This is a genomic window from Ralstonia sp. 22086, assembly GCF_052045975.1.
Lineage (GTDB): Bacteria > Pseudomonadota > Gammaproteobacteria > Burkholderiales > Burkholderiaceae > Ralstonia > Ralstonia wenshanensis.
This window is the reverse complement of the sequence record NZ_JBQEPZ010000006.1, coordinates 1-56,071: the sequence shown is the minus strand read 5'-3', so window position 1 is coordinate 56,071 and position 56,071 is coordinate 1. Positions and strand designations below refer to the sequence as shown.

58 protein-coding genes and 4 tRNA genes (1 of these 62 cut by a window edge) are annotated in these 56,071 nt (G+C 62.8%); 3 read left to right on the top strand and 59 right to left on the bottom strand.

The features are described 5' to 3' along the window. Both ACTJK6_RS23090 and ACTJK6_RS23085 read right to left on the bottom strand, forming a co-directional pair. On the bottom strand, positions 1-209 hold the beginning of the coding sequence (locus tag ACTJK6_RS23090) for a cytochrome c biogenesis protein ResB (protein WP_440076306.1). 1,996 nt of this gene lie to the left of the window's left edge; the window shows 209 of its 2,205 coding nt (coding positions 1-209); its start codon is at positions 207-209; its stop codon lies beyond the left edge, outside the window. Positions 210-321: 112 nt separating this feature from the next. Next, the gene (locus ACTJK6_RS23085; protein WP_316881461.1) at positions 322-981 is read right to left on the bottom strand and encodes a c-type cytochrome; all 660 of its coding nucleotides are present in this window, start codon (positions 979-981) and stop codon (positions 322-324) included. Between the two features lie 256 nt (positions 982-1,237). On the opposite strand from ACTJK6_RS23085, the gene yihA reads away from it, so the two are divergent. Both yihA and hemB read left to right on the top strand, forming a co-directional pair. Then, positions 1,238-1,939: a ribosome biogenesis GTP-binding protein YihA/YsxC gene (yihA, locus tag ACTJK6_RS23080; RefSeq protein ID WP_045203015.1), complete on the top strand. Its 702-nt coding sequence runs from the start codon at positions 1,238-1,240 to the stop codon at positions 1,937-1,939. Positions 1,940-2,089: 150 nt separating this feature from the next. Then, a complete protein-coding gene (gene hemB / locus ACTJK6_RS23075) occupies positions 2,090-3,085 on the top strand; it encodes a porphobilinogen synthase (RefSeq protein ID WP_440840265.1) in 996 nt (331 codons plus the stop codon). On the opposite strand, the gene dsbD is transcribed toward hemB, so the two are convergent. From dsbD to ACTJK6_RS22895, 36 genes are all read right to left on the bottom strand, one after another. Beyond that, the gene (gene dsbD / locus ACTJK6_RS23070) at positions 3,086-4,918 is read right to left on the bottom strand and encodes a protein-disulfide reductase DsbD (RefSeq protein WP_440840264.1); all 1,833 of its coding nucleotides are present in this window, start codon (positions 4,916-4,918) and stop codon (positions 3,086-3,088) included. 18 nt (positions 4,919-4,936) lie between these two features. Further along, positions 4,937-5,275, bottom strand: a complete 339-nt coding sequence (gene cutA / locus ACTJK6_RS23065) for a divalent-cation tolerance protein CutA (protein WP_440840263.1) — start codon at positions 5,273-5,275, stop codon at positions 4,937-4,939. Between the two features lie 158 nt (positions 5,276-5,433). Further along, positions 5,434-5,832 (bottom strand): 50S ribosomal protein L17, encoded by a 399-nt coding sequence (rplQ, locus tag ACTJK6_RS23060; protein ID WP_024977878.1) that lies wholly within the window; start codon positions 5,830-5,832, stop codon positions 5,434-5,436. A gap of 155 nt (positions 5,833-5,987) precedes the next feature. Next, entirely contained in the window at positions 5,988-6,968 is a 981-nt protein-coding gene (locus ACTJK6_RS23055; RefSeq protein WP_004634508.1) for a DNA-directed RNA polymerase subunit alpha, read from the bottom strand. Between the two features lie 239 nt (positions 6,969-7,207). Further along, positions 7,208-7,831 (bottom strand): 30S ribosomal protein S4, encoded by a 624-nt coding sequence (gene rpsD / locus ACTJK6_RS23050; protein WP_092975823.1) that lies wholly within the window; start codon positions 7,829-7,831, stop codon positions 7,208-7,210. Positions 7,832-8,033: 202 nt separating this feature from the next. Further along, on the bottom strand, positions 8,034-8,435 hold the full coding sequence (gene rpsK, locus ACTJK6_RS23045; RefSeq protein ID WP_003264143.1) for a 30S ribosomal protein S11: 402 nt from the start codon (positions 8,433-8,435) through the stop codon (positions 8,034-8,036). Positions 8,436-8,459: 24 nt separating this feature from the next. Next, positions 8,460-8,825, bottom strand: coding sequence for a 30S ribosomal protein S13 (gene rpsM / locus ACTJK6_RS23040; protein ID WP_004634501.1), 366 nt, complete (start codon positions 8,823-8,825; stop codon positions 8,460-8,462). A gap of 21 nt (positions 8,826-8,846) precedes the next feature. After that, positions 8,847-8,963, bottom strand: coding sequence for a 50S ribosomal protein L36 (rpmJ, locus tag ACTJK6_RS23035; RefSeq protein ID WP_003264141.1), 117 nt, complete (start codon positions 8,961-8,963; stop codon positions 8,847-8,849). 30 nt (positions 8,964-8,993) lie between these two features. Further along, positions 8,994-9,212, bottom strand: a complete 219-nt coding sequence (gene infA, locus ACTJK6_RS23030; RefSeq protein ID WP_003264140.1) for a translation initiation factor IF-1 — start codon at positions 9,210-9,212, stop codon at positions 8,994-8,996. 26 nt (positions 9,213-9,238) lie between these two features. Further along, the gene (gene secY / locus ACTJK6_RS23025) at positions 9,239-10,561 is read right to left on the bottom strand and encodes a preprotein translocase subunit SecY (RefSeq protein WP_009277656.1); all 1,323 of its coding nucleotides are present in this window, start codon (positions 10,559-10,561) and stop codon (positions 9,239-9,241) included. A 57-nt stretch (positions 10,562-10,618) separates the two neighbouring features. After that, positions 10,619-11,050, bottom strand: a complete 432-nt coding sequence (rplO, locus tag ACTJK6_RS23020; RefSeq protein ID WP_024977880.1) for a 50S ribosomal protein L15 — start codon at positions 11,048-11,050, stop codon at positions 10,619-10,621. Between the two features lie 18 nt (positions 11,051-11,068). Beyond that, a complete protein-coding gene (gene rpmD / locus ACTJK6_RS23015; protein ID WP_003264137.1) occupies positions 11,069-11,251 on the bottom strand; it encodes a 50S ribosomal protein L30 in 183 nt (60 codons plus the stop codon). Between the two features lie 22 nt (positions 11,252-11,273). Continuing rightward, the gene (gene rpsE, locus ACTJK6_RS23010) at positions 11,274-11,792 is read right to left on the bottom strand and encodes a 30S ribosomal protein S5 (protein ID WP_004634493.1); all 519 of its coding nucleotides are present in this window, start codon (positions 11,790-11,792) and stop codon (positions 11,274-11,276) included. A 21-nt stretch (positions 11,793-11,813) separates the two neighbouring features. Next, positions 11,814-12,170: a 50S ribosomal protein L18 gene (rplR, locus tag ACTJK6_RS23005; protein WP_004634492.1), complete on the bottom strand. Its 357-nt coding sequence runs from the start codon at positions 12,168-12,170 to the stop codon at positions 11,814-11,816. An 11-nt stretch (positions 12,171-12,181) separates the two neighbouring features. After that, entirely contained in the window at positions 12,182-12,715 is a 534-nt protein-coding gene (gene rplF, locus ACTJK6_RS23000; protein WP_004634491.1) for a 50S ribosomal protein L6, read from the bottom strand. A gap of 12 nt (positions 12,716-12,727) precedes the next feature. Further along, positions 12,728-13,123 (bottom strand): 30S ribosomal protein S8, encoded by a 396-nt coding sequence (rpsH, locus tag ACTJK6_RS22995; RefSeq protein ID WP_004634489.1) that lies wholly within the window; start codon positions 13,121-13,123, stop codon positions 12,728-12,730. 27 nt (positions 13,124-13,150) lie between these two features. Further along, on the bottom strand, positions 13,151-13,456 hold the full coding sequence (rpsN, locus tag ACTJK6_RS22990; protein ID WP_004634486.1) for a 30S ribosomal protein S14: 306 nt from the start codon (positions 13,454-13,456) through the stop codon (positions 13,151-13,153). A gap of 9 nt (positions 13,457-13,465) precedes the next feature. Further along, positions 13,466-14,008, bottom strand: a complete 543-nt coding sequence (gene rplE / locus ACTJK6_RS22985) for a 50S ribosomal protein L5 (RefSeq protein WP_009241894.1) — start codon at positions 14,006-14,008, stop codon at positions 13,466-13,468. Between the two features lie 26 nt (positions 14,009-14,034). Beyond that, a complete protein-coding gene (gene rplX / locus ACTJK6_RS22980; RefSeq protein ID WP_009241893.1) occupies positions 14,035-14,343 on the bottom strand; it encodes a 50S ribosomal protein L24 in 309 nt (102 codons plus the stop codon). 11 nt (positions 14,344-14,354) lie between these two features. Then, positions 14,355-14,723 carry a 50S ribosomal protein L14 gene (gene rplN, locus ACTJK6_RS22975; RefSeq protein WP_003264129.1) on the bottom strand — a complete coding sequence of 123 codons (369 nt, stop codon included), beginning with the start codon at positions 14,721-14,723 and terminating at the stop codon, positions 14,355-14,357. Positions 14,724-14,990: 267 nt separating this feature from the next. After that, complete coding sequence (gene rpsQ, locus ACTJK6_RS22970) at positions 14,991-15,260, bottom strand: 30S ribosomal protein S17 (protein WP_004634482.1); 270 nt, start codon at positions 15,258-15,260, stop codon at positions 14,991-14,993. Continuing rightward, positions 15,257-15,451, bottom strand: coding sequence for a 50S ribosomal protein L29 (gene rpmC, locus ACTJK6_RS22965; protein ID WP_004634481.1), 195 nt, complete (start codon positions 15,449-15,451; stop codon positions 15,257-15,259). The genes rpsQ and rpmC overlap by 4 nt, the downstream gene beginning before the upstream one ends. 12 nt (positions 15,452-15,463) lie before the next feature. After that, positions 15,464-15,880 (bottom strand): 50S ribosomal protein L16, encoded by a 417-nt coding sequence (rplP, locus tag ACTJK6_RS22960; protein ID WP_003264123.1) that lies wholly within the window; start codon positions 15,878-15,880, stop codon positions 15,464-15,466. Positions 15,881-15,882: 2 nt separating this feature from the next. Then, positions 15,883-16,671 (bottom strand): 30S ribosomal protein S3, encoded by a 789-nt coding sequence (gene rpsC, locus ACTJK6_RS22955; protein WP_009241892.1) that lies wholly within the window; start codon positions 16,669-16,671, stop codon positions 15,883-15,885. 9 nt (positions 16,672-16,680) lie between these two features. Next, positions 16,681-17,010, bottom strand: a complete 330-nt coding sequence (rplV, locus tag ACTJK6_RS22950) for a 50S ribosomal protein L22 (protein WP_004634479.1) — start codon at positions 17,008-17,010, stop codon at positions 16,681-16,683. A gap of 9 nt (positions 17,011-17,019) precedes the next feature. Next, positions 17,020-17,295, bottom strand: a complete 276-nt coding sequence (gene rpsS, locus ACTJK6_RS22945) for a 30S ribosomal protein S19 (protein WP_004634478.1) — start codon at positions 17,293-17,295, stop codon at positions 17,020-17,022. A 21-nt stretch (positions 17,296-17,316) separates the two neighbouring features. After that, positions 17,317-18,147 carry a 50S ribosomal protein L2 gene (rplB, locus tag ACTJK6_RS22940; RefSeq protein WP_004634477.1) on the bottom strand — a complete coding sequence of 277 codons (831 nt, stop codon included), beginning with the start codon at positions 18,145-18,147 and terminating at the stop codon, positions 17,317-17,319. 2 nt (positions 18,148-18,149) lie between these two features. Continuing rightward, positions 18,150-18,464, bottom strand: coding sequence for a 50S ribosomal protein L23 (gene rplW, locus ACTJK6_RS22935; RefSeq protein ID WP_004634476.1), 315 nt, complete (start codon positions 18,462-18,464; stop codon positions 18,150-18,152). Then, the gene (gene rplD / locus ACTJK6_RS22930) at positions 18,461-19,081 is read right to left on the bottom strand and encodes a 50S ribosomal protein L4 (RefSeq protein WP_004634475.1); all 621 of its coding nucleotides are present in this window, start codon (positions 19,079-19,081) and stop codon (positions 18,461-18,463) included. The genes rplW and rplD overlap by 4 nt, the downstream gene beginning before the upstream one ends. Positions 19,082-19,092: 11 nt before the next feature. Further along, on the bottom strand, positions 19,093-19,746 hold the full coding sequence (rplC, locus tag ACTJK6_RS22925) for a 50S ribosomal protein L3 (protein ID WP_024977883.1): 654 nt from the start codon (positions 19,744-19,746) through the stop codon (positions 19,093-19,095). A gap of 285 nt (positions 19,747-20,031) precedes the next feature. Continuing rightward, positions 20,032-20,343, bottom strand: coding sequence for a 30S ribosomal protein S10 (gene rpsJ, locus ACTJK6_RS22920; RefSeq protein WP_004634473.1), 312 nt, complete (start codon positions 20,341-20,343; stop codon positions 20,032-20,034). Positions 20,344-20,450: 107 nt separating this feature from the next. Then, the gene (tuf, locus tag ACTJK6_RS22915) at positions 20,451-21,659 is read right to left on the bottom strand and encodes an elongation factor Tu (protein ID WP_102067425.1); all 1,209 of its coding nucleotides are present in this window, start codon (positions 21,657-21,659) and stop codon (positions 20,451-20,453) included. 83 nt (positions 21,660-21,742) lie between these two features. After that, positions 21,743-23,869 (bottom strand): elongation factor G, encoded by a 2,127-nt coding sequence (gene fusA / locus ACTJK6_RS22910; RefSeq protein ID WP_045203008.1) that lies wholly within the window; start codon positions 23,867-23,869, stop codon positions 21,743-21,745. A 114-nt stretch (positions 23,870-23,983) separates the two neighbouring features. Further along, complete coding sequence (rpsG, locus tag ACTJK6_RS22905; protein ID WP_004634470.1) at positions 23,984-24,454, bottom strand: 30S ribosomal protein S7; 471 nt, start codon at positions 24,452-24,454, stop codon at positions 23,984-23,986. 186 nt (positions 24,455-24,640) lie between these two features. After that, positions 24,641-25,018, bottom strand: a complete 378-nt coding sequence (gene rpsL / locus ACTJK6_RS22900; protein ID WP_003265519.1) for a 30S ribosomal protein S12 — start codon at positions 25,016-25,018, stop codon at positions 24,641-24,643. Between the two features lie 298 nt (positions 25,019-25,316). Beyond that, a complete protein-coding gene (locus ACTJK6_RS22895; RefSeq protein ID WP_440840262.1) occupies positions 25,317-26,576 on the bottom strand; it encodes an MFS transporter in 1,260 nt (419 codons plus the stop codon). 99 nt (positions 26,577-26,675) lie between these two features. Between ACTJK6_RS22895 and ACTJK6_RS22890 the strand changes: the two genes are divergently transcribed. Next, complete coding sequence (locus tag ACTJK6_RS22890) at positions 26,676-27,596, top strand: LysR family transcriptional regulator (RefSeq protein ID WP_440840261.1); 921 nt, start codon at positions 26,676-26,678, stop codon at positions 27,594-27,596. Here ACTJK6_RS22890 and recQ read toward each other — a convergent pair. From recQ to ACTJK6_RS22785, 21 genes are all read right to left on the bottom strand, one after another. After that, positions 27,593-29,506 (bottom strand): DNA helicase RecQ, encoded by a 1,914-nt coding sequence (recQ, locus tag ACTJK6_RS22885; RefSeq protein WP_316659358.1) that lies wholly within the window; start codon positions 29,504-29,506, stop codon positions 27,593-27,595. The genes ACTJK6_RS22890 and recQ overlap by 4 nt on opposite strands. Before the next feature lie 112 nt (positions 29,507-29,618). Then, positions 29,619-30,209 (bottom strand): class I SAM-dependent methyltransferase, encoded by a 591-nt coding sequence (locus ACTJK6_RS22880; protein WP_260804342.1) that lies wholly within the window; start codon positions 30,207-30,209, stop codon positions 29,619-29,621. A 22-nt stretch (positions 30,210-30,231) separates the two neighbouring features. Continuing rightward, the gene (locus ACTJK6_RS22875) at positions 30,232-31,080 is read right to left on the bottom strand and encodes a YfaP family protein (RefSeq protein WP_440840260.1); all 849 of its coding nucleotides are present in this window, start codon (positions 31,078-31,080) and stop codon (positions 30,232-30,234) included. A gap of 10 nt (positions 31,081-31,090) precedes the next feature. Next, positions 31,091-31,882: a YfaP family protein gene (locus tag ACTJK6_RS22870; RefSeq protein WP_440840259.1), complete on the bottom strand. Its 792-nt coding sequence runs from the start codon at positions 31,880-31,882 to the stop codon at positions 31,091-31,093. Positions 31,883-31,890: 8 nt separating this feature from the next. Further along, complete coding sequence (locus ACTJK6_RS22865) at positions 31,891-33,621, bottom strand: YfaQ family protein (RefSeq protein WP_440840258.1); 1,731 nt, start codon at positions 33,619-33,621, stop codon at positions 31,891-31,893. A 7-nt stretch (positions 33,622-33,628) separates the two neighbouring features. Next, the gene (locus ACTJK6_RS22860; protein ID WP_440840257.1) at positions 33,629-38,410 is read right to left on the bottom strand and encodes an alpha-2-macroglobulin family protein; all 4,782 of its coding nucleotides are present in this window, start codon (positions 38,408-38,410) and stop codon (positions 33,629-33,631) included. An 8-nt stretch (positions 38,411-38,418) separates the two neighbouring features. After that, a complete protein-coding gene (locus tag ACTJK6_RS22855; protein WP_260804346.1) occupies positions 38,419-39,123 on the bottom strand; it encodes a DUF1175 domain-containing protein in 705 nt (234 codons plus the stop codon). Continuing rightward, positions 39,120-40,973: a DUF2138 domain-containing protein gene (locus tag ACTJK6_RS22850; RefSeq protein ID WP_440840256.1), complete on the bottom strand. Its 1,854-nt coding sequence runs from the start codon at positions 40,971-40,973 to the stop codon at positions 39,120-39,122. The genes ACTJK6_RS22855 and ACTJK6_RS22850 overlap by 4 nt, the downstream gene beginning before the upstream one ends. Before the next feature lie 260 nt (positions 40,974-41,233). After that, on the bottom strand, positions 41,234-45,463 hold the full coding sequence (gene rpoC / locus ACTJK6_RS22845) for a DNA-directed RNA polymerase subunit beta' (RefSeq protein WP_232041206.1): 4,230 nt from the start codon (positions 45,461-45,463) through the stop codon (positions 41,234-41,236). 127 nt (positions 45,464-45,590) lie between these two features. After that, positions 45,591-49,697 carry a DNA-directed RNA polymerase subunit beta gene (gene rpoB, locus ACTJK6_RS22840; RefSeq protein ID WP_232041207.1) on the bottom strand — a complete coding sequence of 1,369 codons (4,107 nt, stop codon included), beginning with the start codon at positions 49,695-49,697 and terminating at the stop codon, positions 45,591-45,593. Positions 49,698-50,145: 448 nt separating this feature from the next. Beyond that, on the bottom strand, positions 50,146-50,520 hold the full coding sequence (gene rplL / locus ACTJK6_RS22835; protein WP_004634456.1) for a 50S ribosomal protein L7/L12: 375 nt from the start codon (positions 50,518-50,520) through the stop codon (positions 50,146-50,148). 66 nt (positions 50,521-50,586) lie between these two features. Continuing rightward, a complete protein-coding gene (gene rplJ / locus ACTJK6_RS22830; protein WP_004634455.1) occupies positions 50,587-51,093 on the bottom strand; it encodes a 50S ribosomal protein L10 in 507 nt (168 codons plus the stop codon). Between the two features lie 376 nt (positions 51,094-51,469). Next, on the bottom strand, positions 51,470-52,165 hold the full coding sequence (rplA, locus tag ACTJK6_RS22825) for a 50S ribosomal protein L1 (protein ID WP_147216777.1): 696 nt from the start codon (positions 52,163-52,165) through the stop codon (positions 51,470-51,472). Positions 52,166-52,167: 2 nt separating this feature from the next. Continuing rightward, positions 52,168-52,599, bottom strand: coding sequence for a 50S ribosomal protein L11 (gene rplK / locus ACTJK6_RS22820; RefSeq protein WP_004634453.1), 432 nt, complete (start codon positions 52,597-52,599; stop codon positions 52,168-52,170). A gap of 176 nt (positions 52,600-52,775) precedes the next feature. Continuing rightward, on the bottom strand, positions 52,776-53,360 hold the full coding sequence (gene nusG / locus ACTJK6_RS22815) for a transcription termination/antitermination protein NusG (protein ID WP_004634452.1): 585 nt from the start codon (positions 53,358-53,360) through the stop codon (positions 52,776-52,778). Between the two features lie 12 nt (positions 53,361-53,372). Next, positions 53,373-53,753 (bottom strand): preprotein translocase subunit SecE, encoded by a 381-nt coding sequence (secE, locus tag ACTJK6_RS22810; protein ID WP_232041208.1) that lies wholly within the window; start codon positions 53,751-53,753, stop codon positions 53,373-53,375. A 59-nt stretch (positions 53,754-53,812) separates the two neighbouring features. Continuing rightward, a tRNA-Trp gene (locus tag ACTJK6_RS22805) sits at positions 53,813-53,888 on the bottom strand. A gap of 88 nt (positions 53,889-53,976) precedes the next feature. Continuing rightward, positions 53,977-55,167 carry an elongation factor Tu gene (tuf, locus tag ACTJK6_RS22800; protein WP_004634449.1) on the bottom strand — a complete coding sequence of 397 codons (1,191 nt, stop codon included), beginning with the start codon at positions 55,165-55,167 and terminating at the stop codon, positions 53,977-53,979. 43 nt (positions 55,168-55,210) lie between these two features. Then, positions 55,211-55,285 (bottom strand) — tRNA-Thr (locus tag ACTJK6_RS22795). 19 nt (positions 55,286-55,304) lie between these two features. Further along, positions 55,305-55,378, bottom strand: a tRNA-Gly gene (locus ACTJK6_RS22790). A gap of 56 nt (positions 55,379-55,434) precedes the next feature. Next, a tRNA-Tyr gene (locus ACTJK6_RS22785) sits at positions 55,435-55,520 on the bottom strand. Positions 55,521-56,071: the final 551 nt, after the last annotated feature.

Genomic DNA, 56,071 nt, shown 5'->3' with positions numbered 1-56,071 from the left:
CGGAACACGTCGGCCCAGAACGGCCCGAACTGGTTGACGTAGTTCGGATACGGATCGTTCTGTTTGAGCACCGTGCCGATCACGCTGGCAATGGCGATCACCGTCAGCAGGCTGATGGCAAAGCGCATCGACGACAGCAGCTCGACCGTTTCACGCAGGGCGCGACGGCGGGAGCGGATCTGGACGCCGGAAGTGGAGACCGAAGACATGCTGGGAGACAACCTGTTCAGAAACGAAAACAGGGTGGCGATGCCAGGCGCATTGCCACCCTGTTCTTCTTGTTGATTGTGCGACCGTCACATGACGGCCGGGTGCGGCAGATTAGCGCAGGCCCGCAATGTAGTCGGCTACCGCCTTGATCTGCTGGGCCGTCATGCGACCAGCCAAGTCGCGCATCTGTACGCTGTTCTTGCGGGTGCCGCTTTGGAACGCAACCAGTTGAGCTTCAGTGTATTCGGAGAACTGACCTGCAATACGCGGATATTGCGCCGGGATACCGGCACCCGTCGGGCCGTGACAGCCTGCGCATGCTGCGATACCGCGCTTGGCGTCGCCGCCGCGATACAGCTTCTGGCCCAGCTCGATGGTGTCTTTGCTCTTGGCCGAACCGGGCTTCCAAGCCGGTTGCTTACCCAGGTAGGCACCAATGTCCTTCATGTCCTGGTCCGACAGCGCGCCGGCATACAGGGACATGACCGGCTGGTTACGGTCGGTCTTGGCCTTGAAATCCTTGAGCTGCTTTTCGATGTATTCGGCGTGCTGGCCAGCCAGCTTCGGGTTGACGTTCATGGCGCTGTTGCCGCCGGCGCCGTGACAACTGGCACATGCGGGCACGCCATTGGCGGGCACACCGGTGTTGAAAATCGTTTCGCCGCGCGCGGCGTCGGCCTTGGCGACTTTTTGCTCTTCGGCATGGGCCATGGAAAAGACCGATGCCAGGGACAGCGCTGCGACAGCAAAAACGTTCGCGATGCGGTTCATTCGCACACCTTGTTTAGATTGTTTTCGAATGCTGCGTGCGCCGCCCAATGCGGGACCCTGCGGCGCCGGGCATCCCCTTCTCCTCGTGCCAGATCAGCGCATGAAAACGGACCGGCCCGGGCCTCGGGGCGGTCCTGCGACGGATCTGGTGGGGACGTCCGTAAACCGGCGTATTGTACAATAACACCTCTGCAATGCGACCTCGCGGCGCAGCAACCACGCAGTTCTGAACTGCAGTTTACAGGTACTGCCGCGCATGTCGCTCCTGCATCAAGCCCGTTTCTTCATCACCGTCAATCATCTGCGTGATTTACCGGCGACCGCCGTGCCGGAAGTTGCGTTTGCGGGCCGCTCCAACGCAGGCAAATCCACCGCGATCAACATCCTGTGCAATCAGAAGCGGCTCGCCTTTTCCAGCAAGACGCCTGGCCGCACGCAGCACATCAACTATTTCTCGGTGATGCCCGCCAAGGCGGAGGACCCGCTCGGTTTCCTGGTCGACCTGCCCGGTTACGGCTATGCCGAAGCGCCCGGCGAGACCAAATCGCACTGGGTTCATCTTCTGGGCGACTACGTCAAGGCGCGCCAGCAGCTCGCCGGCCTCGTCATCATGATGGACGCGCGCCGCCCGTTTACCGACCTCGATTGCCAGATGGTCGAGTGGTTCCTGCCGACAGGTAAGCCGATCCACGTGCTGCTCACGAAAGCGGACAAGCTGACCAACAACGATGCCTCGCGCGCACTCATGGCCGCACGCAAGGTGCTGGCCGATTACCGCGCGCAGATCGACGGCGATGTTTCGCTCACGGTGCAGCTGTTCTCCAGCCTGAAGCGTCGCGGCATCGAAGAGGCGCAGCGAATTGTCGCAGGCTGGCTGTGCCTGCCGGAGGCGCTGGAGCCCGAGCCGCAAGCCGAGCAGGCAAAAAAAACCCCGTCGCCAAACACGCAACGGGGGTAACGACCCCATCGAGCCATCGATGGGAACCCGCGTCAGGGAGGAGCCGCGGGGAACGCTGCATCAGCGTCGCTGGCGCATTGTCCGTGCATAGGATGGATAATCGCGACAAAGGTTTCGAAACTTCACAGTGTGTTCTTAGGGTCTGCTGAAATGATCGCGAGCTTCCCCGACCATCGTCCGCGCCGCATGCGCCGCGACGATTTCTCCCGCCGCATGATGCGCGAATCGCGCCTCACTGCTGACGACCTGATCTACCCGGTCTTCATCCTCGAAGGCACGAATGTGCGACAGGCCGTGCCGTCGATGCCGGGTGTCGAGCGCGTGTCGATCGATGTATTGCTGAGCGTCGCCGAGCAGTGCGTGCAGCTTGGCATTCCGGTGCTTGCACTCTTCCCCGTTATCGAGCCCTCGCTCAAAACGCCGGATGGTATCGAGGCCACCAATGCCGACGGCTTGATCCCGCGCGCGGTAAAGGCGCTCAAGGCGCGCTTCCCTGAATTGGGCATCCTGACCGATGTGGCGCTCGATCCGTACACGAGCCATGGCCAGGACGGCGTGCTCGACACCAACGGCTATGTGCTCAACGAAGAGACGGTGGATATCCTGATGCGCCAGGCGCTGGTGCAGGCTGCGGCAGGCGTGGACATCGTCGCGCCATCCGACATGATGGACGGCCGTATCGGCGCGATTCGCCTGGCGCTGGAGAATGACGACCACATCCACACGCGCATCATGGCCTACGCGGCAAAGTACGCTTCGGCGTTCTACGGCCCGTTCCGTGACGCGGTGGGCTCGGCCGCCAATCTGGGCAAGAGCAACAAAATGACTTACCAGATGGATCCGGCCAACTCGGACGAAGCACTGCGCGAAGTGGCGCTCGACATCGCCGAAGGGGCCGACATGGTGATGGTCAAGCCCGGCATGCCATATCTCGATATCGTGCGCCGCGTGAAAGATGAGTTCCGCTTTCCGACGTACGTCTATCAGGTCAGCGGTGAATACGCGATGCTGAAAGCCGCCGCGCAGAACGGCTGGCTGGATCACGACAAGGTCGTGCTGGAATCGCTGCTGGCATTCAAACGCGCCGGGGCGAACGGCATCCTGACATATTTTGCGCTGGACGCCGCACGCCTGCTGCGCGCGTAATCAGGCCGTCGGCTTGACTGCCTGTGTCGTGCCGATCGCGCGGCGCAGGCTTTCCAGGAACGTGTCGGCGCGCTCAAAGCCAACCACACGCGCCTTCAGTTCGCGACCCTGCGCATCGAAGAAGATCGTGCCGGGCGGACCGAACAGGCCGAAGCGTTTGAGCAAGGCTTGGTCATCAGCGTTGTTGGCCGTCACGTCGGCCTGCAGCAGCACCACATCGGCAAGCGCCTTGTGCACACGCGCATCGGTGAAGGTCAGGCGCTCCATCTCTTTGCAGCTGACGCACCAGTCGGCGTAGAAATCGAGCATCACCGCACGCCCCGATGCGCTCGCGTTGCGCACTTCGGTGTCGAGTTCGGCGATGCTCTTCACGCGCTTGAATATCACGCCGCGTGTTTCCGCTTGCGCGGACGTGCCCGCCGATGCGCGAATCAGTCCGCCCAGCGGTTGCAGCGGATCGCGGCCCCCGGCGGCGACACCGACCAGTTGCGCCGCCCCCGCCAGCGCGAGCACCACACCCGCGACCTTGCCCAAGCGCTGCACGTTGCCTGCGCCATCCGGCAGCGAATCGAACGTCCGCAGAAACACGGCCGCACCGATCAACAACCCACCCCACGCGACCATCACCGCCCAGGCCGGCAACACCGGCTGCACGATCCACAGCGCCACCGCCAGCAGGATGAAACCGAACACCGCTTTGGTGACGATCAACCAATGGCCAGCACGCGGCAGCAAGTTGCCCGCCCCCACACCTACGAGCACAAGCGGCACGCCCATGCCGATCGACATCGCAAACAACGCCATGCCCCCGATGGCTGCGTTGCCCGTCTGCGCGATGTAGGCCAGCGCACCCGCCAACGCCGGCGTCACACACGGGGACACGATCAACGCCGACAGCGCGCCCATCACGACGGCTCCCACAATCTCGCCGCCGCCATGCTTGCTGGAAGCTTTTGTCAGGTGATCGCGCCAAGCCGCCGGCAATTGCAGTTCATACAGCCCGAACATCGATAGCGACAGCGCCACCATCAAGACAGCAAACGCGCCCAGCACCCACGCATTCTGCAGCGCGGCTTGCAGCCCCTGCCCGGCCAAACCGGCTGCCACACCCACGGCGGTATAGACGACGGCCATACCGAGCACGTAAGCCGTCGACACGATTGCTGCACGCGAGCGCGTCGCATGTTCGCCGACCACGATCGCCGACAAGATCGGCAGCATGGGCAGCACGCACGGCGTGAAGGTCAGCAGCAGCCCGAGCCCAAAGAACAACGCCGCGATCGCTCCAAGATTGCCGCTGCCGAGCGTGCTGGCGATGCGGCCGAGGACATCCCCGGAACTGGCATCGCCACCGCCCGCGGAAGACATGCCCGACAACGAGGCGGCGGGCTCCACCAGGAAACGGCTCTTCATCGGCGGATAGCACAGGCCCTGATCTGCACACCCTTGCGACGTGACGATCAGCGTGAAAGGCGCACTGGCGTTCTGGGCTTTCACACGGAATGCAACGTCATGCCGGTAGGTCTCGACGTCCTTGTTGAACGTCTCGTCAAACTTGACCTTGCCTGCCGGCATGTCAGGGGGTGCCAGCGTGACGGTCGCCGGATCCGCCGCCACCGCGAAGCGCTCGCGATACATGTAGTAGCCGTCGGCAATAGCGAACCTCACTTCGACGGTCTGGCTGTCGACCTGTTTGGCGGCGAAGCGGAATGCCTGCTCGGGTGGCAGGAAATCGTCAGCAGCAAGCGCGCGCATGGGCAGCGTCGCCACTGCGACGAGCAACATCACCAACTGGACGACACGTCGGACGGACGCGAACGGAAAAAGGGTCATATCAACGGCACTCGAACATCAATTGGAAGGCTGGCGCGTTTCGTGGGCCACCCACGCAAGATACGCCGGCAAGCCTGCTGCCACCGGTACAGCGATGATCTCGGGGACCTCGTACGGATGCGCCTTGCGTAACGCCAGCTCCAACGCCGGGTAGGCTGCGTGCGTGGTCTTGATCAGCAGCGGGATCTCGGCGGCGTGCTCGATCGCACCATTCCACCAGTACGTCGACGCGCAAGCCGGCAAGCGATTGACGCATGCTGCTGCACGAGATTCCAGCACGACCTTGGTTACGCGATCCGCACTATCGGCGTCGGGCAAATTGGTCAGCACGAGCAGTACTTCGGTTCCGGCGGACATAGGTACTCCAGGGATGCACGCTGACAGCTAGAACACCGAAAGCGGGCAACAAAAAAGCCAGGATGCGAATCCTGGCTTCATTGTAATGCGCGCCGCAGCACGCATTCTTGGGCTTGGCCAACGCGACGCCATGTCGCGCCGGCAAACCTGGGCTGACCTTACTCGGCAGCGCCGTCGACTTCCACAGCTTCGGCAACTTCCGGACGGTCGAGCAGCTCGACCAGCGCCATCGGCGCATTGTCGCCCTGACGGAAGCCGAACTTCAGGATACGGGTGTAGCCGCCCGGACGGGTCGCGAAACGCGGGCCCAGTTCGTTGAACAGCTTGGTAACCATGTCGCGATCGCGCAGGCGGGCAAATGCCAGACGGCGGTTGGCGACGGTGTCCTTCTTGGCCAGCGTGATCAGCGGCTCGACAACCTTGCGCAGTTCCTTGGCCTTCGGCAGCGTGGTCTTGATCAGCTCGTGCTGCAGCAGCGAGTTGGACATGTTGCGCAGCATCGCGAGACGGTGCGACGAGGTGCGGTTCAGTTTCCGCAAACCATGACGGTGACGCATGATGATTCCTTCTTAGGAGTGTTTGACCAGCTCTTCTATCGCCGCCACTTGTACAACGCGGCGTGGCGCGGGCCGGTAGCCTTAAAAATAAGCCACCCAAAACGGCGATGGCGAGAAAACCGGCCGATGCTCACGCACCGGCCGACGATTACGATTTACTTCTCGAGACCTGCGGGCGGCCAGTTCTCGAGCTTCATGCCGAGCGTCAGGCCACGCGATGCGAGGACTTCCTTGATCTCGTTGAGCGACTTGCGACCCAGGTTCGGGGTCTTGAGCAGTTCGTTCTCGGTACGTTGGATCAGGTCGCCGATGTAATAGATGTTCTCGGCCTTCAGGCAGTTGGCCGAACGCACCGTCAGTTCCAGGTCGTCGACCGGGCGCAGCAGGATCGGATCGATCTGCGGCGCACGAGCAGCGGCGGCCTCCGCGGCGCTTTCGGTGCCCTCCAGCGCGGCGAACACCGACAGCTGATCAACCAGGATGCGAGCCGACTGGCGAATCGCCTCTTCCGGCGAGATCACGCCGTTGGTCTCGATGTTCATCACCAGTTTGTCGAGATCGGTACGCTGCTCCACACGTGCAGACTCCACCGCGTACGACACACGGCGCACCGGTGCGAACGACGCGTCCAGCACGATACGGCCGATAACCTTGCTCGACTCATCGCCAAACTTGCGCACGTTGCCCGGCACATAGCCGCGGCCTTGCTCGACCTTCAACTGCAGATCCAGCTTGCCTCCGGCCGACAGGTTGGCGATCACGTGACCCGGATTGATGATCTCGACATCGTGCGGCAGCTCGATATCGGCGGCGGTCACCACACCCTCACCTTCCTTGCGCAGCGACACCGTGACTTCATCACGATTGTGCAGCTTGAACACCACGCCCTTCAGGTTCAGCAGCAGGTTGACGACGTCTTCTTGCACGCCATCAATGGTGGAATATTCGTGGACGACCCCAGCGATCGTAACTTCGGTCGGAGCATAGCCGACCATCGACGACAGCAGCACGCGGCGCAGCGCGTTACCGAGCGTGTGGCCGTAGCCGCGCTCGAACGGTTCCATGACGACCTTCGCGTGATGATCGCCAAGCGGCTCAACCGCAATAATTTTGGGCTTCAGGAGTGCTGTTTGCATTAGGTTGTCCTATTTCAATACCCTCGGCTCGTTACACCGATAAGGCTGACGGATTGGACTGGAAAGGTTCCATCGCGGACGTTGCGACGGAAGACGCACATGCCGCAATCGCGTTGCGGCACGTAACGATTCGGATTGGATCGGCGCCCAAATATCGCAGGCGCGTGAACACAATATCGTTGACGATGAGCGTCCCCAGAAGGCGCACGAGCCCGCACTTTGCAGTACGGGCGTCGTCATTAACGCGAATACAGTTCGACAATCAGGCTTTCGTTGATGTCGCCAGCGATATCCGCACGATCCGGGGCTTGCTTGAAGGTGCCTTCCATCTTCTTGGCGTCCACGGCAACCCAGATCGGGAAACCAGTCTGCTCGGCCAGCGACAGCGATTCCGCAATACGCACTTGCTTCTTCGACTTTTCGCGGATGGCAATCACGTCGCCCGACTTGACCTGAGCCGACGGCACGTTCAGAGCTTGGCCGTTCACCAGGATCGCCTTGTGCGACACCAGTTGACGCGCTTCTGCGCGGGTCGAGCCGAAGCCCATGCGGTAAACGACGTTATCCAGGCGCGATTCCAACAGTTGCAGCAGGGTTTCACCCGTGTTGCCCTTGCGGCGATCGGCTTCGGCGAAGTAACGGCGGAATTGACGCTCCAGCACGCCATAGATGCGCTTGACCTTCTGCTTTTCACGCAGTTGGTTACCGTAGTCGGAGGTGCGGGCGCCGGAAGTGCGGCCGTGCTGACCAGGCTTGCTGTCCAGCTTGCACTTGTCGGCGAGCGAGCGGCGTGCGCTCTTCAGGAAAAGGTCAGTACCTTCGCGGCGAGACAGTTTCGCCTTGGGACCGGTATAGCGTGCCACGTTATGTTCCTTCGTTATCAGTCATCCGTGGCGCACGGCCGCGGATGGTCCGCCGCTCAGCCCCAACAACGGGACCGCAGCGAACAGTGGGCTTATGAAAAGACAAAACCCGCCTTCCGGGAAATTCGGAAGACAGGCAAGCGAGCAAGTATAGCACCCGCGGACCAGCCTCGCCAGCAACTGGAGAGGCTGGTCGAATCACTTAGATACGACGACGCTTCGGCGGACGGCAGCCGTTGTGCGGCACCGGCGTCACGTCTTCGATCAACTGGATCTTGATACCCAGATTGTTCAGTGCACGCACCGCCGACTCACGACCCGGGCCCGGGCCCTTGATGCGCACTTCCAGGTTCTTGATGCCTTGGTCCTGCGCCACGCGGCCAGCACTCTCGGCTGCCACCTGAGCAGCGAAAGGCGTGGATTTACGCGAGCCCTTGAAGCCTTGGCCACCCGACGTCGCCCACGACAGAGCGTTGCCCTGACGGTCGGTGATCGTGATGATCGTGTTGTTGAACGACGCGTGAACGTGCGCGATGCCGTCGGCGACGTTCTTGCGAACCTTCTTGCGCGCGCGCTGGGCGGCGGTATTCGCTGCTTTTGCCATAGTTCCTATCCTTTACCCGACGGATTACTTCTTGAGCGCGACGCCGGCCTTGCGCGGACCCTTACGGGTACGGGCATTGGTGCGGGTACGCTGACCACGCATCGGCAGGCCCTTGCGATGGCGCACGCCACGGTAGCAGCCCAGATCCATCAGGCGCTTGATGTTCATCGTCGTTTCGCGGCGCAGGTCGCCTTCGACGAGGAACTTCTCGATTTCCTTACGCAGCGCGTCCTGGTCCGGATCCGTCAGGTCCTTGACCTTCTTGTCGGTCGGGATACCAGTAGCCTCGCAAATCTTCTGAGCGCGCGAGCGGCCGATACCGTAGATCGCCGTCAGGCCAATCACGGTATGTTTGTGGTTGGGGATGTTGACCCCTGCGATACGTGCCATTCGTCAATCCTCTTTGCGAAATTAGCCTTGGCGCTGCTTATGACGCGGGTCCGACGAGCAGATCACACGCACCACGCCCTTGCGCTTGATGATTTTGCAGTTGCGGCAAATGCGCTTAACAGAAGCCAGCACTTTCATGATTTTCCTCTTCCTTCAATTCCAGTCCGCTCACTTCGCCCGGAATACGATGCGCGCGCGGGACAGATCATACGGGGTCAATTCGACCGTCACCTTGTCCCCGGGCAAGATGCGGATGTAATGCATGCGCATCTTGCCGGAAATATGGCCTAACACTACGTGGCCGTTCTCTAGCTTGACGCGAAACGTTGCGTTGGGGAGGTTTTCCAGCACCTCGCCCTGCATCTGGATCACGTCATCTTTAGCCATGTCCCTTCAGGTTCGTGCGATCACTCCTAGCGGAGCGTCAGGTTTCCCTTGAAATTCGCCTTCTTCATCAAAGACTCGTACTGCTGAGACATCACGTAGGACTGCACTTGCGCCATGAAGTCCATCGTGACGACCACGATGATCAACAGGGACGTCCCACCGAAGTAGAACGGCACATTCCAACGCAGCACCAAGAACTCTGGCAACAGACACACCAGCGTGATGTAGATCGCACCCGCCAGGGTCAAACGCACCAGAATCTTGTCGATATACCGCGTGGTTTGCTCGCCCGGACGGATGCCCGGGATGAACGCACCACTCTTCTTCAAGTTATCCGCCACTTCGCGGCTGTTATAGACCAGCGCGGTGTAGAAGAAACAGAAGAAGATGATCGCCGCTGCATACAGCAGGATGTACACCGGCTGACCCGGCGACAGCGTTGCTGCCAGATCCTTGACGACCCGTGCGACCGGATTCGTCGAGTTACCGGCTGTAAACCAGCCCGCGATCGTAGCTGGGAACAGAATGATCGACGATGCAAAGATCGGCGGAATCACCCCAGCCATATTCAACTTCAGCGGCAGATGCGACGACTGTCCGCCATAAATCTTGTTACCAACTTGCCGCTTGGCGTAGTTGACGAGGATCTTGCGCTGGCCGCGTTCAATGAACACGACCACAAACGTCACCGCACCGATAATCGCCACCACGAGGATCGCTGAGAAAATCCCCATCGAACCCGTACGCACCAGCTCGAACAACCCGCCGATCGCGTTGGGGAGGCCCGCAGCAATTCCGCCAAAAATGATGATCGAGATCCCGTTGCCCAGACCGCGCTCGGTGATCTGCTCACCCAGCCACATCAAGAACATCGTGCCCGTCACCAGCGTAATCACTGCGGTGGCCCGGAACATCAGACCCGGATCCAGCACCAGACCCGGCTGCGCTTCAAGCGCCACTGCAATCCCCAGCGCCTGGAACGTTGCCAGGACGACCGTACCGTAGCGCGTGTACTGCGTAATCTTGCGCTGGCCGGCTTGGCCTTCCTTCTTCAACGATTCCAGCTGCGGCAGCACGATCGTCAGCAGTTGCATGATGATCGACGCCGAGATGTACGGCATGATCCCCAGCGCAAACACCGTAAAACGCGACAGCGCGCCGCCGGAGAACAGGTTGAACATCCCAAGGATGCCGCCCGACTGCCGTTGGAAAAGCTGCGCCAGTTGATCCGGGTCGATGCCAGGCACAGGAATGTGCGCGCCGATCCGGTACACCAGCAGTGCCAGAACCAGGAACACCAGCCGACGGCGAAGATCGCCGTACTTGGCCGTGTTCTTGGCCTGGGCCATCACATTAGGTTTCGCCGTGGCCAAACGGATGCTCCGTCAGTGTGAAACAGCAGGCTATTAGGCCAGCGAGCCACCAGCTGCTTCGATTGCGGCTTTCGCCCCAGCCGTCGCGCCGATACCCTTCAGAGTGACCTTCTTGTCGATTTCACCCGACAAGATCACCTTGGCGCTCTTGACCATCTCGCCAACGAGGCCGGCTTGCTTCAGGGACAGCAGATCGATTTCCTCGATCGGCAGGCCCGCGAGGTCGCCCAGACGCACTTCAGCGGTGAATTCCTTGGTCAGCGAGGTAAAACCACGCTTGGGCAGACGACGATGCAGGGGCATCTGGCCGCCTTCGAAGCCGACCTTGTGGAAACCACCCGAACGCGACTTCTGACCCTTGTGACCACGACCAGCCGTCTTGCCCAGGCCCGAACCAATACCGCGACCAACGCGGCGCTTGGCGTGCTTGGAGCCGGCTGCCGGCTTCAGGTTATTCAGTTGCATGTTCTTCTCCGTCTTGCCTTAGCCGATGACCTTGACCAGGTAGGACACCTTGTTGATCATGCCGCGCACTGCGGGCGTGTCCTGCAATTCGGACACCGAGTTCATGCGGCGCAGGCCCAGGCCGCGCACCGTAGCGCGGTGGTCTTCGCGCGTACCGATCAGGCTGCGCACGAGTTGGACTTTCACGGTTTTCTGCGACATATCGTTCACCTATCCCTTCGGCTTAGCCGAGGATCTCTTCGACCGACTTGCCACGCTTGGCGGCGACTTCGGCCGGGGTGCTCATCTTGCGCAGGCCATCCAGCGTTGCGCGCACCATGTTGTAAGGATTGGTCGAACCGTGCGACTTGGTCACGATGTTCGTCACGCCCATCACTTCGAAAATGGCGCGCATCGGACCACCGGCGATCACGCCAGTACCGTCCTTCGCGGGCATCATCTGCACCTTTGCGGCGCCATGCTTGCCAACCACTTCGTGCTGCAGCGTACCGTTCTTCAGCGGGACCTTGACCATCTTGCGACGGGCTTCGTCCATTGCCTTCTGCACGGCCACGGGGACTTCCTTAGCCTTACCCTTGCCCATGCCGATACGGCCGTCGCCGTCGCCGACCACAGTCAGAGCAGCGAAACCGAGAATCCGGCCGCCCTTGACCACCTTGGTCACACGGTTGACCGCGATCATCTTCTCGCGAAGACCGTCGTCGCGTTCGTCCCCTTGGACCTTAGGTTGAATTTTTGCCATGACGATATCCTCTATGCCGGCTTAGAACTTCAGGCCAGCTTCGCGTGCCGCGTCGGCCAGAGCCTTCACGCGACCGTGATAACGGAAACCCGAGCGATCGAACGCCACGGCTTCGATGCCGGCAGCCTTCGCCTTCTCAGCGATACGCTTACCCACCAGGGTGGCAGCAGCGGTGTTGCCACCGTTGCCGTTCAGTTCCTTGCGGACTTCGGCTTCCGCCGTCGAGGCCGAAGCCAGGACCTTGGTGCCATCTTCCGAGAAGACCTGCGCATAAATGTGCAGGTTCGTACGGTGCACAGCCAGACGGGCGACGCTCAGTTCCGCAATTTTCAGGCGGGTCTGACGTGCACGGCGCAGACGCGAGTCATTTTTGTTCATGATGTGCACCCTTACTTCTTCTTGGTTTCCTTCAGGATCACACGCTCATCGGCGTAGCGCACACCCTTGCCCTTGTAGGGCTCCGGCGGACGATAACCACGCACTTCAGCGGCGACCTGACCAACTTTTTGCTTGTCCGAACCCTTGATGATGATCTCGGTCTGCGTCGGCGTTTCCGCCTTCACGCCTTCCGGCATCTCATGGATCACGTCGTGCGAGAAACCGAGTTGCAGCTTCAGAGCAGTGCCCTGAACCGATGCACGGTAACCCACGCCGACCAGGTTCAGCTTGCGCTCGAAGCCCGTCGTCACACCCTTGACCATGTTGGCCGTCAGGGCGCGCATCGTACCTTGCAGCGCATTGGCTTCACGCGACTCATCTGCCGGCGCGAACGTGATCGTGCCGTTGTCGGTGTTGACCTTGACAAGCGAGTGAATCGGCTGCGTCAGAGTGCCCAGCGGGCCCTTAACGGTCAGCAGACCACCTGCGAAATTGACTTCTGCGCCCTTGGGCAGCGCGATGGGAGCCTTACCTACGCGAGACATGGTTCCCCCCCCTTAGGCGACGTAGCAAATGACTTCGCCACCGACACCGGTTGCGCGGGCGCGGCGGTCCGTCATCAGACCCTGGGGGGTCGAGATGATGGCGACACCCAGGCCGTTCATCACTTGCGGGATTTCATTACGGCCCTTGTACACACGCAGACCAGGCTTCGAGACGCGCTCCAGGCGCTCGATGACCGGACGGCCAGCGTAGTACTTCAGACCAATCGTCAGCGTGGACTTGCCACCCTGCTCGGTCACGGCGAATTCGTCGATGTAGCCTTCGTCCTTCAGGACTTTGGCGATTGCCACCTTCAGCTTCGACGACGGCATGACCACCGACGCTTTTTCCACCGCTTGCGCGTTGCGGATACGCGTCAGCATATCGGCGATCGGATCGCTCATGCTCATACTGTTTCTCCTGTAGCCTGTGCGTGATTACCAGCTGGCTTTCGTCAGACCCGGGATCTCGCCCTTGAAGGCGATCTCGCGGAGCTTGTTACGCGCCAGGCCGAACTTACGGAACGTACCGCGGGGACGACCGGTGATCGAGCAGCGGTTGCGCTGACGAGTCGGATTTGCATTGCGCGGCAGCGCTTGCAACTTCAGACGCGCTTCGTAGCGCTCTTCTTCCGACTTGCTTTGGTCGGCCACGATGGCTTCGAGAGCGGCGCGCTTCTCAGCGTACTTGGCCACGAGCTTGGCACGCTTCTTCTCGCGTTCGATCAGAGACAATTTAGCCACGGTAACCCCTTAATTACGGAACGGGAACTTGAACGCGTTGAGGAGCGCCTTCGCTTCCTCGTCGTTCTTCGCAGTCGTCGTGATGCTGATATTCAGACCACGGAGTGCGTCGATCTTGTCGTATTCAATCTCGGGGAAAATGATCTGCTCTTTCACACCGATGTTGTAGTTGCCACGACCATCGAACGCCTTGCCGGACACACCACGGAAGTCGCGCACGCGGGGCAGCGACACAGTGATGAAGCGATCCAGGAATTCGTACATACGTTGGCCACGCAGCGTGACCATCGTGCCGATCGGGTAACCCTGGCGGATCTTGAAGCCGGCGATAGCCTTGCGGGCCTTCGTCACGATGGGCTTCTGGCCAGCGATCTTGATCAGGTCGCCCGTGGCGTGCTCAATGACTTTCTTGTCATTGATGGCTTCGCCAAGACCCATGTTCAGGGTGATCTTGGTGATGCGCGGCACTTCCATCACGGACTTGTAACCAAACTGCTTGATCAGTTCGGGCACAACCTTCTCTTTGTAAAACTCTTGCAGACGTGCAGTCATGCTCAACTCCTCTCTATTGCCCAGAATCAAGCGCCGACGGCAGCACCGGTAGTCTTCAGCACGCGCGTCTTCACGCCGCCTTCAACCTTGATGCCGACGCGCGACGGCTTGCCATTGGCATCCACGAGCGCAACGTTCGAAATATGGATGGGCATGACCTTGTCGACCACACCACCCGTCGTACCCAGCATCGGGTTCGGGCGCACGTGCTTCTTGGCAACGTTCACGCCTTCAACCGTCACATGCTCGGCCAGCACGGCCAGCACGGTACCTTGCTTGCCCTTGTCTTTACCGGTACGGACGATGACGCGATCGCCCTTGCGAATCTTGTTCATGCGGCCTCCGATTACAGCACTTCCGGCGCGAGCGACACGATCTTCATGAAGCGCTCGGTACGGAGTTCGCGAGTGACCGGCCCGAAAATGCGGGTGCCGATCGGCTCAAGCTTGGTGTTCAGCAGCACGGCGGCATTGCCGTCGAACTTGATGAGCGAGCCGTCAGGACGGCGCACGCCCTTGGCGGTACGCACCACCACGGCGTTGTAGATATCGCCCTTCTTCACGCGACCACGCGGGGCAGCATCCTTGACGCTGACCTTGATGATGTCGCCGACGCTGGCGTAGCGGCGCTTCGAACCGCCCAGCACCTTGATGCACATGACTTCACGCGCACCCGTGTTATCGGCCACTTCGAGCCGGCTTTCTGTCTGAATCATGGTGTTCTCGTCCCAACTTAATTCGCCAAGCGCACAATGCGCAGAGGCGATCAGTCTTGGTCCCGCCGGCTGCTGGCATTGCGCCAACTGCGATTGGGTTGATCAACTTGAAGTCGGTAGCTGCCCGACGGCGATTGCCGCCTGGCCCATTCGCTTTTCCCCTCACTTGAGCCACCAGCAGGTTTGCCGGCCACCCTCACAAAGGGAAAGACCGAGACTATATCACATAATCTCGGCCTTGCAACAGCAAACTACTCCGCTGTTGTTTTAGATCACGCGCGCAGCTTCAAGCAGACGCGACACCACCCACGACTTCGTGCGGGACAGCGGACGCGATTCGGTGATCTCAACCTTGTCGCCTTCGTTGTACTGATTGGCTTCGTCGTGCGCGTGGTACTTCTTCGAGCGCACCACGTACTTGCCGTACAGCGGATGCTTGACGCGGTTTTCGATCAGGACCGTGACGGTCTTGTCCATCTTGTTGCTGACAACGCGACCGACGAGCGTGCGCTTCAGGGACGTTGCGGCTTCAGTCATTTCTGGTTCCCCTTCTGGCCCAGCACGGTGCGGACACGCGCGATGTCACGACGCACTTTCTTCAGCTGGCTGGTGTTCTGCAGCTGTTGCGTCGCTTTTTGCATGCGCAGGCCAAATTGGGCCTTCAGCAGCTCGGAGAGCTCCTGGTTCAGCCCGGCGACATCTTTGTCGCGCAGTTCGGATGCTTTCATGGTGTGTGCTCCTTACGTTCCGACCTGACGCACCACGAAGCTGGTCGCGATCGGCAGCTTGGCAGCGGCCAGGCGGAATGCCTCGCGTGCCAGTTCTTCGCCAACGCCGTCCATTTCGTACAGCATCTTGCCCGGCTGAATTTCAGCCACGTAGTATTCCGGATTGCCCTTACCGTTACCCATACGGACTTCGGCAGGCTTCTTCGAGATCGGCTTGTCCGGGAAAATCCGGATCCAAATGCGGCCGCCACGCTTGATGTGACGGGTCATCGCACGACGGGCCGACTCAATCTGACGCGCCGTCAGACGGCCACGGCCCATCGCCTTCAGACCGAATTCGCCGAACGAGACTGCGTTGCCGCGCGTCGCGATACCGGTGTTACGGCCCTTCTGCTCCTTGCGGTACTTCCTGCGCTTAGGTTGCAGCATGTTTATTCTCCAGTCTTGGCGTCGGCGCCACGACGGGCACCTGCACCAGCACCGCGGCGCTGACCGGCCGGGCGACCTTCGCCCTCACGGCGACGACCTTCCGGACGACCCGGACGCTTGCGACGCTCTTCTTGCGGCTCTTCCACGACGGGTGCGTCGTTGCGACCAAGGTGGTCACCCTTGTACACCCACACCTTGACACCGATGATGCCGTAGGTGGTTTCCGCTTCGGAGAAGCCGTAGTCGATATCGGCGCGCAGCGTGTGCAGGGGCACACGGCCTTCGCGGTACCACTCGGTACGGGCGATTTCGATGCCGTTCAGACGGCCCGAGCTCATGATCTTGATGCCTTGGGCACCCAGACGCATCGCGTTCTGCATCGCGCGCTTCATTGCGCGACGGAACATAATGCGGCGCTCGAGCTGCTGGGTGATCGAATCGGCGATCAGCTGTGCATCGACTTCCGGCTTGCGGATTTCTTCGATGTTCACGTGCACGGGCACGCCCATGCGACGCTGCAGCTCAGCCTTCAGCAGTTCGATGTCCTCGCCCTTCTTGCCGATCACCACGCCCGGACGCGAGCTGTAAATGGTGATACGAGCATTCTTGGCCGGACGCTCGATGACCACGCGGCCCACCGACGCGTTCTTCAGCTTCTTCTTCAGAAACTCGCGAACCTCGATGTCTTCCTTGAGCATGCCGGCAAACTGGGTGTTGCTCGCGTACCAACGCGATGCCCAGTTACGGCTGACAGCCAGACGGAAGCCAGTCGGATGAATCTTCTGTCCCATCGTGACCCCTTAGTTGCCCAGCGTCACAGTGATGTGACAGGTTTGTTTCTCGATGCGGTTGCCACGGCCCTTTGCACGCGCCGTGAAGCGCTTGAGCGACGTAGCCTTGTCGATGTAGATCGACTTGACCTTCAGCTCGTCGATGTCGGCGCCTTCATTGTGCTCGGCGTTCGCGATGGCAGACTCAACCACCTTCTTCACGATGCCAGCCGCCTTCTTCGGGCTGAACGTCAGCACGTTGAGCGCGCGCTCGATCGACAGGCCGCGGATCTGGTCAGCAACCAGCCGCGTCTTCTGTGCGGAGATACGGGCGCCGCGATGAATCGCTTTAACTTCCATGATTGCCCCTTATCGCTTCGCTTTCTTGTCGGCAGCGTGGCCCTTGAACGTACGCGTGAGCGCAAATTCGCCGAGCTTGTGGCCAACCATGTTTTCCGTGACATACACGGGCACGTGCTGACGGCCGTTGTGAACGGCGATCGTCAGGCCGATGAAGTCCGGCAGAATGGTCGAACGACGCGACCAGGTCTTGATGGGCTTCTTGTCCTTCGTTTGCACCGCCGCCTCAACCTTCTTCAGCAGGTGGGCGTCAATGAAAGGACCCTTTTTTACGGAACGAGTCATATCTAAGCTCCTACCTACCGATTAACGCTTGTGACGGCGCTGAACGATCATGCTGTCAGTGCGCTTGTTACGACGGGTGCGGTAGCCCTTGGTCGGCGTGCCCCACGGGGACACCGGATCACGGCCAGCAGCAGTCTTACCTTCACCACCACCGTGCGGGTGATCGACCGGGTTCATCACCACACCGCGAACGGTCGGGCGAATACCGCGCCAACGAGTTGCACCGGCCTTACCGATCTGGCGCAGGCTGTGTTCTTCGTTGCCGACTTCACCGATGGTAGCGCGGCACTCGATGTGCACGCGGCGCACTTCACCCGAGCGGAGACGCACTTGAGCGTAGATGCCTTCGCGAGCCAGCAGCACGGCGGACGTACCAGCCGAACGGGCAACTTGTGCACCCTTGCCCGGCAGGATTTCCACGCAGTGAATCGTCGTACCGACCGGGATGTTGCGGATCGGCAGGTTGTTACCGGCCTTGATCGGCGCTTCCGAGCCGTTAGCGATGGCTTGGCCAACCACAGCGCCCTTCGGGGCGATGATGTAGCGGCGCTCGCCGTCAGCGAACAGCACGAGCGCGATGTTGGCGCTACGGTTCGGGTCGTATTCCAGGCGTTCGATCTTGGCCGGGATACCGTCCTTATCGTTACGCTTGAAGTCGACGACGCGATAGTGATGCTTGTGACCACCGCCCTTATGACGCGTGGTGATGTGGCCGTTGTTGTTACGACCCGACTTCTGGATTTGCTTTTCCAGCAGCGGAGCGTGCGGCGCACCCTTGTGAAGGTCGGGGTTAACGACCTTCACCATCGAGCGGCGGCCCGGCGATGTCGGCTTGGTTTTGACGAGTGCCATGATTACTTGGCCTCCGCTTCAAAATTGATTTCCTGGCCCGGCTTCAGCGAAACATAGGCCTTCTTCACGTGGTCACGACGACCCATGAAGCGACCGAAGCGCTTTTGCTTGCCCTTCTGGTTCAGGATCTGGACGGACTCGACTTCGACCTTGAACAGCAGTTCGACGGCAGCCTTCACTTCGCCCTTGTTGGCGTCGCGAGCCACTTCGAACACGACCTGTTCGTTCTTCTCGGCCACCAGGGTTGCCTTTTCAGACACCACAGGCGCCAGCAGCACCTGCATCAGGCGATGGTCGTTCTTGGCAACTTGCGTCATTTCAGCAACTCCTCGATCTGCGCGACGGCTGCCTTGGTCACGAGCACCTTCTTGTAGTGCACGAGCGACAGCGGGTCGGCGTGACGCGGCTCAACCACGAGCACGTGCGCCAGGTTGCGCGATGCCAGGAAGAGGTTTTCGTCCAGGTTATCGGTAATCACGAGCACCGAATCCAGGCCCATGGCGCGGAACTTGTCGGCCAGCAGCTTGGTTTTGGGCGCGTCGACGGACAGGCTGTCAACGACGTTGATGCGACCTTCACGGGCAAGCTGCGAATAAATCGAGCGCATGCCGGCGCGGTACATCTTCTTGTTGACCTTCTGCGAGAAGTTTTCTTCCGGGCTGTTCGGGAAGATACGACCACCCCCGCGCCACAGCGGGGAGGAGCTCATACCTGCACGGGCGCGGCCCGTACCCTTTTGACGCCACGGCTTCTTGGTCGTGTGCTTGACCTCTTCACGGTCCTTCTGCTTACGGTTACCGCTGCGAGCGTTGGCTTGGTAAGCGACGACGACTTGGTGAACGAGGGCTTCGTTGTAGTCACGGCCGAAGACTTCCGGCGAGGCGGCAACGCCGGCGCCGAGTTGACCGTTGTCCTGGAGCAGCTTCAGTTCCATGCGTTTGCTCCTTATGCCTTCTTGGCGCGGGCCTTCACGGCCGGCGTGACGATGACTTGACCGCCCTTGGCGCCCGGAATCGCACCCTTGACCAGCAGCAGCTTGCGCTCTGCGTCGATCTTGGCGATTTCCAGGTTTTGAACGGTACGGGTGACGTCACCCATGTGACCGGTCATGCGCTTACCCGGGAACACGCGACCCGGATCCTGCGCCATACCGATCGAGCCCGGCACGTTGTGCGAGCGCGAGTTACCGTGCGAGGCGCGGCCCGACGAGAAGTGGTAACGCTTGATGGTACCGGCGTAGCCCTTACCAATCGTCACACCCTGGACGTCGATCTTTTGACCGACTTCGAACAGGTCGACGCTGATGTTCGCGCCAGGCTGGAATTCAGCGGCACGAGCGGCATCCACTCGGAATTCTTTGATGACTTCGCCCGCTTCCACGCCGGCTTTGGCGAGATGACCCGCCAGCGGCTTGGTGACGCGGCTGGCGCGTCGGGTGCCGAAGGTGACTTGAACCGCGGTGTAACCGTCGGTCTCGTCCGTCTTGATTTGCGTCACGCGGTTGTCGCCGACCTCGAGCACGGTAACGGGAATCGAATCGCCGTCGTCCGTGAAAATACGGGTCATGCCAACCTTGCGACCTACAAGGCCAAGGCTCATGGTTTGCTCCATTCCCAGCTGCGATTGGCCGGGGCTGATTGATACTACGAATCTTGAACTGGACTGCGCCTAAAGAGACAGCGCGAGGCCAAATGGCCAGCCCACTCCCCTGACTAAAGGGGTAGCCCTACAATATATCCGGGTTACGAACAATATGCAAGAGCGATTGCCGGATGGCGGTCCGGACGTCGTGTGCGATGCAACATCCAGTGCTCATAAGCAAAACGGCGAGCACTTGGCTCGCCGCTTGCCCGTTACCGGAGTGGCCCGGCAGCGTTGTGTTGCTTACTGCAGCTTGATCTCGACGTCCACGCCAGCCGGCAGGTCCAGCTTCATCAGCGCATCGACGGTCTTGTCCGTCGGGTCGACGATGTCCATCAGGCGCTGGTGCGTGCGGATTTCGAACTGGTCGCGGCTAGTCTTGTTGACGTGCGGCGAACGCAGAACGTCGAAACGCTGGATGCGAGTCGGCAGGGGCACCGGGCCCTTGACGATCGCTCCGGTGCGCTTGGCGGTCTCGACGATTTCAGCGGCCGACTGGTCGATCAGGCGATAGTCGAAAGCTTTCAGGCGGATACGGATCTTCTGGTTCTGCATGATGTTTCCTTAAAGAGCATGGCGGTCGAGCCGCCGGTAGATTGAAAGAGCGATGCAACAGGCGATGCGCTGCGCCCCTTACGAGGAACAGCGCATCGATCCGCCTTTTACTTCAGGATCTTGGCAACGACGCCAGCACCCACGGTACGGCCGCCTTCACGGATAGCGAAGCGCAGGCCTTCTTCCATGGCGATCGGAGCGATCAGCTTGACGGTGATCGACACGTTGTCGCCGGGCATAACCATTTCCTTGCCTTCCGGCAGGGCGATCGAGCCGGTCACGTCCGTCGTACGGAAGTAGAACTGCGGGCGGTAGTTGTTGAAGAACGGCGTGTGACGGCCGCCTTCGTCCTTCGACAGGATGTAGACCTCGCCCGTGAATTCGGTGTGCGGCTTGATCGAGCCCGGCTTGGCCAGGACTTGGCCGCGCTGGACGTCTTCGCGCTTCGTGCCGCGCAGCAGAATACCGACGTTGTCGCCTGCTTGACCTTGGTCCAGCAGCTTGCGGAACATTTCCACGCCCGTGCAGGTCGTCTTGTCGATCTTCGGCTTGTCGCCGTCCATGGCGATACCGACGATTTCGATTTCTTCGCCGACCTTGATGATGCCGCGCTCGATACGGCCGGTCACCACGGTGCCGCGACCCGAAATCGAGAACACGTCTTCCACCGGCATCAGGAACGTACCGTCAACAGCGCGCTCCGGCGTCGGGATGTAGGTGTCCAGTGCGTCGGCCAGGTTCATGATGGCCACTTCGCCCAGTTCGCCCTTGTCGCCTTCCAGCGCCAGCTTGGCCGAACCCTTGATGATCGGGGTGTCGTCGCCCGGGAAGTCGTACTTCGACAGAAGTTCGCGCACTTCCATCTCGACCAGCTCCAGCAGCTCGGCGTCGTCCACCATGTCGCACTTGTTCAGGAAGACGATGATGTACGGCACACCAACCTGGCGGGCCAGCAGGATGTGCTCACGCGTTTGCGGCATCGGGCCGTCAGCGGCCGAGCACACCAGGATTGCGCCGTCCATCTGGGCAGCACCGGTAATCATGTTCTTGACGTAGTCGGCGTGGCCCGGGCAGTCAACGTGCGCGTAGTGGCGGTTAGCCGTTTCGTACTCGATGTGCGCGGTGTTGATCGTGATGCCGCGTGCCTTTTCTTCCGGCGCTGCGTCGATTTCGTCGTACTTCTTCGCGGTACCGCCAAACTTGCTCGACAGCACGGTTGCGATCGCTGCGGTCAGCGTCGTCTTGCCGTGGTCAACGTGACCAATCGTACCAACGTTCACGTGCGGCTTGGTCCGCTCGAACTTTTCCTTTGCCATGTCAGCTCCTCAATTCGGAATCGGCTAATTACTAGATTTGGATGCAGGCAGCACGCACACGCGCGCCGCCCAAAACACGTTGATTACTTCGTACCCTTGGCAGCCATCACAGCTTCGGCGATGTTCTTCGGTGCCTCAGCGTATTGCTTGAATTCCATGGTGTACGTGGCGCGGCCTTGCGTCTGCGAGCGCAGCGACGTCGAATAACCGAACATTTCCGACAGCGGGACTTCGGCCTTGATGATCTTGCCGCCGCCCACCATGTCGTCCATGCCCTGCACGATGCCGCGGCGGGACGACAAGTCGCCCATCACGGTACCCGTGTAGTCTTCCGGCGTTTCCACTTCCACAGCCATCATCGGCTCGAGCAGAACCGGGGTGGCGCGGCGCATGGCTTCCTTGAAAGCCATCGAACCGGCCATGCGGAACGCGTTTTCGTTCGAGTCCACGTCGTGGTACGAACCGAACGTCAGCGTGACCTTCACGTCCACCACCGGGAAGCCCGCCAGAATACCGGCCGGCAGCGTGTCGACGATACCCTTCTCGACCGCCGGGATGTATTCGCGAGGAATCACACCGCCCTTGATGGCGTCGACGAACTCGAAGTTCTTGCCAGCCTTCTTCGCCTCGTCATCCGCCGGCTCGAGCGTGATCACAGCGTGACCATACTGACCGCGACCGCCGGACTGCTTGACGAACTTGCCTTCGACGTCTTCAACCTTCTTGCGGATGGTTTCGCGGTAGGCAACTTGCGGGGCGCCGATGTTGGCTTCCACACCGAATTCGCGCTTCATGCGGTCGACCAGAATTTCGAGGTGGAGCTCGCCCATACCCGAAATGATGGTCTGGCCCGATTCTTCATCGGTACGCACGCGGAACGACGGATCTTCAGCAGCCAGGCGGTTCAGGGCGATACCCATCTTTTCCTGGTCAGCCTTGGTCTTCGGCTCGACAGCCTGCGAGATCACCGGCTCCGGGAACACCATGCGCTCGAGAATGATCGGAGCGCTCGGGTCGCACAGCGTGTCACCCGTGGTGGCGTCCTTCAGGCCCACTGCAGCGGCGATGTCGCCTGCCAGCACTTCCTTGATTTCTTCGCGCTGGTTGGCGTGCATCTGCAGAATACGGCCCAGACGCTCCTTCTTCTGCTTCACCGGGTTGTACACGGTGTCGCCCGAGTTGATCTTGCCCGAGTAGACGCGGAAGAAGATCAGCTGACCAACGAACGGGTCGGTCATGATCTTGAACGCCAGCGCCGAGAACTTCTCGTTGTCGTCTGCCTTGCGCTCGAGCTTCTTCTCTTCGTCGTTTTCGTCAATGCCTTGAACCGGCGGAATGTCGACCGGCGACGGCAGGAAGTCGATCACGGCGTCGAGCATACGCTGCACGCCCTTGTTCTTGAACGCGGTGCCGCACAGCATCGGCTGGATTTCGCAGGCGATGGTGCGGTCGCGCAGCGCCTTGACGATCTCAGCACGGGTCAGCTCTTCGCCGCCCAGGTACTTTTCCATCAGCGCTTCGCTGGCTTCAGCAGCCGACTCGACCATCTTCTCGCGCCACTCGTTGCACGTGTCAACGAGCTCAGCCGGAATGTCGGTGTATTCGAACTTCACGCCTTGGCTGGCTTCGTCCCAAATGATCGCCTTCATTTCCAGCAGATCGACGACGCCCTGGAAGCCGTCTTCAGCGCCGATGGGCACTACGACGGGCACCGGGTTGGCCTTCAGACGGGTCTTCAGCTGGTCGTAGACCTTGAAGAAGTTCGCGCCGGTACGGTCCATCTTGTTGACGAACGCCAGACGCGGCACCTTGTACTTGTTGGCCTGGCGCCAGACGGTTTCCGACTGCGGCTGCACGCCACCCACTGCGCAGTACACCATGCACGCGCCGTCGAGCACACGCATGGAACGCTCCACCTCGATGGTGAAGTCCACGTGGCCCGGGGTGTCGATGATGTTGAAGCGGTGCTCGGGATAGTTGCCGCCCATGCCCTTCCAGAAGGCGGTGGTAGCAGCAGACGTGATGGTGATGCCGCGCTCTTGCTCCTGCTCCATCCAGTCCATGGTGGCAGCGCCATCATGCACTTCACCGATCTTGTGGTTCACACCGGTGTAGAACAGGATCCGCTCGGTCGTGGTGGTCTTGCCGGCGTCGATGTGAGCGGAAATACCGATGTTACGGTAGCGCTCAATGGGGGTCTTACGAGCCACGGTTAATCCTCAGATTCGTCAACGGGGCGCCGGCCCATGGCCAAGCGCCCCTAATACAAATGGGCGAGATGTGCGCACACAGCCCGCCCAGCAACCAACAACGTCTCGCGTCGCTTAGAAGCGGAAGTGCGAGAACGCCTTGTTGGCTTCAGCCATGCGGTGCACTTCGTCGCGCTTCTTCATGGCGCCGCCACGGCCTTCCGAGGCTTCGAGCAGCTCACCAGCCAGACGCAGGGCCATCGACTTCTCGCTGCGCTTCTTCGCAGCTTCCCGCAGCCAACGCATCGCCAATGCCAGACGACGCGACGGCCGGACTTCGACCGGCACCTGATAGTTGGCGCCACCAACACGACGGCTCTTCACTTCGACCACCGGCTTGATGTTGCCGATTGCCAGCGTGAACACCTCGATAGGCGCCTTGCCTGCTTTCTTTTCGATCTGGTCGAACGCACCGTAGACGATACGTTCAGCCACCGACTTCTTGCCGTCCAGCATCAGGACGTTCATGAACTTGGCGACTTCCACATTGCCGAACTTCGGGTCCGGCAGAATTTCCCGCTTGGGGACTTCACGACGACGTGGCATCTTCTTTCCTTCTCTGTTCAGTTGAGAACCGCTTCGGTTCTCCGGCCACCAACTAGCTTGTCTTCCAACAATCTGAGCCGGGTGACCACTTACTCGACGGTGCCAGTGCGGTCAAAAAACGCACCGTTGTACCGCCTGCTCATGACAAGACCGTGACCGCAAAAGCGGCGCGATCTCACTGACGACTTAGGCCGCCTTCGGACGCTTCGCGCCGTACTTCGAACGCGCTTGCTTACGGTCCTTGACGCCTTGCAGGTCAAGGGAGCCGCGCACGATGTGGTAACGCACACCCGGCAAGTCCTTCACACGGCCGCCGCGGATCAGCACGACGCTGTGTTCTTGCAGGTTGTGGCCTTCACCGCCGATGTACGAAATGACTTCGAAACCGTTGGTCAGGCGCACCTTCGCGACCTTACGCAGTGCCGAGTTCGGCTTCTTCGGCGTCGTGGTGTACACGCGGGTGCACACGCCGCGACGCTGCGGGCAGTTCTCAAGTGCCGGGCTCTTGCTCTTCAGCTTTTCCGAGACGCGGGGCTTGCGAACCAGTTGATTGATGGTTGGCATTGTTCAATCCAGCTTGGTTTTTGAAAAATCGCCGGTTCACATAACGTGAACGCCTCATTTGTGAGGCGGACGGCGCAATCGGGTTTTATGGAAGTGGCGAGCAGAACGCTCTGAAGGGAGGACCTGCGGGAACAGATCAAGACCAAAGAGCGCGAGCCCGTCTGGTTCAGATGTCTTGCACAGCGCTTTGCTGGGCAGGGACGCGCGAAACCAGAAGCCAAAAACTCGAATCTGGCACTATAGCGGGCTGTCTTGCAAGCGTCAAGCGCGCCGCCTCTCTGGCGACGCGCGGGTGAGATCAGCAGCGGCGCGGTGTGGCGCCGATGGCACGCGAAGCACGTGCAGGCCACACAAAGACGAGTGCAGCTGTCGCCACAAACCCGAGCGCGAGAACGGATACGCCGATCCAGCCGGCGCGCACCCAGGCCACGCCGGCCAAGCCGCCCCCTGCAGCGGCGCCAAAGAAGAACGCGCCGGTGTACAGACCATTCACACGTCCGCGAATCTCCGGTGACAGCGTGTTGACCATATAGCGACCGAGCGCCTGGTCGCCGATGGCGCCGAAGTCGAGCAGCAGCGCCGCAGCTACCAACATCGTCAACATGGCGGGGACGCTGAGGCCCGGCAACAGTGCCGAAGCCAGCGCCAACAGCAAACCTGTCGCCGCACTGCCGTGCGCGAGCAGCGTACCCACGCGCACCAAACCGCGATCGGCCAGCCTTCCGGCGATGGGCGCGGCCACGACGCCGGCCGCGCCGCACAGCGCAAAGATGCCGATGCCGTTCTGCGAAAGATGGAATGGCGCTGCCGCCAGCCGCAGTGCGACAGCCGTCCAGAACAACGTGAACGCGGCCATCAGCAAGGCCTGGGTGGCGGCGCGGCGGCGCAACAACGGTTCGCTACGCAGCAGTCGCCCGTACGAGCCCAGCAGTGCCCCGTACGACAGCGTGCGCGGCGGCACGAAGGTCGGCATCACGCGCGGCAGGAAGACAGCCAGCAAGGCAATCGCCACCGCCGATGCGCCGTAGAACGCCCGCCAGCCCCACTGCGCCGCGATCAGGCTGGCCGCCGGGCGCGAAAGGAGGATGCCGAGGTTCAGGCCGATCATGATGTCGCCGAGCACCCGCCCGCGCCGGTGGTCTGCGGCGAGGCGCCCCGCCAGCGCAATCAGCATCTGAATGACGGTCGACGTGAGGCCGATGGCGAAGGCAGCCAGCATCAGCACTTGGCCGCTGTGCGCGACAGTGGTCAGCGCCAGCGAAGCCACCGCGCCCCACAGGGTGCGCGAGGCGAGCGTGCGGTTGTCCTGCAGGTCGGTCAGCGGCATCAGGAGCAACAGGCCGATGCCATAGCCGATAAGGGTGGCGGTCACCAGCAGCCCCGTGGCGGCCGTGGTCCAGCCGATGCTCGCGGCGATCTCGGCAACGAGTGGCTGGATGCCGAACAGGTTGATGACGATGAGCCCGACAGCGGCGGCAAACAAGGGCGTGGCGCCGTCGGGGAGCCGATCGGCGGGTGGCGGGTTGGAAACGGCAACGGCAGGCGCTTCGGTAGTCATGATGAGCAGGACGAAGGATCGGAGCGCCCATCGTAGCCAGCCGATTCGCGCAGATTAAGGTAGCCTCTGGCGAAATATTGTTTCCACAGGCGCGCAAATATGGACCGGCTTTCTGACGTGGCGATCTTTGTGCAGGTGGTGGAGCGCGGCAGGCTGTCGGCGGCGGCGGATGCGATGGGGATGTCGCGCGGTGTGATCAGTAAGGCGCTGGCGCGGCTGGAGGGGCGGCTGCAGACGCGTCTGCTGCAACGGACAACGCGGCGCCTGTCGCTCACCGAAGCGGGCGCGGCGTTCTTCGAAAAAAGCCGCGAAGGACTGGCGCTCGTTGATGCGGCAGAGCAGGCCGTGACCGCGTTACGCGACGAGGCGCGCGGCACGCTGCGGGTGTCAGCGCCGGCCTCGTTTGCAGTGACATTGCTGGCGCCGCTGTTGGGCGCATTCCAGGCGCGCTACCCTGCCGTGCAGATCGATCTGGACATGAACGACCGTTACGCCGATCTCGTCGCCGGGCGCATCGACGTGGCGATCCGCATTGGCATGCTGGAGGACTCATCGCTGGTGGCGCGGCGGCTGGCGAGTTGCGCGCACGCCATCTACGGGGCGCCGTCGTATTTTCGCGAGCGGGGCATTCCGCAGTCGCCGGAGGATTTGCGCGACCACAACTGCCTCGTCTACGCCAATTACGACGGGCCGCACGACTGGGTGCTGACGGACGCCGCGGGCCAGCGCCACATCGCCCACGTGAATGGTTCGATGCTGGCCAACAACAGCCTCGTGCTGCGCGAGGCGGCGCGTTCAGGGCTGGGCGTGTCGCTGGGGCCGGCGTATCTGGTGCGCGACGATATTGCGGCCGGCCGGCTACAGGCGGTGCTGACGGACTACACGGCGCGGGAGGTGCCGCTGCACGCCGTGTTCACACAACGTGTGCACCTGCTACCGAAGGTGCGGGCGTTTGTCGATTTTCTGGGCGATCACCTGAGCCGCACCGGCGTGATGGGGCCATTGCCGCTGTCCGCTTAGACTTGCTCGCGGCATTTCTCCAGCACGTCGAGCAGCGCCTGGCCGTAGCGGTCCAGCTTGGCCATGCCAATGCCCGGGAGCTCGCCGAGCGCTTCGCGCGAATCCGGATCGGTCTCGGCGATGCGCGCGAGCGTGGCGTCGTGGAAGATCACATATGCCGGCACGCTGTGCTCACGCGCGGCCTGCGTCCGCCAGGCACGCAACGCCTGCCAGCGCACCTGCGCCTCGGCGGAAAGCTCGGCGGCCGGATCGGCGCGACGCTCCTTCTTCGCGGACGACGAAGACGCACCACGTACCTTCTCGACCTGACGACGCAGGATCACCGACTGCGCGCCCTTGAGCACGGGGCGGGCCGCGTCGGTCAGGATCAGTGCACCGTGGCCGCCGTGATCCACCGCAAACAAGCCCTGCGCGACCAACTGTCGGAACACGCCGCGCCACGCGGCTTCTGACAAATCGCTGCCGATGCCGAAGGTCGACAGCGTCTCGTGATGCCACTGCTTGACGCGCTCGGTCGCGTTGCCCCGCAGGATGTCGATGAGTTGTCCCGCGCCAAAGCTCACGCGGCTGGCCTGCTGGACGCGGTATGCGCACGACAGCGCCATCTGTGCCTCGCGCGTGGCGTCCCAGGTTTGCGGCGGCGTCAGGCACGTATCGCAGTTGCCGCACGGCTGGCTGCTTTCACCAAAGTACGCAAGCAGCGCCACACGGCGGCAGCTTGCGGCTTCGCAAAGGCCGAGCAGCGCTTCGAGCTTGGCGGTTGAGACGCGCTTGTGCACATCGTCCGCGTCGGACTCATCGATCATGCGGCGCTGCTGCACCACGTCAGACAAGCCATACGCCATCCACGCGTTGGCGGGCATGCCGTCGCGGCCTGCGCGGCCGGTTTCCTGGTAATAACCTTCGAGGCTCTTGGGCAAATCGAGGTGCGCAACGAAGCGGACGTCCGGCTTGTCGATGCCCATGCCAAAGGCGATGGTCGCCACCATGACGACGCCCTCCTCCTTGCGGAAGATCGCCTGATGGCGGGCGCGCACTTCGGAGTCCATCCCGGCGTGATACGGCAGCGCGCGGATGCCCTGCTCGGCCAGCCACTGCGCGGTCTCCTCCACCTTCTTGCGCGACAGGCAGTAGACGATGCCGGCGTCGCATGTGTCACCGTCCATGTGTTCGGCGCGAATGAAGCGCAGCAGCTGCTGGCGCGCACTGTCCTTCTCGACAATGGTGTAGCGGATGTTCGGGCGATCGAAGCTGGAGAGGAAGACGCGCGCGTCCGTCAGCGCCAGCCGTTCGACGATCTCGTCACGCGTGACGGCATCGGCCGTGGCGGTGAGCGCAATGCGAGGCACGTGCGGGAATCGCTCGTGCAGCACGGAAAGCTGGATGTACTCGGGCCGGAAATCGTGCCCCCATTGCGACACGCAGTGCGCTTCGTCGATGGCGAACAGGCCGATGCGCGATCGCTCAAGCAGCTCGAGGAAGCGCGGCGTCATCAACCGCTCGGGCGCCACGTAGACGAGATCCAGCCGCCCCGCCGCCAGATCGCGCTCGACCTGCGCTGCCTCGGCGCCCGTCAGCGCAGAGTTGAGGTATGCGGCGCGCACGCCGGCCTCTTCCAGCGCGGCCACCTGATCCTGCATCAGCGCGATCAGCGGCGACACGACAATACCGGCGCCCTGCCCGCGCCGGTGCCGTACGAGCGCCGGGATCTGATAGCAGAGCGATTTGCCACCGCCGGTCGGCATCAGCACGAGGCAATCGCCGCCATCCGCCACGTGGGCGACGATCTCCGCCTGCGGGCCGCGGAAGGCGCTGTAGCCGAACACATCGTGCAGCACCGCATGCGTGGCGGCGGCGGTGTCTTCGGGCAGCGCCTGCAGCGCGTGGTCTATGGCGGGGGAGTCGTACATCGGGGCGGCGGGTGCGCGCGGTATCACGCGCGGGCTGGGCGAAACCGCTATTGTGACAAACCCCGCCGAGGGGTGGTCAATCAGGACAGTCGGATTGTCGGCAACGCCGCCTTCAAACCTTGCGTGCAACGATGCGATGGATCGTCCGCCCCGACGACTGGCTGACGGCCGCCTCGTCAAAGACGAGTTCGGTGCCGGCCAACGCCTGGCGCACAGGTGCCGCATCGAACGACGTGAACAGCCGGCCGCGTCCATCGCGCTGATCGGCCTCAGGCGTGACGCGCCAACTCAGGTACAGCGTGCCCTCCTGGCGCAGCAACGACACCAGGCGCTCCACCGCCGCACCAATCTGCTCGGGCGGCAAATGCATGATGACGGTCTCGCAGAGGACGTTGTCGAACGCGCCTTCGGCAATACCGACCAACTCGGGCAGCAGCGCCTGCCGGAAGGACAGCCCTGGATACTGCTCCCGCGCCGCTTCCAGCAACCCCGCCGAGGCGTCGTAGCCGACAGCCGGATACCCGTTGGCGTTGAGCCACGCCACCTCGCGGCCCGCGCCGCAGCCGATGTCGGCGGTGGCGCCGCCCGCCTTGAACTCGCGGCGCAGCAACGCGTACAGGTCCTCAGGCGCGGGCTGCTCGCGCCACTCCTGCGCGAAAGCCTCAGCAAGGGTGTCGTAGGCGGCAACGGTCTGCGTATCCATGGGGACTCCGGAATCGTGTGGGCTACTTCATCGTGAAACTGCGTAACAGCGTCAGATCGCCGGCCTTGCGCATCGGCACGACAAACGTCTGCTGGCGCTCGGACGGCGTGTTTTCGTCAGTAATGATGTTGACAGTGGCCGTGGTGATGATGCTGTTGTCGTTGCCGCTGCCGTAGTAGTTCACGTAGACGAGATACGTGCCGGGCACGGGGGCCGGGTTCGAATAGATCTCAGGACCATAGCCGGTCGTGACGTCCACGTCGAGCGCGCCGCCGTTCTGGACCACGCGGTTGCCGTACCAGGCATGCTGGCCATCGGGCGAAATGACGTGCAAGTCGAGATCGGTGCCGTCGGTGTCCCACGACAGGACCACGCGCAGACGCGGACGCTGCTTGCCGGTGTAGCTGTCGTAGAACTGCACGCGCTTGGCATCGCCGCGCGCGCTGCGCACCTCGACGCTGTTGCTGCCCGCGCCAAATGCGTACGGACGCGAGAACGTGCCGTCAGCCTCAATGCGCTGCGGCATGGCCACGCCGTTGACGATCAGCGTACCGACCGACGAGCCATCGGCGCCACGGCGGCGGCGCGGCTTGTTTTCGTCCGTTGCTGCGGCAGCCTTCGGCTGGTTGCGGATGCGCCCGGCGATCATCGACGCGATGCCCTGCCCCTGCGGCGTCGACACCGACACCGCCGGGTAATGCACGTCTTGCGTGTAGCGGGATTCGTCGCCCGCCGAATTGCGCCAGCCATTGAGCGGCGCGGTGATCTCGATATTCCCGGCGTCGGTTTGCGCGAGCACGCTGCCAGCAGCCGCAAACGTAGCCAGCCCGATGGCGGCGGCGACGGCGAGACGGAAATTGGAAGGCGTCATGTGTGTCACGTCAGAAGCGGATCGATTTCATCAGCGCCAGCTCGCCGATCTTGCGCAGCGGCACGCTGACGAACTCGCGCCGCTCGTTGGGCGTGTTCTCGTTATAGATCAGCGTCAGTTGCGCGGTGATGAGATCGCGGTCGTGCGCCTTTTCGTCGAAGTTGTAGCCGCCGGCGTTGAAGTTGCCCCAGTAGTTCACGTAGAACAGCCAGACGCCGGGGCGCGGCGCGGCGGTCGAGAAAATCTCGGGGCCGGCGCCGTCGACGCTGTCCACGTCGAGCCCACCGCCGTCGGAGAGCAGCGGTTGCGCCCAGAACGCGTGATCGCCAATCGGCGAAATGACGTGCATGTCGACCTCGGCGCGCGGGTCGTCCCACGTGAGGACGGCGCGCAGCTTGGCCGAAGTCTTGGTGGTGTCCGCCTCGTAGAACTGCAGACGTTGGCGCGACTGGCCGTCGGCGCTGACGATTTCGACGCTGTTCGAACCCGGGCCGAACGCCCAGGGGCGCGCGAAACGGCCTTCGCCATCGCCATATAACGGCATGGCGTTGCCATTGACGACCAACACCGGCGGGCGGCGCTGCTTGCCAGCCGCGCGGATGCGTCCGGCGATGAGCGTGCGGTACTTTTGCGCGCCGCGGTCCACGGGCGGTTTTGGATACGCCGCGGTGTACTGCTCCAGCTCGTTGGTCAGCTTGCTGTTGCGCCAGCCGCCGATCGGCCCTTCCAGATCGGCCACCGGCTCAGCCAGCGCCGACGCGGCCAGCAGCAGCGCTGCGGCCCCCAGCGCCAAGCGCGTCATCCCACTCTTCACAGCAATCCCTCCCCTCGGATCAGGCGACGCGCCATCGCCTCGACAAACTGTTCGTCCTGCCCGCGCGGGTGACGCGCAAAGGCGAGGTGCAGATATTCGTGCGTCAGTGCGATGCGGTCTTCCTCGGAGGCGAACCGGTGCACGTAGAGCCGGTTGCGGCGCGCGTCGGCATACGGGCGGCCCTCTTGTACGACGCACACGGCCGGCAGCGGCGGTGTCTCGTAGCCGGGCTCGGCACTGAGGCGCGCGGACCAACGCGGTGCGTGCGTCTGCAGCCATGGCTGCGCACCCGCCACGGGTGAACAATCCCCCGCCACCGGGCTCTGGAACGACGTGAGCGTCGCCTGCGGCCACCACTGCGCGAGGATCGCGTCAAACCCCTGGCCGCGCTGGGCAGCGGCACGCGCGGCGGTCCAGCTCATCTGGCCGCGTGCGCTGATGGTGCCGTGGTACTGCACGGACTGGCCGGTTAGGACCAGCGTGTCGGTAAATTCGGCTGCATTGCGCGCGGCGGCCAGCGGTGGACGCGGCAGCACGCGCTGCGTCCGCGAGCTGTCGGCGATGCGGTAGCAGCCCTTGTCGCGCGAGGCGTGCTGCACAAGGTAGCTGCGTGCCGCCACGGCCAACGCACGCGCGGCCTGTGGCTCGGCGAGTTCGCCTTCGCGCTCGACCACGCGCGCCACGTAGTCGTTCATGCCCAGGCGGCCCGTAATGACCGCCATGTTGTTCTGGCGCGCGAGCGTCAACTCGCCCTTGCTCTCGATCGGCAGCGTGTTGCCGTTGACGAAGCGCACGGCGTAGCGGCCTTCCAGACGACCGGCCGCGACCGGCTTGCCGCTGGCATCGCGCACCTCGCGAATCGGGTAACGCGCGAAGAAGTCCACCGCGACGCAGGCATCATCGTCGGGCACGGGCGTCTGTTCGATCAGCGGCGTCAGGCGCGGTGCGGCAGCGGCCAGCACCTGCTTGCTCGACCCGGCACCGCCCAGCCAGACGGGCGTGCCGTCGGCCAGCCAGCCCGCGGCCCCGCCGATCGACGCGCCGGGCCGCTGCGGGTCGGGCATCGTCCACGTCTTGGCGCGCAGCAGACCGCCGAAGTCCGATACCGTGCCCTCGCCGCGCCCGATGGTCAGCACGGAGACGAGCGTTTGTGCCGCGGTCTCGCGTCCCTCAGCCGGGACGGACCGCAGCGCGGTGAGCAGATCCGCGACCGGCACCCGATGCGTCGGCTGCATGGCACGCAGGTCGCGCAGCCACGTGGGCGATCCGGCTTGCTGCCAGAAGCGGCGCCAATCCGCGCGGTCTAGCCCGAGACGCGCCGGTTCGAAATAGCGCCCGCACGATTGGATGAGCGCGCGCTCGCGGTCGATGCTGTTGCCTGCGGTGCAGCAGTAGACCTCTTCGGCGTCGTTGCCGTGACACGTGTAGTCGGGCGTGCTGATGCGGCGCGAGACAAGGTAGCTATAGACGAAGAGCTTCCAGACGCTGCCGAGCGGCGTTTCGGCGTCGCGCGGCAACGCGGTGGCTTGCGGCACGCCGCCGGCCGGGTCAGCGCTGAACTGCCAGAGCTTGGCGTCATCGCCTTGCAACGCGGCATATCTCAGTTGCGGAAGCGGTTGGCCAACCGGCCCGGCGGTGGCGTGCCCCGCCTGCCCGGCAAGCGCGAGTGCGCCGCCAGCCCACAGCAGGCCGGTCAGCACACCACGGGCGAGCAGGCGGGAAGACATCGCCAGATCACTCCACCTTGAACGGATAGCTGGCCGTCTTGCCGTCGCCCTGGAACGCCTTGGCTTCCGGCTGGTACATGCGGAAGTAGCGCACCGGCGGCAGCGCAAAGCGGCCCGGCAGCGAGAAGCGCACCAACTGGCGTAGCACGGTCGGGCGCTCCAGCGCAGGCACCGGCTGGTTGTACGAGAGCTGGCCCATTTCATACGCGGCCTTGCGCTCGAACGGCTGCGCGCCGTTGCCTTCGTTCGGTTCGCCCTTCAGCCCGTCGATCTGGATGCCCCACGTGGTGGCTTCCACTTCGGCGCCCGGCGGCAGCGGCACTTCGACCAAGCCGTAGCGGTACGTGCCCTGGCGCGGCGTCAACACAACCTCGTCGACGTAGAGCGCATTGCTGTCGAGCGTGTCGCCCGGCTTGACCGGCTTGGCGGTGAACGCGATACCGCTGCTGGCGTCGGCCGCCGGCTGCTTGGGCGCCTTCGGATCGGCCTTGGCGGGCACGCTGTCGATCGGCTCAAGACGATACAGCTTGCGCTCCACCGTGATCGGCAGCTTGGACGCCTCGGCCGCGCGGCTGCGGTACGACACGATGGCCGATTGCGTGGTCACGTCGGTCGGAGCCGTCGTGAGGTCCAGCGCGGCGGGCACTTGCGCGCCGTTCCAGCGCCAGGTCGGCACACCCACCGGCGAGCGCGCCGCCTGCCAGCCGCCAGCCGAAACGGCCGGCTGGAAGGTGGCAACGCTGGCACCTTGCAGGCCGCCCAAACCCTTCTGCAGCCAGACCAGCGCCACAGCGCGATCCATGGTCGGCATGGCGGCGCTGGCGCGAGCCAGCAGCGGTGCCGGGTCGGCAGCTGAGCGCCCGCCGCCCATCAGCAACAGGCTTTGCACCAGCGGGGAATTGTCGGCAGCCAGCGCGTTGCGTGCGGCAATGTCTGCGGAGACCAGCGCTTCCGGCACCGGCTGGCCGACTTGGCGCATCAGCTGTGCCGTCAGCACCGTCGCCACCTGACGGCCACGCGGCGAATCCGGCGCCACGAAGATCAGGCTGTCGCCAGCGGCGGGGTCGGCATCGGCCGAGGCCTTGGGCGCCTTGCCGCCGCTGGGCGCAAGCTCGTTGGCCACGCCCGACAGCGGCGTCGCCACCGGCAGGCCCATCTCGTTGGCAAACCACAGCGCCAGCGCGCGGTGCAGCAGCGGCTCGTTCTGGCTGGTGCGCTTGTAGGCTTCGAGCACCTGCTTCCAGTTGTCTGCCGGCAGGCTGATGCCGACCGAGCGGCTGGCGAGCCAATCCGCGTAATACGCATACGACGTGATCAGCGCGCTGCTGGTGGTCAGCTCGCCCCACCAGCCGAAGGTGCCGTTGGTGCCGGCCAGCAGTGCCAGACGTTGGCGTTGCGTGCGCAGCAGCGTGTCGACGCCTTGCGTGCCGGCCGGGCCGCCGTCGCCCAGGCGCGTGCCTGTGGCAGCCAGACTCTGCTGGGCCAGCGCCAGCGGGATCAGGCGGCTGGCGGTCTGCTCGGCGCAACCGTACGGATATTCGATGAGGCCATCGGCCACGCGGGCGAACTGGCTGGCCGTGTTGCCGACCACGCGCAGGCGCACGTCGCGCGCATCGGCGGGCAGGCCTAGCGGCAGGCGCGTGCCTTGCAGCTGCGTGAGCGGAACGACGCTTTCGCGGTCCGCCAGCCAGCCCGTTGCGTCCAGCTTGAGCGTGGTTTGCAGGCGATCCGAGACCTTGTCGTCCTGCTTCAGCTCGGCATTCACGACACCCGCCTGCAGCGCGGTCACGGGCGCGCGCAGGTAGTTGGCGCCGCGCTTGAGCGTCACGCGCTGGTTGATGTTGAGGCCGGCGCCCGAGACGATCCAATCGGCGGTGATGTCCTTGTCGGTCTGGTTGAAGGCGACCATGTCCAGGCGCGGCTGATCGCTTTCGCGGAAGCGTTGCGGGCCGGTCCACTTCAGATACAGCGGCTTGTCGGAGCGGATGCTTGCCGTGCGCTGGCCAACGATGCCGTCCGATGCGCCGGTGGTGGACACGGCGCGCACCGTGATGCGCCAGCGAGCCAGCGAATCCGGCATCTTGAAGGTCATGCGTGCACGGCCATCGGCGCCGGTCTGCAGGTTGGCGACCCAGGCAGCAGTGTCCTTCTCGTCGCGGCGCGGGCGCTCCAGCACCTTCACGCCACGCTCGTTATGGCGGCCATACGTGCCACCCGGCTTGCCCGGCAGCGAGGCCAGCGCCAGGTCGTAGCTGATGAAACTCTGGCTCGACGTGGTGCGCACGCTGTTGCGGCGCGGGTGGTAGAAGAAGTCGACGATGCTGGGTGCCACTTCAGGCTGCAGCACGTAGATCATTTCGTCGACCACCGACACAGTCAGGTTGGCCGGCACGGGCTTGCCCGCCAGCGCGCTGGTCAAGTCCAGCGTGACGGTTTCGCCCGGGGCGTAGACGGCCTTGTCGGCATGCACGCCCAGGTCCAGCGTCGGCTGCGTGACGACAATGCCGGCGTTCTGGAACACCATGTCGCCGTCGCGCACGTACAGCACCGAGAACGTCATGTTGGGCGCGAACTCTGCACCGATCTTGATGCGCGCGCGGTACTGCGACGGCGTGACCTTCTGCAGGCTGAGCCATTCGCCGCCGCGCGTGAGCAGCGCGTGGCGCTCCACCTTGTCGCGCTCCAGCGTGAGCAGCGCATCGTCCACCGGCAGCGGGAACGTGATCAGCGCTTCGGCCGTGTCGCCAATCTGGTAGCGATCGCGGTCGAACACCATTTCGATGTTGCCCGGCACGGTCTGCACGCCGTCACCGGCCACCCAGTGGCTGGACGCGGCGAGCAGGTTGCCGGCCGCATCGCGCACCGACAGCGTGTACGAACCCGGCTGGTCGAACTTGACCGGGAACGTGGCGTTGCCCTTGGCATCCGGCGCCAGCGTGCCTTCGGTGCGCGTGCGCGTTTCGAGGCGCACCAGATCCCACTTGGCGGGCGGCGCGCTGGCACCGCTTGCGCCGCTCACAACCGGCATCGGCGTGAGCGTGAACGACACGTTCTGCCCCGGCGTGGTGAAGTTCGACGTGGTCGACAGCTTGTACGGCGTCGCGCCACGTGCGATCAGCAATTCGCGCGTCACCTTCACACGGTACGCCGCGCCATCGTTGGCAAACACGGTCACCACGTAGCGGCTCGGTTCCTTGGCGGCGGGCAGTTCCAGCTTGGCGTTGCCGTCGCCGTCGGTGGTCAGCTCCTGCTGCTCCAGCTTGACGGGGAACAGGCCCGCGTAGCGCAGTTCGCCCTCCACCATCGTCACCTGTTGCGCGCGCAGGCTGACCGACACCTTGCCGTTCTTGACCGGCTTGCCGTCCGGATAGCGCAGGCTGATCTTGCCCTTGACCGCTTCGCCCGTGCCGTAGCTCGCCTTGTCCAGCGAGAGGTTCACGTCAAAGTGCGGCTTGATGTATTCGGCGACGCGAAAAGCGCCGCCATAGGTGCCGCCGTTGTAGTCGAAGCGCAGCGAGTAGCCGCCGGCCGGCGCGTTGGACGGCAGCGTAAAGCGTGCGTCCGCCCCGGTCTCGCCCGCCAGGCGCGTGGTCGTCGTGGCCACCGGTGCACCATTCGGGTCGAGCACTTGCAGCTTGATGTCGCCGGCAGCCGGCACGGTCGACTCGGTCGCGTTCTTGAAGTTGCGGCCGATGAACTTGACGCCCACTTCGTCGCCCGGGCGATACAGCGGGCGATCGGTGAAGGCGTACAGCTTGGTGTTGTAGATCTCGCTGTCGTAATAGAAATTCTCGGAGATAAACACACCGCCCGCGCGATCGTTGCCGATCACGTAGCTGCGCTCAGGCGACACGTGGCGCAGGTCGGCTGTCCCGTCCGACTCGGTGGTGCCCGAGGCCAGCACGCCCACGCCGTCGGTCCAGCTCACCGACGCGCCGCCGACGGGCTTGCCGCTCTTGCGCTCGGCCGTCCACACCATCATCCCCTGCGAGGTGCCCTTGGTGACGGCCACGGTGTCCGACACGAACAGAAGCGTGTGCGCACGGTACGCGCCAATCACCGCTTCAACGATGTACAGACCTGCAGGCAGCTTGCCGACCGGAATCATCACGTTGCCGGCATTCTGCGGCATCCACTCGCTGCTGCTGCCCTCGAGCTGCACGTCCTTGGGCGGCGCGATCGGCTTGGCGTCCCAGATCGGGTAGCGGAAGCGGCCCAGCAGTTCGTAGCCCTTGAGCGGCGCGTACTGCGGGTTGTTCGAGAAGCGCGTGGGCGCGGTCATCTGGTCGCCCATGCTGAACTGCGGCGCGGTCTCGACGGCTTTGCTGCGTGTGGCGAACGACAACACACGCTGCCAGGCGCGGCGGGCCTGGCGCGTCCAGTTGTCCCACAGATAGGCGAGCGTGTTGGCCAGGCCTTCGCCCGTGTAGTTGGCCTTGACGTCGATGCGGTGCAGGTTCTTCTGCGCCTTCAGAAATTCCAGCGGCTGCGGCACGCGGTAGACGAGGATGTCGGCGCCGCCGTAGCGGGAGAGTTCGTCCTTGTACTCGCGGCCCGGGGCCTCAAGACGGACCATCGCTTCCTGATCGGTGCCGTAGCTCGCATCCGACAGCAGGAAGAACGGCTGCCCCTTGAACGGCTCATAGCCGCTGCCCGGCACGTCGAACAGCGTGGGGTTCGGGGTTTCCGGCGCATCGGCCGCATGCGCTGCCGGCACCGAAACGACGAACGCCAGCACCGTCACGCAGACGGCGGCGACGAGATTGAACGACAGCCAACGGTTGCGCATGAGTTTTTCTACCGTGTCAAAAAGGCCAGACGAAACACGCCGATGAAGTTGGGGTTGCCGCTCTGCGGCTGCCAGCGCGAGTCTTTCCATTGCATCAGTTCAGAAACCGGGACCGCGCGCAGGCCGTTGTCGGTGCGGGTGACGGTGCCGGTGTGGTAAGCGATGTAGCGATCCATCCAGATCATCAGATGCTGGTCGTCGCCTTGATCAAAGAAGAGCAGATCGCCCGGGAGCGCCTGGTTGACGTCGCGGGCGATGAATCGGCTGTTCTGCTGGATGAGCCCCAGCGCCGAGACATACGCGCCGGTACTGCCATCGAAGCGTGCCCAACGCTGCGTGAGCGTGCGCTGGGCAGGTGTGAGATTCAGCTCGGGTGGCAGGTGTCGCGCGGATTCCGCATCGCGCATGCCGTTGGCGCGCAGCCAGCGGGCGTCGTGCGGGCGCAGCGCCTCGCCGGCGGCAAAGCGCACGAGGCCGGCGCAGTCGCGATGCGTCCAGCGCGGCGTCGGGCCTTGGCGGAGCTGCTCGTTGACGATGCGCACGAACCACGCCCGGAACACGCTGGATTGGTCCGGCGTGAGTGCATCGGCATCCGCGGGAGCCGCGTCGGCCCAACCCGACAACGCATGCACAGACGGAGCGAGCAGGCAGGCGCCCGCCGCCGTCAACCAACGGCGGCGGTTCAACGCGGCGGCCTGGGCGCGCAACGTCATTGCGTGCTGGTGTTGGCTTCGGAGGCGGAAGCCGCAGCCGCTGTGGTCGGCGCATCGGCCGCCGGGGCTTGTGCTGCCGTTGCGTCAGCCGGCGGCGGCGTGCCATCGCCACCGGCAGGCAGACCGCGTCCGCTTGAGAGCCACGTCACCGGCACCCAGCCGCGCGACGACGGCACGCCGCCATCCAGCGCCAGCGACACCGGCGCGTACCGCGACAGCGCCTTGAGCTTCGGAAACAGATGCGTCTGCGCAGCGTTCAGGAACACCGCTTCCTGGTCGGCCGGCAGCGCTGCACCCGCTTCGCGGCGGACAAGCGGGGCGAGCGATGCGGGCGTCATGGTCAGGACGATGCGATCGGTCTTGTCCTTCGGCAGGCTGTCGGCCACTGCGGGGAAGCGCTTGGCGAGCACCGCCAAGGCGTCATCGACGAGGCGCGCGTCAGGCGAAAACACGACCACGTCTCCCGCAATCGCCAGCGTGACCGGGAAGTAGCGATCCGACGACAGCTGCGCCGCAAACGGTGCCCCCGCCGACTGCGCGGTACCGTAACGCGCGCTCACCGGGCGCTGCCACAGCGTTGCGTTGGCGGGCCCTTGCTTTGTCGTCACCGGCAGGCGCTTGTACGGACCGGACTTGTCGTCAGCCTGCGCCTTGGCTTCGTACGACCCGACAATCTGGCCGAACAGCGCACCGAGCGCCGGCTTGACGGCTTCTGCCTGCGACGCCGACGACAGCTTCGCGACGAACAACGGCGCCACCAGCGACGACTTGCCGTACCAGCACGCGGCCGCCGGCCCCGCAAACGCATCGCCAACATGCGCGGCGGCTTCGCTGATCTCTTTGGCGTCGCCGGCAACGGACTTCAGCAGCGTGCCTGCGGCCTTCCAGTCGACCGGCAACGTCGCGCATGCGGCAGGGTCAGAGGGCAGCGCACGCCACAGGCCGGCGTTGTCCCACTTGGCCGTCAGCCGGGCCGGGTCGATGAGCGCGGCACTCTGCCAGCCGCTGCTGACGCCGTCCTTGCCCGAACCGAAGTCGAAGCGCAGCGCTTCAATGCCGGGGAAGTATTGCTGATAACCGAACGACAGATAGTTGGCGCTCACCACAACGTGATGGCCCGTCGGCTCCTGCGCGGGCAGCGCGTACGCCGTGCCCTGCACGTTGCGCTTGCCGGTATCGTCCGACAGCAGCGCCGCCAGCGCGCTGGCCTGCTTGGAAATCGGCTTGCCGTCCTTGTCCAGCAGGATGCCCGGCTCGGACAGCGCGATCAGCCGATCGCCCTTGCTGGCAATCAGGATCGAACGCGTGGCCGACAGCCTGAGCGCATAGACCGGCGCGCCCGAATCGCCCAGCCCATCGGCGACTTTGGTGAGCTGCGTATCGCTCGTGGCCACCGTGGCGACGGCTTCCAGCGCCTTGGCCAGGCCGTTGCGCTGCATCGAGAGCACCCAGTAACGCAGCTTGTCGTCCGGGCCGCGCCACAGCATCACGCGGGCGGGCTCGTCAAATACGTGCTTGAGCACCGTCTCGGCCAGGTCGAGCTTCTGCTCGTACGCCAGGCGGCGCAGCGCCCCGGCCACCGAGAGACGGTCTTCGTTGCCTTCGTAATAGGCGACGAAATCTTCGGTCAGCACGTCGCGCAGCAGCGGCACACGCAGCACGTCGCGCGGCAGTTGCGAAAGGCTTTGGCTGTCGATCAGGGCGTCGGGATAGGTCAGGTCGAGCTGGACCTGGCGGGCGTGCAGCACGCGCGTGCGGCCAAATGGGTGCCAGACCATCTGCACCACTGCCGCGCCGGCAACGACCAGGGCGACCGCGCCAACCGCGATCTGCTTGCGTGTGAGCTTCATGGAGGAATCGTCGGCAAGACTGGAAGGGCCGGCGCCTTGCTGAAACCTGCTCCGCTGGAGGGCGCGCAGATTGTAAAAAGTGCCGGTCTATAACCGCGAAATCATAGCGGTTGGCATGTTAAGGCGGGTTAACGTCTCAAGAAAATACGACTCGGGCGGCGCCAGTGTTGCTGGGCGTCTGCACACGGCGCCTCGGCAAAAAGCGGACAAAAAAAAAAGCCCGGCACATGGCCGGGCTTTGATGGTGTTGCTTGGCTCGCTTACGCGTCGCCTTCTTGCTGAACAGCAGGCGTTTCGAAGATCGAAGCGGCTTCTTCTTCGGCAATCGCCGCAGCGCGGTCGCGGTCGGCCACTTCCTTCGCCTTGCGGGCGCGGTGGTAGGCCAGGCCGGTACCGGCCGGGATCAGACGGCCAACGATGACGTTTTCCTTCAGACCACGCAGGTCGTCGACCTTGCCCATGATGGCGGCTTCGGTCAGCACGCGCGTGGTTTCCTGGAACGACGCCGCCGAGATGAAGCTGTCGGTCGACAACGATGCCTTCGTGATACCCAGCAGCAGGTTCTCGTAGGTCGCCGGACGCTTGCCCAGCGCGATCACCTTGTCGTTCTCGTCGAGCAGGTCCGAACGCTCCACCTGTTCACCCGGGATGAAGCGGGTGTCGCCGGTATCGACGATCTGCACGCGGCGCAGCATCTGACGAACAATCACTTCGATGTGCTTGTCGTTGATCTTCACGCCTTGCAGACGGTACACGTCCTGCACTTCGTCGACGATGTAGGTCGCCAGCTCTTCCACGCCCTTCAGACGCAGAATGTCGTGCGGGTCGGCCGGGCCTTCGACGATCATTTCGCCCTTGTTGACCACTTGGCCGTCGTGCACCAGCACCTGCTTTTCCTTGGCGATCAGGAACTCGTGGGCGTTGCCGTCGAGATCCGTAATCACCAGGCGCTGCTTGCCCTTGGTGTCCTTACCGAACGAAGTCGTACCGGTGACTTCCGCCAGCACGGCGGCGTCCTTCGGCGAACGGGCTTCGAACAGTTCGGCCACACGCGGCAGACCACCGGTAATGTCACGCGTCTTCTGCGATTCGGTCGGGATACGTGCGAGCACTTCACCCACGTGCACTTGCTGACCGTCCTTCACGGTGATCAGCGCGCCCACCTGGAAGCCGATGGTCACGGAGTGGTCCGTGCCCGGGATCTTCACTTCAGCACCCGACGAGTCGAGCAGCTTCACCTGCGGACGGATGCCCTTCGTGGCAGCGGTACGACGCTTCGCATCGATCACCACCAGCGTCGACAGACCGGTCACTTCGTCCATCTGCTTGGCGACGGTCACGCCTTCTTCGACGTTCTCGAACTTGATGGTGCCCGAGTACTCCGAAATGATCGGTCGCGTCAGCGGATCCCACGTGGCGAGCTGCGTGCCGGCCTTGATGGACTGACCGTCCTTGACCAGCAGCGTCGCGCCGTACACGATCTTGTGGCGCTCGCGCTCACGGCCGTGGTCGTCGGTGATCAGCGCTTCGCCCGAACGCGAGATGACGATCTGCTCGCCCTTCGCGTTGGTGACGTAACGCATGGTCGCCGTGAAGCGCACGGTACCGGTTGCCTTCGCTTCCACGCTCGATGCCACTGCCGCACGCGATGCCGCACCACCGATGTGGAACGTACGCATCGTCAGCTGCGTGCCCGGCTCACCGATCGACTGTGCAGCGATCACACCCACTGCTTCGCCGGAGTTCACGAGCACACCGCGGCCGAGGTCGCGACCGTAGCACTTGGCGCACAGGCCGTAGCGCGTGTCGCAAGACAGCGGCGTACGAACCTTCACTTCGTCCACGCCCAGCGCGTCGATCAGGTCCACCATGTCTTCGTCGAGCAGCGTGCCGGCTTCGATCGCGGTTTCCTGCGTTTCCGGGTTCACCACATCGTTGACGACCACGCGGCCGAGGATACGGTCGCGCAGGGCTTCGATCACTTCACCGCCTTCAACCAGGGCCTTCATGGCCACGCCGTTGGAGGTGCCGCAATCGTCTTCCACCACCACCAGATCCTGCGTCACGTCGACCAGACGACGGGTCAGGTAACCCGAGTTCGCGGTCTTCAGTGCCGTATCAGCCAGACCCTTACGGGCACCGTGGGTCGAGATGAAGTACTGCAGAACGTTCAGGCCTTCGCGGAAGTTCGCGGTAATCGGCGTCTCGATAATCGAGCCGTCCGGCTTGGCCATCAGGCCACGCATACCGGCGAGCTGACGGATCTGCGCTGCGGAACCCCGTGCGCCCGAGTCGGCCATCATGTAGATGGAGTTGAACGACTCTTGCTTGACGGTGTTGCCGTTGCGGTCGACCACGTCTTCGGTCTGGAGCTGCTCCATCATCGCCTTGCCCACCTGGTCGCCGGCGGCGCCCCAGATGTCCACGACGTTGTTGTAACGCTCCTGGTCCGTCACCAGACCCGACATGTACTGCTTGTCGTATTCCTTCACCTTGGCAGCCGCCTCGGAGATGATCTTCTCCTTGGCCGGCGGCACCAGCATGTCGTCGATGGCGATCGAGATACCGGCGCGCGTTGCCAGGCGGAAGCCCGACTGCAGCAGCTTGTCAGCGAAGATCACGGTTTCGCGCAGACCGCACTTGCGGAATGCCGTGTTGATCAGGCGCGAAATCTCCTTCTTCTTCAGCGGCTTGTTCAGCACCGAGAACGGCAGACCCTTCGGCAGAATCTCCGACAGGATCGCGCGGCCGACCGTGGTGGCCTGCAGCGTGATCTTCGGCGCGAAGCGGGCATCGCCGTCGGCTTCCGGGTTCACCAGGTCGTACTCGGTGATCCGCACGTTCACGCGCGAAGCCAGTTCGACTTCCTTGTTCTCGTAGGCGCGGATCACTTCCGAGATGTCGGCGAACGTCATGCCTTCACCGCGGCCGTTGATCTTGTCGCGGGTCGTGTAGTACAGACCCAGCACCACGTCTTGCGACGGCACGATCGACGGATCGCCGTTGGCCGGGAACAGCACGTTGTTCGACGCCAGCATCAGCGTACGCGCTTCCATCTGCGCTTCGAGCGACAGCGGAACGTGAACAGCCATCTGGTCACCGTCGAAGTCGGCGTTGAACGCCGCGCAGACCAGCGGGTGCAGCTGGATGGCCTTGCCTTCGATCAGCACCGGCTCGAACGCCTGGATACCCAGACGGTGCAGCGTCGGCGCACGGTTCAGCATCACCGGGTGTTCGCGGATCACCTCTTCGAGGATGTCCCACACCACCGGCGTCTGGCTTTCCACTTCCTTCTTCGCCGCCTTGATCGTGGTGGCGATGCCCATCGTTTCCAGCTTGTGGAAGATGAACGGCTTGAACAGCTCGAGCGCCATCAGCTTGGGCAGGCCGCACTGGTGCAGCTTCAGCGTCGGGCCCACCACGATGACCGAACGGCCCGAGTAGTCCACGCGCTTGCCCAGCAGGTTCTGACGGAAACGACCGCCCTTACCCTTGATCATTTCAGCCAGCGACTTCAGCGGACGCTTGTTGGCGCCGGTCATCGCCTTGCCGCGACGGCCGTTGTCCAGCAGCGAGTCCACGGCTTCCTGCAGCATGCGCTTTTCGTTGCGCACGATGATCTCCGGCGCCTTCAGCTCAAGCAGACGCTTCAGACGATTGTTCCGGTTGATGACGCGGCGATACAGGTCGTTCAGGTCCGACGTGGCGAAACGGCCGCCGTCCAGCGGCACGAGCGGACGCAGCTCGGGCGGCAGCACCGGCAGCACTTCGAGGATCATCCAGTCCGGCTTGATGCCCGAACGCTGGAATGCCTCGAGCACCTTCAGGCGCTTGGCGAACTTCTTGATCTTGGCTTCCGAGCCCGTGGCCTGCAGCTCGGCGCGGATCGTTTCGATCTGCTTCTCGATGTCGATGCCGCGCAGCAGCTCGCGAATGCCTTCGGCGCCCATCATGGCAACGAACTCGCCTTCGCCGTACTCGTCGCACTTGGCCAGGTAGTCGTCTTCCGACATGATCTGGCTCTTCTTGAGCGCGGTCATGCCCGGCTCAACCACGACGAATGCTTCGAAGTACAGCACGCGCTCGATGTCGCGCAGCGTCATGTCGAGCACCATGCCCAGACGCGACGGCAGCGACTTCAGGAACCAGATGTGCGCGGTCGGCGCAGCCAGTTCAATGTGGCCCATGCGCTCACGCCGCACCTTGGCCAGCGTCACTTCAACGCCGCACTTCTCGCAGATCACGCCACGGTGCTTCAGGCGCTTGTACTTGCCGCACAGGCACTCGTAGTCCTTGATCGGGCCGAAGATCTTGGCGCAGAACAGGCCGTCACGCTCGGGCTTGAACGTACGGTAGTTGATGGTCTCGGGCTTCTTGACTTCGCCAAACGACCACGAACGGATTTTCTCAGGCGACGCGAGGCCGATCTTGATCGCGTCAAACTGCTCTTCTTGCTGTACCTGACGGAATAGGTCGAGCAATGCTTTCATTCCAAACTCCTTGAGTTTGAGGCTGGCGCCTTGGTGTGACCCAAAGGCGCCGGCCCTAAATCTTCGTCAATGGCTGCTGTTACCAGGGCATGGCGATGTTGCCGCCACGCCCTCACCGCATCGGCGCTCAGTTGCGCTCGAGGTCGATGTCGATACCCAGCGAGCGGATTTCCTTCACCAGCACGTTGAACGATTCCGGCATGCCGGCATCGATCGAGTGCTCGCCCTTGACGATGTTCTCGTACACCTTGGTCCGGCCGTTCACGTCATCCGACTTCACGGTCAGCATTTCCTGCAGCACGTAGGACGCGCCGTACGCTTCGAGTGCCCACACTTCCATTTCACCGAAACGCTGGCCACCGAACTGGGCCTTACCGCCCAGCGGCTGCTGCGTCACCAGCGAGTACGGACCGGTCGAACGCGCGTGCATCTTGTCGTCGACCAAGTGGTGCAGCTTCAGCATGTGCATCACGCCCAGCGTGACCGGACGCTCGAAGGCTTCACCGGTGCGGCCGTCGAACAGCGTGACCTGTTGCTTGGAAGCGGTCAGGCCCTTCTCCTTCGCGATGTCTTCCGGATAGGCGAGGTCCAGCATGCGGCGGATTTCATCCTCATGCGCACCATCGAACACCGGCGTCGCGAACGGCACGCCCTTCTTCAGGTTCTCGGCCAGCTCGAGGATTTCAGCATCGGACAGGCTGTCCAGATCTTCAACCTTGCCGCTCTCGTTGTAGATCTGACCCAGCAGCTTGCGGATCTCGGCAGCCTTGGCTTGCGCCTTGAGCATGTTGCCGATGCGCTCGCCCAGACCCCGGGCAGCCCAACCCAGGTGGGTTTCGAGAATCTGACCCACGTTCATCCGCGAAGGCACGCCCAGCGGGTTCAGCACGATGTCGGCAGGTGTGCCGTCGGCCATGTAGGGCATGTCTTCGATGGGGGTGATCTTCGACACAACACCCTTGTTACCGTGACGGCCGGCCATCTTGTCGCCAGGCTGCAGGCGACGCTTCACGGCCAGGTACACCTTGACCATCTTGATCACGCCCGGCGGCAGTTCGTCGCCTTGCGTGAGCTTCTTGCGCTTCTCTTCGAACGCGAGGTCGAAGTCGTGGCGCTTCTGCTCGATGGCAACCTTCACGGCTTCCAGTTGCAGCGCGACTTCGTCTTCCGCCGGGCGGATGTCGAACCAGTGCCACTTGTCCAGATCGGCCAGGTATTCCTTCGTGAGCGCGGTGCCCTTGGCCAGCTTCTTCGGGCCGCCGTTGGCAACCTTGCCCACCAGCAGACGCTCCAGACGCTGGAAGGCATCGCCTTCCACGATACGCAGCTGGTCGTTCAGGTCCAGGCGGTAGCGCTTCAGTTCTTCGTCGATGATCGACTGGGCGCGCTTGTCACGCACCACGCCTTCACGCGTGAAGACCTGCACGTCGATCACGGTACCGCTCATGCCCGAAGGCACGCGCAGCGAGGTGTCCTTCACGTCGGACGCCTTCTCACCGAAGATCGCACGCAGCAGCTTCTCTTCCGGCGTCAGCTGGGTCTCGCCCTTGGGCGTGACCTTGCCGACCATCACGTCGCCGGCTTCCACTTCTGCGCCGATGTACGTGATGCCCGATTCGTCCAGGCGAGCCAGTTGGGCTTCGGCCAGGTTCGAGATGTCGCGCGTGATTTCTTCCGGTCCGAGCTTGGTGTCGCGAGCAACGACCGACAGCTCCTCGATGTGGATCGAGGTGTAGCGGTCTTCAGCAACCACACGCTCCGAGATCAGGATCGAATCCTCGAAGTTGTAGCCGTTCCAGGGCATGAACGCGACCAGCATGTTCTGGCCGAGCGCCAGCTCGCCCATGTCGGTCGAGGCGCCGTCAGCGATCACGTCGCCGCGGGCAACGACATCGCCCACCTTGACCATCGGACGCTGGTTGATGTTCGTGTTCTGGTTCGAACGCGTGTACTTGATCAGGTTGTAGATGTCCACGCCGACTTCACCAGCGACGGCTTCGGCATCGTTCACGCGGATCACCACGCGGTTCGCGTCAACGTAGTCGACCACGCCGCCACGGGTTGCCTGCACGGCGGTACCCGAGTCCACTGCTACGGTGCGCTCGACGCCGGTACCCACCAGCGGTTTGTCCGCACGCAGGCAAGGCACGGCCTGACGCTGCATGTTTGCGCCCATCAGTGCACGGTTTGCATCATCGTGCTCGAGGAACGGCACCAGCGAGGCTGCAGCCGACACGATCTGCGACGGTGCCACGTCGATGTACTGCACGCGGTCCGGCGTGACCATACGGGTTTCACGCTCGCTGCCTTCACGCGCGGAGACCAGCTCGTCGATCAGATTGCCGTCCTTGTCCAGCGTCGCGTTGGCCTGCGCCACCACGTACTTGCCTTCCTCGATGGCCGACAGGTAATCCACCTGGTCGGTCAGCTTGCCGTTTTCAACCTTGCGGTACGGCGTTTCGAGGAAGCCGTAGTCGTTCAGTTGTGCGTACAGCGCCAGCGAGTTGATCAGACCAATGTTCGGACCTTCCGGCGTTTCGATCGGGCACACGCGGCCGTAGTGGGTCGGGTGCACGTCACGGACTTCAAAGCCCGCGCGTTCGCGCGTCAGACCGCCCGGGCCCAGTGCCGAAATACGACGCTTGTGCGTGACTTCCGACAGCGGGTTGGTCTGGTCCATGAACTGCGACAGCTGCGACGAACCGAAGAACTCGCGAATCGCCGACGAAATCGGCTTCGAGTTGATCAGGTCGTGCGGCATCAGGTTTTCCGTCTCGGCCTGGCCCAGACGCTCCTTGACAGCACGCTCAACGCGCGACAGACCGGCACGGAACTGGTTTTCCGCCAGTTCGCCGACGCAACGCACACGGCGGTTGCCGAGGTGGTCGATATCGTCCACTTCGCCCTTGCCGTTACGCAGGTTCACCAGCAGCTTGATCGTGTCGAGGATGTCCTCGTCGGTCAGCACCATCGGGCCGGTACCGGTCGAACGGTTCAGGCGGCTGTTGACCTTCATGCGGCCAACGCGCGACAGGTCGTACGAGTCTTCGCTGTAGAACAGACGCTGGAACAGCGCTTCGACAGCGTCTTCGGTCGGCGGCTCGCCGGGGCGCATCATGCGGTAGATGGCGATACGCGCGGCGGTCTGGTCGGCCGTGTCGTCCGTGCGCAGCGTCGCAGACATGTACGGACCTTGATCCAGGTCGTTCGTGTACAGCGTCTGAATTTCCTTCACGCCGGCGTCGCGCAGCTTCTCGAGCACGCCTTCGGTCAGTTCGTCGTTGGCGTTGGCCAGGACTTCACCGGTATCCGGATCGACGATGTTCTTCGCCAGCACGCGGCCCAGCAGGTAGTCTTCCGGCACGCTGATCAGCTTGGTACCGGCGGAATCCAGGTCGCGGATGTGCTTGGCGTTGATACGCTTGTCCTTCTCAACCACGACCTTGCCGTTCTTGTCGGAAATGTCGAAGCGAGCGACTTCACCGCGCAGACGCTCGGGCACGAATTCCATCAGTGCGCCTTCGGTCTTGAGCGTGAAGTTGTCGAACACGAAGAAGTGCGCCAGGATCTGCTCCGGCGTGAGGCCAATCGACTTCAGCAGGATCGTCACCGGCATCTTGCGGCGGCGGTCAACGCGGAAGTACAGGATGTCCTTCGGGTCGAATTCGAAATCGAGCCACGAGCCGCGGTACGGAATGATCCGCGCCGAGAACAGCAGCTTGCCCGAGCTGTGCGTCTTGCCCTTGTCGTGCTCGAAGAACACGCCCGGCGAACGGTGCAGCTGGGACACGATCACACGTTCCGTACCGTTGATCACGAACGAACCGGTGGAGGTCATGAGCGGAATTTCGCCCATGTAGACTTCCTGCTCCTTGATCTCCTTGACCTTGGTAGGATTCTCGCGGTCGTTGATGATCAAGCGCACTTTTGCGCGCAGCGCCGAGTGGAAGGTCAGACCACGCTGCTGACATTCCTTGACGTCAAACGGCGGGTTGGACAGGTGGTACGACACGAACTCCATGCGTGCCAGACCGTTGTGCGACACGATGGGGAAAATGGCGTTGAACGCCGCTTGCAGACCTTCGCTCTTGCGTTGTGCAACAGGAGCGTTCTCCTGCAAGAACTGGGCATACGATTGAATCTGGGTGGCAAGCAGGAAGGGAACCTGATGAACCGTTGCGCGTTTCGCGAAACTCTTGCGAATACGCTTCTTCTCGGTAAAGCTGTACGCCATGGGATCTCCGAATCATCGCAAGTGCGCGCGACGGACTTAAGGCGATAAGGCACGCCTGACACTTGAGGTGTTCAGCGACTGGTGACGGGATTTGGCGGTTGGCCGCTACCAACCTCTGGCTGACGGTACTGCGCGCGCCACCCGCACATGGGCCCATGGAGCCCATGCTACGGACGGGGGAGTACCCGACCAAACTTGCCTTCTGCAGTCGGTTCAGAAGACAAACATCAGCGGACTGCTAACTGCCTAGTGTGCCACTGATGTTTGGCCTCTGCTGGCCTTGTCCTGGCCGGCGGCCGGAAAACCCGGCAAAGAGACTTCAACGATACTTACAGCGTGATTGCGGGATCGCTCAACAATCGGTCCCACAAGCGCAAAAAGGCTGGCGCCGGGAAATCTCCCTTTGCCAGCCTCCATCGCGTACCGATACGGCACGCGAGACCTGCACTTACTTGGCTTCGGCTTCCGCGCCGGCTTCCACCAGCTTCTTCACCAGCTCGTCGGCGGTCTTCTTGTCGACGCCTTCCTTCACGGGCTTCGGTGCGCCATCGACCAGGTCCTTGGCTTCCTTCAGGCCCAGGCCGGTGATTTCACGCACGGCCTTGATGACGCCAACCTTGTTCGCGCCGGCGCTCTTCAGCGTCACGGTGAATTCGGTTTGCTCTTCAGCAGCAGCAGCGCCACCAGCAGCAGCCGGACCGGCCACGGCCACGGCAGCAGCCGACACGCCAAACTTCTCTTCGAACGCCTTGACCAGGTCGTTCAGTTCCATCACGGACATCGCGCCAACGGCTTCCAGGATGTCGTCTTTGGTGATTGCCATTTGAATAACTCCAGAATGTGATTCGGTATCGATCGTGCGATCTGTGCGCGGTGCAGCAGCAGCCTATTAGGCCGCTGCAGCCTCGCCTTCGCCTTGCTTGGCAGCCAGGGCACCCAGGGCGCGGGCAAAGCCCGACACCGGAGCCTGCATGACGAACAGCAGCTTGCTGAGCAGTTCTTCGCGGCTCGGAATCGTTGCCAGCGCCTTCACGGCGTCGACGTCGAGAACCTTGCCATCGTACGAACCGGCGCGCAGCACCAGCTTGTCATTGCCCTTGGCGAAATCGTTCAGCACCTTGGCCGGGGCCACTGCGTCTTCGGAAATACCGTAGATCAGCGGGCCGGTCAGTTGCTCGGCGAGTTCGGCAAACGGCGTGCCTTCAACAGCACGGCGCGCCAGCGTGTTCTTCAGAACGCGCAGGTAGACGCCTTGCTGGCGCGCTTGCGCGCGCAGCTTGGTCAGATCGCCAACCGTGATACCGCGATATTCGGCGACGACGATGGTCGAGGCCTTGGCGACTTGCGCCGTTACCTCGGCCACGACGGCCTTCTTATCTTCGAGATTGAGTGCCACGGTTAAGCTCCAAAACGACTTCGGTTTCCGCAGTCACTGCGTTCACCTCGGTCAGTCCAAAAGTACGGCGTCCGATTGGCACAAATCACTTCGGCAATACCAAAGTCACTCATTCCCTTCGGGGGCGCCATCTGCGTTGGCTGAAGTCAGTCTCCGTTTCCGGAGCGGGCTGCGATTAAGGTGTTGGCTCCAAGGAGCCCTTCACCGCCAACGGTCTTTGATAACCAGCGGCGTCGGCCTGCTTGCGCAAACGTCTACCACTGCCCAAAGTCTTGTCCCTCAAGCTTCGAGAGTCCGCGCGGCCGGGGCCGCGCGAGAGAAAACAGCTAACACCGGGATGGTTATCGGGCCACCCGATGCGAATGATCGAGTTCGATCAGGCAGCCAGGGTTGCCTGGTCAACACGCACGCCCACGCCCATCGTCGACGACACGGCGACCTTGCGCAGGTACACACCCTTGCTCGACGCCGGCTTGGCCTTGGTCAGTGCGTCCAGCAGTGCAGCCAAGTTGCTCTTCAGGGCTGCCGGCTCGAACGATCGGCGGCCAATGGTGGCATGGACGATACCGGCCTTGTCGACACGGAATTGCACCTGACCAGCCTTGGCGTTCTTCACAGCCGTAGCAACGTCCGGCGTCACGGTGCCGACCTTCGGGTTCGGCATCAGGCCGCGCGGGCCCAGAATCTGACCCAGCGTACCGACCACGCGCATCGTGTCCGGCGAAGCGATCACGACGTCGAAGTCCATCTTGCCGGCCTTGATCTGCTCGGCAAGATCTTCCATGCCGACGATCTCAGCGCCCGCAGCCTTGGCTTGCTCGGCCTTGTCGCCTTGAGCGAACACAGCCACGCGCACCGACTTGCCGGTACCGGCAGGCAGCACCACCGAACCACGGACCACTTGGTCCGACTTCTTTGCATCGATGCCCAGTTGCACGGCCACGTCGATGGATTCATCGAACTTGGCGCTGGCGCATTCCTTGACGAGGCTCAGTGCTTCGTCGATCGGGTAGAACTTGGTACGCTCGACCTTGGCCTTGTTCGCGGCCGCACGCTTCGAAATCTTTGCCATGATTACAGGCCCTCCACCGTGATACCCATCGAACGGGCGCTACCGGCGATCGTACGCACGGCGGCGTCCAGATCAGCTGCGGTAAGGTCAGCGTTCTTCGCCTTGGCAATTTCTTCTGCCTGGGCACGGGTGATCTTGCCGACCTTGTCGGTATGCGGCTTGGCCGAACCCTTCTGGATACCGGCGGCCTTCTTGATGAGCACGGTCGCCGGCGGCGACTTCATCACGAAGGTGAAGCTCTTGTCGGCGAAGGCGGTGATCACCACCGGCACCGGCAGACCCGGTTCCATACCTTGAGTCTGCGCGTTGAACGCCTTGCAGAACTCCATGATGTTCAGACCGCGCTGACCCAGAGCGGGGCCGACGGGCGGGGACGGATTTGCTTTACCAGCCGGAATTTGCAGCTTGATAAAGCCAATAATTTTCTTGGCCATCTTGACTCCAATCCGGATTGCCTAGCTCAAACAACCATGGCAATCCTGTTGAGTGGTAACGCATCGGCGCAAGGCCGACGCTCCTCTGTTGGCGCAGGTGACATTGCCACCGTTGCCCGCCAAGTCCAACGGACCGGGCGATTGGCGCAGTGGCTTTCGCCACCACACCGAATTTCTTAAACCTTCTCGACCTGACCGAACTCGAGCTCGACCGGCGTCGCACGTCCGAAGATCGTCACGGAAACGCGCAGGCGCGATTTCTCGTAGTTCACTTCTTCGACGTTGCCATTGAAGTCGGTAAACGGGCCTTCCTTCACGCGCACCATCTCACCCACTTCGAACAGCGTCTTGGGACGTGGCTTCTCGACCCCTTCCTGGATCTGGGCCATGATCTTGTCGACTTCGCTCTTGGAAATCGGCGAGGGGCGATTGCCCGTACCACCAATGAAGCCAGTCACCTTGGAGGTGTTCTTCACCAAGTGCCAGGTCTCGTCGGTCATCTCCATTTCGACAAAGACGTAGCCGGGGAACAGGCGGCGCTCAGTCACGGTCTTGCGACCGCTTTTGCTCTCCATCACCTCTTCCGACGGCACCAGAATCTGACCGAACAGATGTTGCAGGCCTTCGCGCTCAATACGCTCCTGCAGCGCGCGTTGCACGCTTTTTTCCATGCCCGAATAGGCATGCACGACATACCAGCGCTTCTTCGAGGCCGGTGCGGACGAATCCGTGGACGTGTCGTTCGCTACGTTATCCGTCATGGCTTCACTCGATTATTTCCAGCCCAGCACGAGCGAGAAGATCACCCACTCAATGAGCTTGTCCGCAGACCACAGGAACAGGGCCATGATCACGACGAACGCAAACACCAGCCCGGTCATTTGCCCGGCTTCCTTGCGCGTCGGCCACACCACCTTGCGAACTTCGCGGTACGACTCACGCGCAAACTCGATGAAGCCTTGCCCAGGCGCGGACACCAGCGCAACGCCTGCGCCCAACACCAGCCCGCTGATCAGCGAGGCAGCACGGACATAGCTCGGCTGTTGCGCAAGCAGGTAAAAACCGATCACCCCAGCAACCAGCAGCAGGAACGCCAAGACCAGCAGCCATTTGCCGCTGGCGGTGTTGACGGTTTCGACGTTCGGATTGGCCATGTTTCCCAAACGAGACTAAGCCGCGTGGCGCGTTTTCCTGCGCGACGCGGCTGATGAATTGGCAGGGGCAGAGGGAATCGAACCCCCAACCTTCGGTTTTGGAGACCGACGCTCTGCCAGTTGAGCTATACCCCTAAAACAGCTTTGGGGTTGCCATTCGGTCAACCCCACTCTGGCACTTCACGTGCGGCCGGTTGGCAGCCGCACGGAAGAATTACAGCTCTTACTCGATGATCTTAGCGACGACGCCGGCGCCGACGGTACGGCCGCCTTCACGGATAGCGAAGCGCAGACCTTCTTCCATGGCGATCGGGGCGATCAGCTTGACGGTGATCGACACGTTGTCGCCGGGCATAACCATTTCCTTGTCGGCCGGCAGCTCGATCGAGCCGGTCACGTCCGTCGTACGGAAGTAGAACTGCGGGCGGTAGTTGTTGAAGAACGGCGTGTGACGGCCGCCTTCGTCCTTCGACAGGATGTAGACCTCGCCCGTGAAGTGCGTGTGCGGCTTGATCGAACCCGGCTTGCACAGCACTTGGCCGCGCTCGACATCTTCGCGCTTCGTGCCGCGCAGCAGAATACCGACGTTGTCGCCTGCTTGACCTTGGTCCAGCAGCTTGCGGAACATTTCCACGCCCGTGCAGGTGGTCTTCTGCGTGGCCTTGATACCGACGATTTCGAGTTCTTCGCCGACCTTAACAACGCCGCGCTCGATACGGCCGGTCACCACAGTGCCGCGACCCGAAATCGAGAACACGTCTTCCACCGGCATCAGGAACGTACCGTCAACAGCGCGCTCCGGCGTCGGGATGTAGGTGTCCAGTGCGTCGGCCAGGTTCATGATGGCCACTTCGCCCAGTTCGCCCTTGTCGCCTTCCAGCGCCAGCTTGGCCGAACCCTTGATGATCGGGGTGTCGTCGCCCGGGAAGTCGTACTTCGACAGAAGTTCGCGCACTTCCATCTCGACCAGCTCCAGCAGCTCGGCGTCGTCCACCATGTCGCACTTGTTCAGGAACACGACGATGTAAGGCACACCAACCTGGCGGGCCAGCAAGATGTGCTCACGCGTTTGCGGCATCGGGCCGTCAGCGGCCGAGCACACCAGGATTGCGCCGTCCATCTGGGCAGCACCGGTAATCATGTTCTTGACGTAGTCGGCGTGGCCCGGGCAGTCAACGTGCGCGTAGTGTCGGTTAGCCGTTTCGTACTCGACGTGTGCGGTGTTGATCGTGATGCCACGCGCCTTCTCTTCCGGCGCCGCATCGATCTGGTCGTATGCCTTGGCGGCACCACCAAACTTGGTCGCCAGCACGGTCGTGATCGCTGCGGTCAGCGTCGTCTTGCCGTGGTCAACGTGACCAATCGTACCAACGTTCACGTGCGGCTTGGTCCGCTCGAACTTTTCCTTTGCCATGTCGCGACTCCTGTCTCGGTAGCGATTTGCGTTGGTGGATGCGTGGTGCCCATGGGCAGGATCGAACTGCCGACCTCTCCCTTACCAAGGGAGTGCTCTACCACTGAGCCACATGGGCAAAACTTGCGAACAGTGAATGGAGCGGGTGAAGGGAATCGAACCCTCGTCGTAAGCTTGGAAGGCTTCTGCTCTACCATTGAGCTACACCCGCCCGGGTTACTTCTTCCCTTGCCGCCCGGCCTCGCGGCCGAACTCACTGCTTAATTCTGGTGGAGAGGGTTGGATTCGAACCAACGTAGGCGTAAGCCAACAGATTTACAGTCTGCCCCCTTTAGCCACTCGGGCACCTCTCCGAAGAGAACTTGCGATTATGGGACCATCAGGCCACCCTGTCAAGCATTGCTTGATGAAATCGCGAGATTTCGAGCATTGATGCTCTCATCCTTATAGGCCACGACATTCGGCTGATCAGCGTGGCCACGGCACGCGGATATGCACCCCACGGCGCCGATAGAGGCGCTTGCCGAACCTTCGTCGAAAGTGGCAATGGGGGCGACCGGCGGAGTATCGAAAGACAGAAGCCCCAGCGAGTTGCCACCGTGAAGCTGCGGGACACTCGATGGCGGGGCGCAGGCACACGGGCTAGCCGACTGCGCGAACGCATCCTCCCGCAACGGCTAGAGCCTCCGTTGTGAGCTTTTTGCTATGAATTGACGGCCGAGCGTGCGTGCTGGCGCGCAACTCGACGAGTGACAGCGCGTTTGGAAAGGTGTATCGGAATGAGCCGCGCAAAGACAAACACCCCAGCTCTTTGAAGGGAGCTGGGGTGTTGGATGGGAGAGCCTGGCGATGACCTACTTTCACACGGGAATCCGCACTATCATCGGCGCGGAGTCGTTTCACG

Bases quoted from the DNA above. Each gene is read 5' to 3' on its own strand.
- ACTJK6_RS23085 (WP_316881461.1), bottom strand. From the start codon at position 981: ATGAACCGCATCGCGAACGTTTTTGCTGTCGCAGCGCTGTCCCTGGCA.
- yihA (WP_045203015.1), top strand. From the start codon at position 1,238: ATGTCGCTCCTGCATCAAGCCCGTTTCTTCATCACCGTCAATCATCTG.
- hemB (WP_440840265.1), top strand. From the start codon at position 2,090: ATGATCGCGAGCTTCCCCGACCATCGTCCGCGCCGCATGCGCCGCGAC.
- dsbD (WP_440840264.1), bottom strand. From the start codon at position 4,918: ATGACCCTTTTTCCGTTCGCGTCCGTCCGACGTGTCGTCCAGTTGGTG.
- cutA (WP_440840263.1), bottom strand. From the start codon at position 5,275: ATGTCCGCCGGAACCGAAGTACTGCTCGTGCTGACCAATTTGCCCGAC.
- rplQ (WP_024977878.1), bottom strand. From the start codon at position 5,832: ATGCGTCACCGTCATGGTTTGCGGAAACTGAACCGCACCTCGTCGCAC.
- ACTJK6_RS23055 (WP_004634508.1), bottom strand. From the start codon at position 6,968: ATGCAAACAGCACTCCTGAAGCCCAAAATTATTGCGGTTGAGCCGCTT.
- rpsK (WP_003264143.1), bottom strand. From the start codon at position 8,435: ATGGCAAAAGCAGCGAATACCGCCGCCCAGCGCGCGCGCAAGAAGGTT.
- rpsM (WP_004634501.1), bottom strand. From the start codon at position 8,825: ATGGCACGTATCGCAGGGGTCAACATCCCCAACCACAAACATACCGTG.
- rpmJ (WP_003264141.1), bottom strand. From the start codon at position 8,963: ATGAAAGTGCTGGCTTCTGTTAAGCGCATTTGCCGCAACTGCAAAATC.
- infA (WP_003264140.1), bottom strand. From the start codon at position 9,212: ATGGCTAAAGATGACGTGATCCAGATGCAGGGCGAGGTGCTGGAAAAC.
- secY (WP_009277656.1), bottom strand. From the start codon at position 10,561: ATGGCCCAGGCCAAGAACACGGCCAAGTACGGCGATCTTCGCCGTCGG.
- rplO (WP_024977880.1), bottom strand. From the start codon at position 11,050: ATGCAACTGAATAACCTGAAGCCGGCAGCCGGCTCCAAGCACGCCAAG.
- rpmD (WP_003264137.1), bottom strand. From the start codon at position 11,251: ATGTCGCAGAAAACCGTGAAAGTCCAACTCGTGCGCAGCCTGATCGGT.
- rpsE (WP_004634493.1), bottom strand. From the start codon at position 11,792: ATGGCAAAAATTCAACCTAAGGTCCAAGGGGACGAACGCGACGACGGT.
- rplR (WP_004634492.1), bottom strand. From the start codon at position 12,170: ATGAACAAAAATGACTCGCGTCTGCGCCGTGCACGTCAGACCCGCCTG.
- rplF (WP_004634491.1), bottom strand. From the start codon at position 12,715: ATGTCTCGCGTAGGTAAGGCTCCCATCGCGCTGCCCAAGGGCGCAGAA.
- rpsH (WP_004634489.1), bottom strand. From the start codon at position 13,123: ATGAGCATGAGCGATCCGATCGCCGATATGCTGACGCGTATCCGCAAC.
- rplE (WP_009241894.1), bottom strand. From the start codon at position 14,008: ATGACTGCACGTCTGCAAGAGTTTTACAAAGAGAAGGTTGTGCCCGAA.
- rplX (WP_009241893.1), bottom strand. From the start codon at position 14,343: ATGAACAAGATTCGCAAGGGCGATCGCGTCATCGTCCGTACCGGTAAA.
- rplN (WP_003264129.1), bottom strand. From the start codon at position 14,723: ATGATTCAGACAGAAAGCCGGCTCGAAGTGGCCGATAACACGGGTGCG.
- rpsQ (WP_004634482.1), bottom strand. From the start codon at position 15,260: ATGACTGAAGCCGCAACGTCCCTGAAGCGCACGCTCGTCGGTCGCGTT.
- rpmC (WP_004634481.1), bottom strand. From the start codon at position 15,451: ATGAAAGCATCCGAACTGCGCGACAAAGATGTCGCCGGGCTGAACCAG.
- rplP (WP_003264123.1), bottom strand. From the start codon at position 15,880: ATGCTGCAACCTAAGCGCAGGAAGTACCGCAAGGAGCAGAAGGGCCGT.
- rpsC (WP_009241892.1), bottom strand. From the start codon at position 16,671: ATGGGACAGAAGATTCATCCGACTGGCTTCCGTCTGGCTGTCAGCCGT.
- rplV (WP_004634479.1), bottom strand. From the start codon at position 17,010: ATGGAAGTTAAAGCGATTCATCGCGGCGCCCGTATCTCCGCACAGAAG.
- rpsS (WP_004634478.1), bottom strand. From the start codon at position 17,295: ATGACTCGTTCCGTAAAAAAGGGTCCTTTCATTGACGCCCACCTGCTG.
- rplB (WP_004634477.1), bottom strand. From the start codon at position 18,147: ATGGCACTCGTCAAAACCAAGCCGACATCGCCGGGCCGCCGCTCGATG.
- rplW (WP_004634476.1), bottom strand. From the start codon at position 18,464: ATGACGCAAGTTGCCAAGAACGACCATCGCCTGATGCAGGTGCTGCTG.
- rplD (WP_004634475.1), bottom strand. From the start codon at position 19,081: ATGGAACTGAAGCTGCTCCAGGACAACGGTCAACTCGGCGCCGGCGTT.
- rplC (WP_024977883.1), bottom strand. From the start codon at position 19,746: ATGAGCCTTGGCCTTGTAGGTCGCAAGGTTGGCATGACCCGTATTTTC.
- rpsJ (WP_004634473.1), bottom strand. From the start codon at position 20,343: ATGCAGAACCAGAAGATCCGTATCCGCCTGAAAGCTTTCGACTATCGC.
- tuf (WP_102067425.1), bottom strand. From the start codon at position 21,659: ATGGCAAAGGAAAAGTTCGAGCGGACCAAGCCGCACGTGAACGTTGGT.
- rpsG (WP_004634470.1), bottom strand. From the start codon at position 24,454: ATGCCACGTCGTCGTGAAGTCCCCAAGCGGGAAATTCTGCCGGACCCG.
- rpsL (WP_003265519.1), bottom strand. From the start codon at position 25,018: ATGCCAACCATCAATCAACTGGTTCGCAAGCCCCGCGTCTCGGAAAAG.
- ACTJK6_RS22895 (WP_440840262.1), bottom strand. From the start codon at position 26,576: ATGACTACCGAAGCGCCTGCCGTTGCCGTTTCCAACCCGCCACCCGCC.
- ACTJK6_RS22890 (WP_440840261.1), top strand. From the start codon at position 26,676: ATGGACCGGCTTTCTGACGTGGCGATCTTTGTGCAGGTGGTGGAGCGC.
- recQ (WP_316659358.1), bottom strand. From the start codon at position 29,506: ATGTACGACTCCCCCGCCATAGACCACGCGCTGCAGGCGCTGCCCGAA.
- ACTJK6_RS22880 (WP_260804342.1), bottom strand. From the start codon at position 30,209: ATGGATACGCAGACCGTTGCCGCCTACGACACCCTTGCTGAGGCTTTC.
- ACTJK6_RS22875 (WP_440840260.1), bottom strand. From the start codon at position 31,080: ATGACGCCTTCCAATTTCCGTCTCGCCGTCGCCGCCGCCATCGGGCTG.
- ACTJK6_RS22870 (WP_440840259.1), bottom strand. From the start codon at position 31,882: ATGACGCGCTTGGCGCTGGGGGCCGCAGCGCTGCTGCTGGCCGCGTCG.
- ACTJK6_RS22865 (WP_440840258.1), bottom strand. From the start codon at position 33,621: ATGTCTTCCCGCCTGCTCGCCCGTGGTGTGCTGACCGGCCTGCTGTGG.
- ACTJK6_RS22860 (WP_440840257.1), bottom strand. From the start codon at position 38,410: ATGCGCAACCGTTGGCTGTCGTTCAATCTCGTCGCCGCCGTCTGCGTG.
- ACTJK6_RS22855 (WP_260804346.1), bottom strand. From the start codon at position 39,123: ATGACGTTGCGCGCCCAGGCCGCCGCGTTGAACCGCCGCCGTTGGTTG.
- ACTJK6_RS22850 (WP_440840256.1), bottom strand. From the start codon at position 40,973: ATGAAGCTCACACGCAAGCAGATCGCGGTTGGCGCGGTCGCCCTGGTC.
- rpoC (WP_232041206.1), bottom strand. From the start codon at position 45,463: ATGAAAGCATTGCTCGACCTATTCCGTCAGGTACAGCAAGAAGAGCAG.
- rpoB (WP_232041207.1), bottom strand. From the start codon at position 49,697: ATGGCGTACAGCTTTACCGAGAAGAAGCGTATTCGCAAGAGTTTCGCG.
- rplL (WP_004634456.1), bottom strand. From the start codon at position 50,520: ATGGCAATCACCAAAGACGACATCCTGGAAGCCGTTGGCGCGATGTCC.
- rplA (WP_147216777.1), bottom strand. From the start codon at position 52,165: ATGGCAAAGATTTCGAAGCGTGCGGCCGCGAACAAGGCCAAGGTCGAG.
- rplK (WP_004634453.1), bottom strand. From the start codon at position 52,599: ATGGCCAAGAAAATTATTGGCTTTATCAAGCTGCAAATTCCGGCTGGT.
- nusG (WP_004634452.1), bottom strand. From the start codon at position 53,360: ATGACGGATAACGTAGCGAACGACACGTCCACGGATTCGTCCGCACCG.
- secE (WP_232041208.1), bottom strand. From the start codon at position 53,753: ATGGCCAATCCGAACGTCGAAACCGTCAACACCGCCAGCGGCAAATGG.
- tuf (WP_004634449.1), bottom strand. From the start codon at position 55,167: ATGGCAAAGGAAAAGTTCGAGCGGACCAAGCCGCACGTGAACGTTGGT.